Source organism: Shinella sp. GW835-FHT14H05 (assembly GCF_058793575.1).
Genome location: NZ_JBXAFY010000027.1, coordinates 1 through 50487, shown reverse-complemented (window position 1 = coordinate 50487; position 50487 = coordinate 1). Strand labels below are relative to the sequence as shown.

Sequence of the window (50487 nt, the reverse complement as noted above, 5' to 3'; positions counted from 1 at the left end):
ACATTCCAACTTTGCAGGATCAGGACACTTTAACTTTGCGGCTACAGATAGAAATCGTGTAATCTATCTTATGGAACCTATCTCGATCTTGATATTCGGTTGACTTAGAGCAGCGGAAGACACCATCTAACACTTTCGCCTAGCGAGAACGCTGGAAATACAGCTCCGAGGCTCGAAACCTCCCGCCGAGACGCTTGCATTGGACAACGACGTCGATCGACGTTCTCAGCATGTTCAAGATTTCAGAGCGCTCAATCTCTCGACCTGCGTCAGATTCCTTTATCAAAAGCGTCAGCTGTTCGAACGCGAGAGCGACGGAACCTGCGTGAACAGTGGTAATTGAGCCAGGGTGGCCGGAGTTAACGTTTCGAACGTAGTGGAAGGCGGTTCCATCGCGAAGCTCCTGCATGAGGATGCGATCAGGCCGCATACGGAGGCTGGATTCCAGAAGCTCCTTTGGCGTTGCATGCGATAGCCCCTGCCGGTCTTTCGAATAGAACAATCGCACATGGTTCTGTTGTGGGATGATGAGCTCCGGCGTGTCCTCAATCGAAATGATCCGCTCACTCTCTGGAATGTGTTTGATCAAGGCTTTGGAGAGGGTTGTCTTCGCCGATCCCGTAGCTCCCGAGATGATGATATTCTTCCGAGAGATAACCGCCTGTCGCAAGAAGGCTTTGACTTGCCCATCGCGGTATAGATTAAGCAACTCACTATCATCGCTGGGCGCGTCCGTCTCAACGGTTCGTACGCCTTCAAAGAAGTGCCTTTCCTCCAGATCATCGAGCGTAAAATCCACGGACGACGGTTTGCGGATCGTGATGCTCACCGTCCCTTTCAGCGTTGCCGGCGGAATTACGATCTGGATCCGCTCGTCGCCCGGAAGAGTTGCCGAAAGGATCGGTCTTCTTTCGTCGATGGACTGGTGCGAAAAGCTGGCAACGGCCCGGGCAAGCCGCATGAGTTTGTCGAAAGAAAGCTCCGGAAGATCATGGGTCCGCCACCCACCGGGTCCTTCGGTCAGCACCTGCCCGGGCCGATTGACGATCACCTCATAGAGTGAGGGATCCTGGAAGAACGCCGAAAGCGGCTTCAGCAACTCACGAACAACCGCCGCATCCTGCGCTTCTGTCATCGCCGTGCTACTTCGTTACCAGCTTCGAGTCCGGCGCGAAATCCCCCAGCACCGCTCGATCGAGAATACGGTTCCGTGGCTCCGTCACGCGTAGCCGATAGATCCCGGAGAAATCCAGATCGCGAGCAACGAAGATCGAGACGAGTTCGCCCTGATGTTTATTCAACGTCGGGGGGATGTTGATCGATTGCTCGACGGCGATCGCTGCCGCCTGCTGGCCTGCGCTCGTGGTGTTTTGGGCATCGACATCGCTATCCTGCAAGCGGCTATTGGCGTAGCTCGTCGCATCCCCGACGATGGAAAGAAGCAGAGCACTGCCGAAGCGCTCCCACCAATGGGTATCGACATAGCCGTCAACGCCGGCTCGACCGAGCGCATTAGTCGCCGGAGACGCGAGAGTGACGATTACCCCCTTCGGCGTCTTGGCCCGGTTCCACAAGACGAACAGTCGCTTCTGCCCCCGTTGCAGTCCGCCGCGATATTCGCCCACGACCTGGGTACCCTTTTCCATAAGAACGACCCTGCCGTTATCCGAAAGGACGTCTCGATTGATCACGCAGCTGGTGAACCCAGGCTGGTCCGAGGCGAGCGCGGTTTCCAGCACGCAGGGGATCGACGTCCCCATTGCGACGATGAAGTCACGATTGCCGAGAGTACCTGCCCGTGAACCCTCGAGCTTCGTCGGCCGCAGCAGGCCATCGAAACGCTGTTGGTCGCTGTTCTGCTGGTTCTGACTCATCATATTGCTATCGAGGGGAAGGAAATTGCTGTTCGCATTCGTCTCCGAACTCTCTTCCGCGCTGCGCTGCGTGGCATTTTTTTGTCCACCGCTGAAGGCCATGACCGGCGCACGGCGGGCAGAGTCGAGCAGTTCATCCTTCTCCTCGGCAACCGGGTCCACGACCGGGGTCGGGAGCTTCGCCTCCGGAACCGCCTGCTCCGGCTCGGCTTTCTCCTTTGCCGCTTCAAAGGGCGTCGTCTGGCGAATGACAATGCGTTCGGGCTGAGCGTTGTCGTCCTTCGCCCTCTTACCTGTCGTTGACCAAAGAGCAAATCCGATGAACGCCACGATGGCGAGTGCAACCGCGCCTCTCTTCAGAACCGGGCTGTTGTCGATGCGCCGGGCAGTGACTGTTTCGGCGCGCTCACCGGGAATGCGGGTTTCGTCTTCCTGGGCCATGGTCTCCCCTTCCCTACTGAGCGGTGTCATCGGTCTTCACGATGCGCTCCACCGACGGCGAGGTCGTGTTGGTGTCCGGATTGATACCGACGCGATCGTAGGCTTCATTGAAGACGCAAAGCGCATCCTTGCCGCGGCGAAGGATGAACTTGCGGCTGATGGCGTGCACCATCACCAGGTTGCCATCAACGGATTTCGGTACCAGGCTCTCGGAGCCGTCGGAATTCTCTATGTAGATGGCCGGCATTTCCTGATTGCCGACAAAGGCAAAGGTCGTGACCTTCCCGTTGTCATAAACGCTTTGCGGCTCCAGCGCCTGCGCCCCCTGAGCCGAATAACGCCAATTGCGCGGACCGTATGATTCATGAAGTGCGAGCACGTTGTCGGCCTCTTTCGCCTGGTTGGCGAGCGCACGAGCCTCGGCCTGCCGGCGGCGAAGTTCCGCCTCATCAACGGGATAGCGGAACTTCACATAGAAATAGGTGTTCTGCCCGACCGCGACGGAGCCGTCGCGAACGGTGAGCTCCATCTGGTAGCTGCGGGTCGATCCGTCCCGTCGCGTCGTCACAACGGAAATGTTGGTCACCGGTTGGTTCTCGCGCGGCTTCAGGAACAGGATGTTGCCCGCCGGCGCTACCTCCCACGCGACGCTGTTGCCGAGCGCGACATGCGCGATCTCCTCGTCCGCCGCGAATTCGACCTGCACCGATGAGCGCAACGTGCCGACGATCCTGGTAATGTTGAAGGGCTGGTAGTTTACGAACCGGACGCGGCTGTCCTGCGACGCACCGCGTGGAATATCGAGCGCGTCGGCCGTAGACGCGGTTCCGGCAAGCAGAACCGCAGCGAAGATGATCTTTCGTATCAATTGAGTGCCTCCGGATCGGCGCGGTACTCGCTGGCGGCAAAGCCGAGGGGGTTTACAAGCCGGTCAGTCGAGGACATCGGGGCGTTAGCATAAGAATAGGTGAGGGTCGCAACCCAGTGGCTCGTGCGAACCTCGTCTCCGCGAGTGATCGTCCGCATGTAGCGAACCGAGACCACGTTCTGATTGATCAGCGAGATCGAGGCTATGTTGATCCTAGCGGTGGCCGCGCGGCCGTAAATGTTCTGCGGCGATTCCGGATTGCTTCCGCGATAGATGGCTGAGAACCGCGCCTGCTCCGCCTGCGTCGACAAAAGCGCGATCGTGCGGAAGTTCTCCTGCGCCTCGCTCCAGACATAGCCCTCTCGAGCGCGGACATATTTGGCGGCAAAATACTTGGTCACGGCTTCGTCATAGGTGCCGGCCGTGGAGGTCAGCGCCGAGACGACATCGACGATGCCCGTGGAATTATCGACACGCACGACGAAGGGTTCCACGGTTTTCAACGGGGTCAGGCCCGCGACCGCAAAGACGGAGACGCCGGCGATGACGCTGGCGACGATGGCAATCGACCAGGCGATCCGATTCGACCGCTCAATCCGCATCATGCGATCCTGGTCGAAGCGCCGCGCCTTCTCGAAATAGCTCTTGAGATTGTCTGTCGAGACCATGTCGTCACCCCGCGCAACGGCGATGCGAGCCGTCGATATCAAGGTGTGCGAAAGCCGCTGGTGCCCTGCCCTCTTCAGTGTAAGGCGTGGTAGCGGTCGAGGATCGCCGATCCGATTGCTGGCGCTTCAGCGTCGTGTCGCCTTCCGATTCCCACATCGCGCGGTTCAACGGCCGGCGCGAATAACCGTCGCATTTAGGGAGCGGATAGGTCAGTGAGGCGCACCCACCGAGTGCGACGAGCATGAAAAGCAAAACAGCGGCTTTTATCATGTGGGCTGGCCTTTTCTTATTATTGAGACGAACTCACGCACCGGCGCTTTTCGAGCCGAAAGCGCTGCCGGCGAAGCGCGCGCCGCGACCGATCATCCGGCCTGTGTATCGGGTTCCTCGCGCGAGCATTCCCTCATGCGCATCCCGCGCAGCGCCATAGCCGTAGGCTAGGGACGCCCCGCCCGATGCAAGGGCCGAAGCGATTCCCGGCAGCTGATAGAAAACGTAGAGAGCAGCGATGCCGATGGCGCAGAGGGCGATCGGGCGCATAAGTACGTCGGTATAGGAATCGATTGCCGTGAAGGTGGAATCCAGGCACGAGATGAGCAGCGCGCCAACAGCCACGACAAGCACCTGAAGGATAACGAAGTTAGCGAGCTGCCCGATCCAGGCCTCGGTGAAGCGGCGCGTCGACTGGAACATGGCGAGGGCGATGAAGATCGGGCCGATCGCCAGCACGATGGCGAGTGCCAGCCGTGCGTAAAGCGAGACGACATAGCCGATGCCGGCGACCAGAAAGCTGACACCGATTACCATCATGCCGCCGACGCCAGTGACGATATCGACCGGCCAAGATGCCCGTGACCAGATGTCGGTGGCCGAAGCCTGCCCCTTGTCGAGCAGACCATCGAACGTGCTGGCGCTCGGCGCCGCACCGGTGTTCAGCGCGGATGCAATCTCGTGCGGCAGGACGTTGAAAAAGACGTTCGTGACGTAGGTCTGATACTCGCCGGCGTTTTTCACCAGCATGACGATGATCGCGAGCTTGATCGCGCGGAATGCGAATTCCAGGACCGGATCCTGAACGGAGCCTCGCAGCACAAGATAGCCATACAGCACCACGTAAAGCGTCACGGCTGCCGTCAGCGGACCGGTCACCCACTCGGCGATGTTCGACGTTCCTTCCGAGACGAAGGTCTCCAACGGTGTCTTGAACTGTCCGTCGATGAACTCGAAGACCTGATACATAGGCTTCAGTCTTCTCCCAACGCCTTGCGCATCTTCTCAAGGCGGAGCTTGCCGTCGGCCGCTTCTGCGTTCTGGCAGTTTGCCGTCTCTCTTAGCTCGCCCGGGTTGTTCCGGCACTCGGCCATGATACGAGACAGCAATCCATCGTCGGCGATCAGATGGTCGACGGTATAAGATTGCTCGGTCTTCTCGGAGCAGGCCGCGATGAGAAGGAGCGCGGCAAGGATGGGAGATCGCCTCATTGCAGCGCCGCTTTCATCGCATCCATACGCTGGCGCCAATCCTCTGCCTTGCGCTGTTCGTCGACCTGGTTCTGCGCCTGTTGCACCATGCGAAGACCTTCCATCCGCAACACGTCGGTCTGGAGAAAAGCCTGCTCGGCTTGCAACCGTGCCTGAAGATCGGCGATTTCCTTGGCGTCGCTTGCCGTCGAAATCTTCTCGCGAAGCTGGTCGATCCCGTCGATGCGCTTCGTTGCAGTGTCGTAGATCTGCTGCCCGAGGCTCATCTGGCCCGCGTTCTTGTTTTGCACGCGCGCAAGTTCCTTGGCGTAGAAATCGTCGGCGTCGGTGCGATAAGTGGAGTTGCCCTCCAGGAACTTCGAGGCGGAATCCTTGAACACGCCGGTTCCGTCGCCTTTCAGCAATCCCTCAATGGCGGCGAAATCGGCGGGCAGCGCGTTGCGGATAGCTGGATCGTTGAGCACGCTCGCGACGTCAGCCATATCGGTCAGCTTGTTGAGCGAGCCGTAGAGTTGCTGGGCCTGTTCGATCTGCTGATGCAACGCGTCGAGCTGGGATTTCAGCTGCGCGATGCTTTCGATGTGCTTCAGAATCGCCGTCTGGTCGATGACCGGGATCCCCTGCCCTGCCGCGCCGCCGGCGGAGAGGGCGAGCGCAGCAGCAAGCGCCGCGCCATAAAGTCGATAGGATGCCATCAGCTCGCACTCCTTCTTGCTTGGAAAACGGGAAGCCAGTCCTTCGGATCGTTGCCGACTTCGGCGCGGATCGCGTCGAGCAGCTCGACATTGGCCGTTCGGCCGGAAAGGATCGCGAGTTCGTCGTCGAAGCCGTTGAGATTCAGCTCAGCGACGACGCTGTTATGTCCCTGCTTCAACACGAACCGCCGGCTCTCGACGGAGAGTTCTCGCGCAATCAACTCGTATTCGCGATCCGTGAGCTTGAACCCCTCCACATAGTCGGCATGGTTGCCGCGGGAGTTCGGCAGGAAGATTTGCGTCGGGCATTGCTCGATGATCGTATGCGCGATCGGCGAGATCAGCGCGTCGCGCGGACTCTGTGTGGCAAACAGCATCAGCCCGTTCTGCTTGCGGATGGTCTTCAGCTTGTTCTGCGCGAGGTCACGGAAGCCTTCGTCCTGCAGCGCTTTCCAGAATTCGTCGATGACGATGATGATCCGGCGGCCGTCGATCATCTGCTCGACGCGGTGGAAGAGATAGGCCATCAGCGGAGTGCGGATTTCCTCATTGTCGAGGAAGTCCGTCATGTCGTAGCCGATGAACTTGCCGGCGCCCCCGAAATCGCCGAAGCCGATATCCTCGATGACATTGTCGAAGACCCAGCCGAGCGGCCCTCCCCTCTCCCACCGGCGGAGCCTGGCGGCGATCCCTTCGGGATCAGTGTTATTGAGGAATGTCCGCAGTGCGCCAACCGTCCTCTGCTCTGTCGGCAGATCGGAAAGCCCGTCGATGGCGCCGGCGATATCGCGGAGCTCGGTGACGCTCAGTTCACGCGTGCCCGAACCGACAAGCTTGCCGACCCAACGGGTCAGGAAGACCTTGTTCTCCGGTGTGAGGTCGAGGGCCTTGAGGGGAGCGCAGCCGGTGGGCGTGCCATTTTTGAGAGGCAGGTAGGTGCCGCCGGTGGCGCGGACGTAAGCGTCCGCGCCGCGGTCTTTATCGAAGAACACCACATGCGGGTCGTGTTTTTCGAGCTGCGACAGCATGAAGTTCACGATCACCGTCTTGCCGGCGCCGGATGGGCCGCACATAAAGGTGTTGCCGAGATCGCCATAATGAAAATTGAAGTAGTAGGGTGATCCGGACGCCGTCTTCAACAAAGCGACGGCCGGTCCCCACTCGTTGCCGTCCTTCTGTCCGATCGGATAGGAATGGAAAGGTGAAAGCGCCGCGAAGTTGCGCGAGGTTATTGCTCCCGATCGCGCGCGGTAGCGGAAATTGCCCGGCAATTGTGCCCACCAGGCGGCCTCGAGCCCGAGATCCTCACGCGCCACGACCGCGCCGCCGTTTGTCAGGCTGGCGCGAGCCTTCGCAAGGTTGTCCGTCAATTCCTTGACCGAGGCGGCGAAGACGGCGAGCGTGAGGTGATGTTCGCCGAGCACGAAGCGGTTCGATTCCAGATCGTCCATCGCATCATCGAGTTCGTCGATCTGCGAGGCCGCTTTGTCGCCGCTGCTGACCAACTGGTTCTGCTTGCGGCCCATGATGACGCGGGCGTCTGCCTTCGAGGCAAAGCAGAAGGATTGCGACAGGATCAGTTCAAATGGACTGGTCATCACGCCATCCAGCATCCCCGTCCTGGTACGGGCAGGATATTCCTTGATGCTCAGCATGCCGGCAAACCGGCTCTCAGACTCATGTCGGATCTCGATCGTCTCGCGGCCGATGATGACACGATCGGAATAGACCGCCGAGGAGATCCGGCCTTCCGTCAATGGGACCGGCTCGCGCCGGCCGCCCACCAGTTGGTGCAAAACCTCGCTCGGCCCGGAAAACACGAGTCCATTGTGATCATAGAGGGAGAGCACGCGCGGCTCGAAGCGTTTCAAGCCGGCAGTGACGTCAACGACCTTGTCCTGAAGGTGCTTCAGCGCCTCTTCATCGAGTTCGACGCCGGAACGGCTTCGCTGCCGCAGTCGGGACAGCAGCTTCGCCGCCTTTTCGGCCGGATCGCGCGTCGGCGACCAGAGGACAGTCAGGTAGAGGTCGTTACGGAACAGGTCCTCGCGTACCATGCGCTCGCGATACTTTTCGTTGAGCGCGGCCGAGAAAGGCGTTGCGAACGTTCCTCCCGGATAGTCGCGATCCCGGCGACGAATGAGATGGGTCCACAAGGCAAGCCGTTCATCGGCGATGTTACGATAAAGCGTGTTCAGATCGCGATGGAGCGCATTGAGGTCGAGGACGTCGGCGGTCTCGAACGACACGCCATCGAGGGCAATCATCACCATTAGGGTACGGGAGTCGAGCGCGACGGTGGTTTCGTCGACATGACGCACATAGGGAATGAAGGTCTCCGGTGTGAGTTCGCGGGATCGGAGGATGGCGGCGCTAGGCATATCCAAGGTCCCTTTCGTTGAAGCGCCGAACAAGCTTCAGCGGCGAAAGCGTTGCCCCGCCCCAGTAGGCGCCGTTCCGAGTCCGGCCGCGCGTCTCCACCCAGGCCACGAGGATCCGGAACATGTTGTGGTCGTGCTTCACCAGCGCCCGGAAGACGAAATGGAAGACAACGCCCACGAGCGCATAGGCGACCGAACCCGCCGCGAGGTAGAAGACCGTGGTCGCCATGACGTTGATGCCCATGGCTTCCATCGTGACGCCCGCAATCATGGCCGGGCGCGTGCAGGCGATGAACAGCGTGTCTTCTTCGAGCTCCGGTCGCGCGGTTGCCATGGGATCAGCTCCCGATGATCGTACTGACGAGTTCCGAGGAACCAGCGATCACGCCGATGCCGACGATCCAGTAGCCTGCGCGTCGCAGGTCCATGTAGCCAAACATCCAGGCAAGGGCGATCAGGATCACCGCGATGGTGGCGATGAGCCGGAAAATGTTACCCTGCATCAGGTCGACGACGTTCTGCAGGATCGTCTCAATGCCGGCGGCCTGCGCAAAGGCTGGTTCGACCAGCATCGCAACCATGGCGAACGCCATGACGGAGGAGGTGGCGAGCGGGCGGATACGGGAACGGAAGGTCATTCACTCTGCTCCATTTGGCTATTCTGAAAAACCAGGACGGACGATCGGCGCCGGCTCTTGAAGACGTCCCATGTGGGCCCAGCAGCGATCGAAGCGGTTTCCTGTTCGGAGTTTTCGGCTACGACCTCCGCGACGACGTCGACCACAGAGGGGTCGGCGGGATCGTGAGGTCCCCTCCCCTCCTCCGTATCGCTGATCTTCAACCGGGTCATGGTTGGCCCGAGCCGCTTGATTTCGAGGCGAACCTGGTCGTCGTAGTTAACCATCGCGCCGACCGAGGGATCATCACGGCCGTAGTACGACTGAAGCATTACTTGCTCGGCTCTGGCGGAATCTGCGCCGGCTTTGACGGCAAGACGGTAGTAGCCGTCCAACAGCGTGGCCGTGGCTTTCAGGTTCAGGCAGAGATCGAAAGCGTCGGAAATGGATAGGTTCAGCCTTTCAAGTTCTTCGACCCCGATCCCGCCGAGACCGAGCTGAATATCGTAATGCTCGGCCGCCAGCGATGTGGCGATCTTGATCGCCTCGGCCTTCGACGCCGGCTGTGTCTTGAGTGGACGGCCGCTGTTGATGCGAATGTTGAGAGGCACGAACCGACTCTCGAGGCTGACGACGCCAGCCAGTGTTTCGGACGCAACAAAGGGTGCGCAGGTCTGCGCAAGGTCGAGAAATGAAACGGGCATGCCTAGAACCAAACCCTCTGCTTGCCGACGCCGTCGATCGCCACGTCGATGTATCGAGGTTTCTCACGGACCAGAGGACGGCTTGTGGTGTAGGCCATGCACTGGTAGCGGCCATCGGTTTGCTGCCAGCGTGGCGAGATTACGGAGCCGTTGCTCCCGCCGGCACTATCTCTGTCTCGCCGGCAGAGACTGTCGCTTACCGGCTGCATCGACGTCGACACGCAGGTTCCGTCGCGCCCGCTCGGACCATAGCCCACTGAAAGACGGTAGCCGTCGTTGCAATAGTAGGGTTCATATCGGGGGCGGGAGCTTTGGAAGCCAACGCCGCTGCAGGTCGGGAAAGAACGACCCTTGGCGAGCCATCTCCACAGTTTCTGGATAGGCGGACGGCACTCAGAGTATTGTGTCGGGCCACCGGGGTTAGATAGGCACAGGATAACCTGGCAACCCCACTCGTCGGCACGAGCACTTTGTCCAGAACTAAGATATAGTGAACCGAGCCCTAACGCTGCTATGACCGTTCGAAAGAAAAGGCTCTTCATGCCCCCTACCCTCCGATTGAAATTTCGTTGGTTGGGGCGCGAAGAATCGTGTCGCCCCAATGCTCATACTATGCAAATAATAGATAGTTAAACCGATGGCAAGCAAATTGAGTGACCGATGGCAAACACAAGCACTGTCTGTCTTCGCCGTGCGTGAAATCCTCGACAAACCCCTAGACGATGAGAGCGCGCAATCGCGCATTAAACAGATCGGAATGATCAACATCCTCTATATGATGCACCAGGCGCATGAGAAGCTAACCCTATCAAATGTAATGCAATTTACAGGTATGACGCGCGGTGGCGTCATTGAAACTATTGATTTTCTGGTCAAGCGTGGGGTTCTGACAGAGACGCTGGGGAAAAACTCGATGGGTCGAGGGACAGCCAGGCAATTTGAGTTCGCTTCCCAGGTGTTTGAGGCTGTGCGTTCTGCTGCAGTGAGTGAAAAGGGCTGATTTTACTTAACAGAGATTTTAAGCCGCCGCGGCTAGGGGCGACGACCCCTACTTCGGGCCGAGGAACTATTTCTTGGATGAAAACCCTGTGTGCGCTCCGAGATATCCGATTCAGAGATTTTGGACGCTAGATTCGATTCGAAAGTGACTGGTCAGACCGAAATTTGCCGACGCATTGTCGGATGTCGGAAAGATACCAGTGCACCAATGAGAGCCGAATTTTAGGGCATAGATGCAATAACTGCTTATTTTTAAAGGAGAAAACGGCAGACGCTTGATATTGGCGGGCGACGTCGTTAAGGATTTGTTAACCCTAAATAGCTTGCCAGCCCTCTAGAATCGATGCTTATTGCAAGCAGCGGATTGATCGCGAATTTCCGCTCAGAAGCGCTATTTCAAGAAGTCAGGCTCGGGCATGCCCAAAATCGCTGCAAAATTACCACCAAAGGACGAGGACCTGATGGGCTTGATTGAGCGCCATTCCCGGTCTCTGTCGGCGCAACTGCAAGAGCATCAACTCGCAACTTTTCCCCCGACAGCTGAAAAGGGGATCCGAACGTTTCAGCCGGCCGAAGCAGCAAAGCTGATCGGGGTGAAAGAGGTCTACCTTCGTCAGCTCGCCAATGAGCTAGAGGATTTGCAAGTCAGCACGAGCCCCACCGGACGGCGGTCATATTCCGTTGAAGACATGCACAAAATCCGCAAACACCTTGACCAAGTGGGGCGTGGAAATCGTCGTTATCTCCCGCACCGCCGCGACGATGAAGCGCTCCAGATTATCTCCGTCATGAATTTCAAGGGCGGCTCCGGCAAGACGACGACCGCCGCTCATCTTGCCCAGTATCTTGCTCTCCGCGGATATCGGGTACTCGCTATCGATCTCGACCCGCAAGCAAGTCTCTCGACGCTTTTCGGCACCCAGCCGGAAACCGACGTCGATGCGAACGAGACGCTCTATGGCGCGATCCGCTATGACGACCCCCGCCCGATGGGCGAAATTGTACGGGCGACCTATATCCCAGACCTGCATTTGATTCCCGGTAACCTCGAACTGATGGAGTTTGAGCACGATACCCCGCGGGCTTTGATGAAGCGCAAGGTCGGCGACACGATGTTTTTCCATCGGATCAGCGAGGTACTTGACCAAGTCGCTCCTAACTACGACGTCGTGGTGGTCGATTGCCCGCCACAGCTCGGCTACCTGACGCTCTCCGCCCTGACCGCGGCCACGTCAGTCCTGATTACTGTGCATCCGCAGATGCTCGATGTCATGTCCATGAACCAGTTCCTTTCGATGACATCGGACTTGCTTAGGGAAATCTCCTCCCACGGCGCGCGCTTCGATTACAACTGGATGCGCTATCTAGTGACCCGTTTCGAGCCTAGCGACGGACCACAAAACCAGATGGTTGGTTACCTCCGGGCAATTTTTGGTGAAAACGTGCTCAATTTTCCGATGCTGAAGACGACAGCAGTCTCGGATGCCGGACTGACGAACCAGACCCTTTTTGAAGTGGAAAGAGGACAATTCACGCGCGCTACCTATGACCGCGCGCTTGAAGCAATGAACAATGTCAACGACGAGATCGAGTCGCTGATCAAGAAGGCATGGGGACGCAAGCCATGAGCAGGAAGGATATCCTCCGTGCACCAAAACCGACGGCCGACATCGGCGAGCCAGTGGAAAGACCGACGAAGAGCCGCATTCTTCCGCTTCTCGGTACCTCCCCTGCTGAAGGACCCCAGCCGGCATCGTCTCGTCTCACCAGCCAGGTCGGCGGCGCTTTTGCGGAGGGCAAGGCACGGTTTGAGCGCGCCGAGGAAATAGAAAAACGCCTTTCAGAAGGCCAGACCATTGTCGAGCTAGACACCGACACGATCGATCCTTCTTTCGTTCAGGACCGCATGCTTCACGACATCGACGGTCTCGTCGAGGCTATCCGCGAACAGGGCCAGCAGATCCCTATCCTTGTGCGCCCGCATCCGGATACGCCGGGCCGATACCAGGTTGCCTTCGGACACCGTCGTTTGCGCGCGGTCACGGAATTAGCCCGTCCCGTCAAGGCAGTTGTCAGGGACCTGACCGACGAGCAACTTGTCATTGCCCAGGGCCAAGAGAACAATGAACGCCAGGATCTTACCTTCATCGAAAAGGCGCGTTTTGCCGCACGGCTGAACGAGCAATTTTCGAGAGACGTGGTGATGGCCGCTTTGTCCGTCTACAAGAGCGACCTCTCGAACATGCTTTCAGTTGTGACGCGCATTCCCACGAATATCGTCGACGCGATCGGTCCCGCGCCCGGTGTCGGACTGAAAAGCTGGGTGGGCCTCGCCGATCTTCTCGGGCAGGACAGTGACCTTGAACACGCATCGAGTTTCTTGCAATCGGCGGAGGCCAAAGCCCTCCCCTCATCCGACCGTTTCAGAGCTCTTGTCGCCGACCTTAGACCCTCATCGGCAAAGCGAGGGCTTCCAGATATCCTAACGACGCCCACGGGCGTTCGCTTGGCTCAGGTGACGAAAAGCAAAGCTAGATTGGACATTTCGATCGATCGACGCGCGATGCCTGAATTCGCGGCGTTTGTTCTCGAACGATTGCCAGCGCTGTTTGAGGAGCATCGCTTGAAGAGCGGCGCGAATGATAAATTGAGTAACGGAGACTAAGCGGAAAAAGAAAAAGGCCCCCAAAACGTCGCCGTCGTGGAAACCTCTTTCAGATCTAAGCAACCTGAGAATCGCACTTCCACGGTTATTCGTCAAGAGTCTAGGCACCGATTTGGTGAGCTGATTTCTTTTGCCTTTTGAAAGGTGAAAGACGATGCAGACAGGAAGTGTGACGACGCCCTTCGGGCGGCGGCCGATGACGCTTGCCCTCGTGAAGCGACAGATCGCAACAAATGAGATCAAGGCTGGCAAATCGGTCGACAAATGGAAGGTCTTTCGGGACGCTTCCGAAGCCCGAGAAGAACTTGGTCTGCAGTCCAACAGCCTCGCTGTCCTGGATGCGCTGCTGAGCTTCTATCCAGAAAACGAATTGCGCCAGGGCGCACAGTTGGTCGTCTTCCCGTCAAACGCACAATTGGTCCTGCGGGCTCATGGTATGGCGGGAGCGACCCTGCGCCGCCACTTGGCCATGCTGGTGGACGCCGGGCTGATCGTCCGGAAGGACAGCGCCAACGGCAAACGTTACGCGCGTAAGAACGGTGCCGGCGAGATCGAAAATGCGTTTGGTTTCGACCTCTCGCCGATCCTTGGCAGATCCGAGGAACTGGCACTCGTCGCACAGAAGGTGGTAGCGGCGCGGGCTGCCTTCAGGAGAGCAAAGGAAAACTTGACGATCTGCCGCCGAGACGTCCGGAAGCTGATTTCAGCAGCGATGGAAGAGGGCGCAGACGGTGACTGGACGGCGATAGAGGCGATGTATTTGGACCTTGTTGGGCGGATCCCTCGGGTTCCCAATATGGCGGACGTCGCGAAGATTCTCGATGAGATGGAGCTTCTGCGCGAAGAGGTCCTCAACCAATTGGATACGCAGCAGAATTCGCAACTTCGTAGCACCAATGATGCTCATAGTGAGCAGCACATACAGAATTCAAAATCCGAATCCTTTAATGAACTTGAACCTAGCTCCGAAAAGGAGCTGGGCGCGACGTCGATAAAGCCTGATAGGACGACGGCGAGGGAACCGGTAAAGGCCTTCCCGCTTGGTGTGGTATTGAAGGCATGCCCGCAGATTGCCGACTACGGGCCTGGCGGGAGTGTTGGAGGTTGGCGCGAGCTGATGTCGGCCGCCGTGGTAGTGCGATCCATGCTGGGGATCAGTCCATCCGCCTATCAGGATGCGTGCGAAATCATGGGAGCCGAAAATGCGGCCGTTGCGGTGAGTTGCATTCTGGAGCGCGCACATCTGATCAGCTCAGCCGGCGGGTATCTTCGCGATCTAACCCGGCGCGCGGCACGAGGCGAGTTTTCTCTTGGTCCGGTGATTATGGCGCTCCTCCGCGGCGGAAGCGATAGAAGTATGAAAGTTGGATAGGGGCGTTAGTTGCGACTAACTTGAATAACATCATGAAACAATAGAGGAATTCTGGAGGGCGCAATTCCGCTCTCTTTGCACCGAAGGCAGCGGCGGTCTGAGGAGGCGTTTTGCCGGGAAATATCTAGATCTAAAGGTGTTCGCGGCGCATCAAACCTCGGATTGCCATGGCGAGCCACAGTCTGGTTTAAGGGCAGGTGCAATGATCTGCGTGGAGCAATATATCGTTTGCCACGTCAGCCGATCAACGGAGCAATACCCTTGGAACCCTTGGATGTTAGTCGCGACTAACTGGGGCAAAGCGCGAAAGTTGCTGAAACATCAAATGAGGTGAGCCCTGGTATCGGTGGATGTCTCGTGCGAGACGTTCTAGGTCTCGTCAGCGAGTGACGAGGAGAAATGTACCTAGTTCGGCCGGTTTAGAATCGGACCGCAAGCGGTCCGCATGCGGACGAAACGGCTTGACGGAGAGCCGCATGGCGGCCGCTCCCTTGATCAAGGCTGTGTTTCATGGGAGCGAAACCTATATTTTCGCGAGCCGGCGAGTGCGCGTTGGGCCAGGAGAAATTCTCGTCATCGCCACCGAGACGATCTACGCCCCGTTCGATCAACACCCCGGTCGAAACTGACAGTTCCTCGTCCTTCAACCCGGGGCAGCTGCTAGGAGGAGAATGGGGCGGCCAGATGAGCCGGTTTCTGGATCGAGGGCTAGACACGCTCAATCTGGTTAGGCAATTCCGCCTCCATCGATGTCTAACGAACTTGTCGAGCGCGCTGGAGGGAGACAACGAGCTGGCGATCGATGAAGGGTTTGCGTGCCTTTTGAACGAGGTTGGCTCGAGCTGCGGAACGCTCAGTAAGTCCTGTGAAAAGATCGTGAAGCAGCGGTCTATTTCGAGTCTACCGTAAGGTACAACGATCAGAGCCGTTCCACAGAGATCAATCGCCGATTGGCTAGTTGTCAGCCGCCATTTTCATTGCTGCTGCGGGAAAATCAATGCTTTATCGGCATTGAACACTTGTCTTCCGGGAAGGAGGGACCGTGAAGCCGATGTGGTCCCCTCTTACCAAGAGTTTACGTTTGGGGAAAGCCGCAGCGCATTGAGATCTGTTCGTGGCATCAACGTGTTGATATTAGCCTATCCGGCCAAGCCGCATCGGCATCTCGGAAATCGGAGCAACTTTTGTGACCAGCCAGCTTTCTCTCCCGCGCGACCGAATTTCCGTCCTTCTGCTGGAAGGCATTAGCCAGACCGCCGTGGACTACTTTATTTCATCCGGCTACACTAACCTCATTCATTTGCCGAAGGCGCTCGACGACAAGGATCTTAAGAGTCACATCGCCGACGCTCATATCATCGGCATTCGTTCCCGCACGCAGCTGACGGACGAGATTTTCGAATCCGCGAGGAAATTGATCGCCGTTGGCTGCTTTTCCGTCGGTACGAACCAAGTCGACTTGGACGCAGCGCGGCGGCGCGGCATTCCAGTGTTCAATGCACCTTATTCAAACACGCGATCGGTGGCCGAGCTTGTGATCGGCGAAATTATCATGCTGACGCGGCAGATCTTTCCGCGCTCGGCTTCCGCGCATCAAGGCGGGTGGGAGAAGTCGGCTGTCGGCAGCCGCGAGGTCCGCGGCAAAACGCTCGGCATTGTCGGCTACGGCAATATTGGATCGCAGCTCAGCGCGCTTGCCGAAAGCATGGGCATGGTCGTGCGCTACTTCGATCTTTCCGATCGGCTGCGCCGGGGCAATTCGGAGTCGATGGCTTCGCTCGGCGAGCTTCTCGAAATGTCTGACTATGTGACAATGCACGTGCCCGAAACGCCCTCGACGCATAACATGATCACCGAAACCGAATTGCGCCGCATGAAGAAGGGAGCCATCTTCATCAACAATTCTCGCGGCACGGTGGTCGATCTCGATGCGCTTGCGAAAGTGCTGAAAGACGGGCATCTAGCGGGTGCCGCCGTGGACGTGTTCCCCAAGGAGCCGGCATCGAACAACGAGCGTTTTGAGACGCCGTTGCAAGGCTTGAGCAATGTCATTCTGACGCCGCATATTGGCGGCTCCACTGAGGAAGCCCAGGAGCGCATCGGCGGGGAGGTTTCTAGGAAGCTGGTCGAGTATTCCGACATCGGTTCGACCATGGGCGCCGTCAACTTTCCGCAGGTACAGCTGCCCGAGCGCCCAAATGGCACGCGCTTCATCCACGTGCATGAGAACCGCCCCGGCATGCTCATCCAGCTCAACGAGATCTTCGCGTCGCGCGGGCTGAATATCGTCGCTGAGTTCCTTCAGACGCATGGCGACACGGGCTATGTGGTGGTCGAGGTCGAAGGAATTTCCGCAAATAGTGACGAGATTCTTCAGGCCCTACGCGCAATTCCCGGAACGATTCGGACGCGATTAGTCTACTGAGAGCGGATGCCGCGGTTTATGACTGCATCGTCGGCCTTGCCATAGTGCAGGCACCCAGCGTTCTTACAGCCAGGGAAGCTCAAACCGGCGCGCTCATGACACCGCCTTGGACATGCGGCAGCGGTGGTCGGCGCCTACCGCTATCAGCGCCGGACAGGGTCGAGAGTGGTTCGTAAATCCTGCAGCTGGTTTGAAACCGAAATGCAGGGATTCGAGCAGGGTAGGGGACGTGCCGACACTGATCGTACGATTGCGGGGAACCACGCCGCACAGCGTCTCGTCTCCGTTACAGGGGCCGCAGGCGGCGTTTGACAGACGTTCCCTTGATGACGGCAGTGCTGGTGACCGCGTGCTCCGAGAGCGCTTCAAGGACATCGTCCATCTGCTCGATCGTATGGACGACGAGGCGGGCAAGGAAAGGATCATCGCCGGTGATCTTGTCGCATTCGACAAACTCCGGCCGCTCCTGAATGAGCCGTTCGACAAGGTGGAGTTTGCCGGGTAGGGGCCGGATTCTCACCATGGCCCTGATCTGGTAGCCGATGGCGCGCGTGTCGACGTCGACGGTGAAGGCCCGAATGACACCGGTGGACTCGAGCCTGCGCACGCGCTCCGAAACGCTCGGAGCGGACATCCCGACCAGACGCGCGAGCTCGCTCATCGACAGACGGGCATCGGAATCGAGTGCGGCAAGAATCTGCGCATCCGTCAGATCCAGCGTTGATTTTGTGCTTTGAAGGTTCTGAGGTGCTTTTGCCTTCGACATGGCAGGAAATCTACGCGATTTGCCCTTGTCCTTCCATATAAATCGGGGCGGGACGCATTGCATGATGGCTCCAATAGGAGACAATGATGCTGCTTGGGATCATCGCCGGCCTCACCACTTGCGCCTTATGGGGGCTGACGTTTATCGCGCCGCGCGCCGTCGCCCCGTTCACGGCATGGGATCTGACGATCGCCCGCTATGGCATATTTGGGCTGGCCTGCCTGCTGTTGATGGCCGATCGGCGGTTCCGCCCAACCGGCTTTGCGCCCTCACGGCTTCTGATTGGGCTGCTCCTCGGCGGGGCAGGATATGTTGGGTACTTCATCAGTGCGGCGTTTGCCGTCGAACTCGCGGGCGCGGCCGTTCCGCCTGTTATCATCGGCACCATGCCGGTGTTCCTGGCAATCGTCGCCAATCTCAGGGATCGCTCCGCGCCATGGGCGGCACTAACGCTGCCCCTGGCGCTGATCGCGATCGGCGTGGTGATCGTCAACGTCGCGACGATCGGCGTGGCCGACGTTGCGGATATGACGTCGATCCTACTTGGCGTTCTTGCCAGTTCGGCAGCGTTGACTATCTGGATCGCCTATGGACTGGCGAATGCCGCTGTCATGCGCTCGACCGCCCCGCCGGATGGCCTACAATGGGTAGGACTGCAGGGCGTTGGCGCGGCGATCGGAAGCCTTCTCCTGTTGCCGCTGGCCTCGTTCGATCTGGTGAGCACGGCGTCTGCTTGGGAAACCGCCCGCTTCGTCGCATGGGCGCTGGTGATGGGGTTAGCGGGCTCGTGGTTTGCAACCTGGTGCTGGGTGATAGCTTCACATCGCCTGCCGCTGGCGCTTGCTGCCCAGCTCATCGTGGCCGAAACCGTCTTCGGCCTCGCTTATGGTTTCATATTCGAGGGCCGGTTTCCAACTCCTGCCGAGGCGATCGGGGCGACGATGCAGTTCGCCGGTGTATGTTCCGCCATTGCGGTTTTCAGCAAGCGGCGTGCGCTATCCGGGGTGCCGCAAAAGTCAGCAGCCCAAGTCTGATTTTTTGCGATAAGATTATCTCTGACAACTCAGTGTTGGCGATTTTGTAGTAGGATTTCGGACTTTCGCGGCACCACATCGACTGCAGCGGCTAGCTCCGCCGCCGGGCTGCTCAGCGGTCTTGGACTTCCTTGAACAAGATCGGTTGCTCCGGCCATGGAGGCTTGAGCGAGCGCAACGACCGATGCTCCGTCCCGATAGGCAGCACCGGCAATGGCCGAGAGATAGCCTTCGCGAGCACCCGCCTTAAAGAGCGCCCAGGTGCCTGGCAACAAGCCGCACTTCATAGGTCGCCTAAGACGATCGGGCGGCTTTTATCGGCATATCCCGAGATCTGCGCAGCCTTTGTTCAAAGGCTGCGCACGCTGATCACCGATCGTTTGTAAACGTCTTTCGGTTTGACTTCCCGATTTCAATTGAAGCATCAAGCTCAAAATTTGCTACCGAATTACACCCGATCCGTCCCGCCTTGGAGTAGGGGAGGGGAGCCGCGTGATCCCCTTTTGCGGTCGAATTAACTTGGACGAAGCCGCATGGCTGTAAATCGGGCCATGCACGAAGGATTGTCATTGGGATGAACTGGAAACTGAAGCGCGTCAGGCAATGTGCGAAATGTCCCTGGAAGGTTTCCACGGACCCGCACGATATTCCGGACGGCTACAGCGAGGCGCTGCATCGCTCTCTCGCCAGCACCATCGCGGCGCCCGGATCGTTGGTCGGCACGGGCCGCGCCATGGCGTGCCATGAGCATCCGCCGGGAGAGGAAGCGCACTGTCTCGGTTGGCTGATGAACCAGATCGGGCCTGGCAACAATATCCCTCTGCGTCTTCAGGTCAGGTCCTGCGAGAACATCGAAGCCGTTGTCCTCGATGGTCCGCAGCATGAGCGGTTTGAAGATACGCTGCCGAGAGAGACGGCCTGAAGCAGGGGATGAGAGCAATTGATTGTCGGAGCACTCAGCCGGCTATCGATCAGAGCCCCGACGCCTTGGTGAGATTGGTGCGAAAGCGGTCACGCCGGCGCTGATATTTACGCGTCATCTCGGCCGATGCATGGCCCAGCTGCTTCTGAACGTAACGTTCCTCGATCTCGGCCGAAGAGGCAAGACCTGCGCGGAGCGAGTGGCCCGCGAACAGCAGGACCCGCTCGCCGTTGGGAAGGACGGCGCGCACGCCGGCGGCGAGTGCTGTCTTCTTGACGAGGCGGGCGACCTCCTGGTCGTTCAGCCGGTCCAGGCCGACTGCCTTGCCCTGGCCGGTGACGCGGCGGAAGAAGGGACCCTTGGCGATGCGCGCGAAGCGGATCCATGTTTCGAGCGCCGCAACGGGGCAGGTGGCGTCCGACGAGCCGCGGCCGATCTCGACCTCGCGCCAGCCGGTTTTTCCCCGCAGCGTCACCAATACGCCCTTGTCGAAGATCTCGATCCAGCCGCGGCCGTCCTCGGTCTGGTCGCGGCCAAGGTCGAGCCCGGTGATCTCGGTGCGGCGCAGGCCGCCGGCAAAGCCGGTGAGCAGCATGGCCCGGTCGCGCAGGCCCCGGAGCGTGCCGCGCTCCAGCGTCTCCAGCATGGCGATCAGCTCTTCCGGCAGGATCGCCTCCTTCTGGCGGGCGGGGCCGCGTGCCTGTTGCGGATGCCGGTCATCACGGTGGCGATCGCGCGATCCTTGCGATCGGGCGGCATGCCGCGCTGCGCGCAGCTCCAGCCGATAGCGGCTAGGCGGCGCTCGATGGTGGAAACGCTGTTGGGCTTGCTGCTGCGGCCGGCTGTGCCAACGGTGCTGCCTGAGGCGCAAGCGGTGATGTAGAGCGCGACGGCTGCCGGATCCGGGGGGGAGGGGCGAAAAATTCTGGCGCCGGCACCAGGCGGAAAAGTGCTTCCAGTCGGAGGTGTAGGCTTTTCGCTTGTTAGCGGAACTGACGGCCTCGAGGTAGCCGCGGGCACGCCCGGTGAGGTCCCGCAGCTGGGCCGGCAGGGGAGGGGGCGTTGAGGCCGCGGCGACGGCGGTGGAAATGCCGTGGGCCGCCGGCGCGCTCTACGGCGGCGCGGAGCTCTCCAGAGCATGAAAATCGCTGTTCTCCTCGACGATTCGGGCCATTCCTTTTATAAAGAGAGAAATAAACGATAATGCAAGATTATCGGACATATTATGTCGCCGACATGCCGTGCGGTTGAGCTCGATATTGCTGGTATAAACCGCGCCCGCGATTTATGCTCCCACGCATGGATTCGCTTGCCGTTACCGCTCCACCGACCCCGATGTGGTCGTCTCGTCTGCCAAGCTGGACGCGGCCGCGAACTCACGACATCACGGAATCCGACGCCGCCTTTGCAGCTGGTATCGGCCTGAAATCACTTGACGATCTGATCCGTGCAGACCCGCCGTGGATCGGCTGCTGGCGCGATCGCCTCGCCCTCAAATCCGCCGCTGTCGCCGCCAAAATGCTCGGCCGCAGCGAGGACGAACACGCGTTGCGTGATGCTATCCTGCTGACCGCACCCGGCGACGATCCCGGTCCGGCCGGCAAGCTGCTTCTGGCCATACGAATGCTGGCGCGCCGATCTGGGACAATCACCACACCCTTCGTTGAGGAGCTTGCCGCGCTGCTGGGGATGAAGTGGGACGACAGCCTTGCGTCGATCCCCGAGATCGTCGATTCTGCAAATCAGTCCGGGCGAGCAGCACCCTTCGCGGTGGCGGACCTGATAACGGCGATCTCTGCCGTTCGCCCGGACGCCGAGGTAATGGCCCTTAGCCTCGCCGAACTCGTGCTGGCGAAAAAGCTGAACTGGCCGAAACCCGTGCCGCTGCTGTTGTCCGAGCGGTTTGGCCCGGCGTTCCGCACCATCGGTGGCCGCGGTCGCGTCCGGCCATGCGAGCCGGCCTATCCGAAAGCAATCTGCCTGGCATTGGTGGACGGCGTTGAGGCCGCGCTACGGTCTGCAGTGGACATCGACCGCCACGCCGCGCGGTTGCTGGCCGTGGCGCCGAAGGTGCGTACCAAGGGCGCCGATCCGGTCATCCGGAGGCTGCTGACCGACGATGCCGTGCCGGCGTCCGCGCCGGGCAGCAATCTGTCTCGCTGGGCGGCCAACCGGCTGTTCGATCGGCTCGAGAGTTTTGATGCTGTACAAGAACTCTCCGGCCGTTTCTCCTTCCGAATATTCGGGTTGTGACCATGGCCGAAGTGAGCACAGTCAAAGCCAACCGGCGTCATGCGAAAGAGCGACAGCAAGAGATCCTGTACGATCGGGAACTGGAAGACCTGCCGCCAGAAATGCGCTGGCGGGAATGGATGATGCGGATCGAGGCGGTGATCTTTGCCTCGGCGGAACCGGTCAGCCGCGAGACGCTGGCGCGGTTGGTGGGAAAGGAATGCAGCACCGATCTGCTGATCGACGATCTGATCGAGGAATTACGAGACCGGCCCTACGAACTGGTGTCGGTCGCCGGAAGCTGGCAGCATCGGACCCGGCCACGGTTCGCCGAGACAATCCGCGCCTCGTCGGCGCCGACGCGGGGAGGGACAGCAGCCCTTTCCGAGTTCGAGGCGATGGTGATAATGGCGGTGGGATATTTCCAACCCGTCACCCGCGGCGAACTGTCGAAGATTTTTGGCAAGGAAGTCAGCCGCGACGTCATCGGCAATCTGCGCGGCGCGGGGTTCATCGGCTCCGGGCCGCGTAGTCCGACTCCGGGCGCACCTTATACCTACGTGACCACGCCGCACTTCCTCTCGGCCTTCGGCATGGAGACGTTGCGCGACCTGCCGAACATCGAAGCGCTGGAGGATGCCGGCCTGCTGAGCCGACATGCGGTTCAAAACGAAATCGCCGCCTCGGAAGGCGGCGAGAACGAAACGGACGAAGAAATGTCCTTTATTGAGTAATGCCCGTCGTTTGCAGCCGTTTTGTTATCGCAATCGGGCTGACGAGCATCGCCGTCGAGGCAAGTGCCATCGACAGGCCGAGCTTCATCGGGAACAGCAGTAATTGATCGAATAACGGGCTGTCGGAGTAGGCGGCCGTCATGCTGCCGATAGACCGCTCGAACGGCCGTACCACCGCCTCGGTGGCGTCTTGCACTTCTGCGCTGTTGACCGGTTCATTGCCGGGAATGCCTGTCGGGATCGGTTCACCAAGCTTCAGGTCTGACATGGTCGCGTCCTTTTACGGTTGACCAACCATAAGTGCTGCAGCGCACAAAAGTTCCGTATGGGACGTCCACCGCTGGAGTTTGATGTGCCACCGGTTGATGCGTCATTCCAGGTCAAGCGACTGCTTGAGTTCGTCGATGCGCTTCGAGGCTTCTGCCTTGGTCAAATCCTCAGCGTAGGCGTCGGGCTGGTGTGCCTGCTCCGACAGGGTCTTGAGATAGGAGCGCTGCGCCCCGGTCATCGGCTCGTCGCCGCTGACCCAGTCGTCCGGGTCTTTCTGCGTGTTGGAAGAGGTATCGGTTTTCGGGTTGTCAGTCATAAGTGCCTCCTAGATTCGTTCTCCAAACGTTCTTTTGTCGCTGATGGTTCCGCTTTCTACTCGATCGGCTCACGGAACTCCGGTATCGGCCCTTCGTTCGCTTGCGAATTCGCAAGTCGAGGAGAAGACGATTGCCGATCATTGCCACCGCCGCCTGGTCCATTCCCAAAAAGGTGGCCGACCGGTTTGCGCAGGAAGGAGATCGCCTCACCCCATATGCATCGGTGTTCGACGGCGTCGAAATCAATTCCACCTTCTACCGTCGGCACAAGGCATCGACCTTCGCGCGGTGGGCGGAATCCGTGCCGGACAGCTTTCGGTTCGCGGTCAAGATTCCCAAGGAGATCACTCACACCCGCGCGATGAAAGACATCGCCGAGCCGTTCGGCACGTTCCTTGAAGATATCACGCCGCTCGGAACGAAAAGAGGACCTCTGCTTTGCCAGTTGCCGCCGTCGCTGGCCTTCGACGCGGACGCGCTGGACAGTGCGTTTAATACAGTACGGAAGGCCGATGACGGACCGATCGTCATTGAGGTACGACACAAGAGCTGGGCGTCGGCCGAGGCGCTGGATCTGCTAAAGAGCTACGCGATCAATCGGGTTCTTGCGGATCCGGCGCCGGTGTGGCCGACGAAAGATTTTGACACACCGCCAAAATACGTCCGTCTCCACGGCAAGCCGAAGATCTATTACTCGAGCTACGCCGACGAGGAGATCAAGCCGTTCTCAGACCTGTTGGCGGCGGATAGCTGGTGCGTGTTCGACAATACCGCCTCCGGGGCAGCGATCGAAAACGCGCTGACGCTGGTTGATTTCCATCTGAAGCGGTAGCAAATCGCCGAAGCGAAAATGACAGTGATGGCAGAGATTAGGCTGCGTGAAGGAACAGCATAAATTTCTGGGAGTTATGGCGAAATGAACCAGACCCTCACTGAAATCGACACGATCGCCGTGGAAGCCAAGCTGGCATCAGGCCTGGTGTACGTTCCTGGATTAGAGACCGGCATCACCCGCAAGTTGGGCGCCAGAGGTTTCATGTACTATCGACCGGACGGCCGACGGATCACGGAAGCTGCCGAGATCTCTCGATTGAATGCCTTGGCGGTACCGCCAGCCTATACCGATGTCATCATTTCGACCAACCCGTTCTCTCACCTCCAGGCGATCGGCAAGGACGCGCGAGGCCGTCGCCAGTATCGTTACCACTCCGACTGGCACGCGCATCGGGGAAGAGCCAAGTTCGAACGGCTCACCGACTTTGCCGATCGCCTGCCAGATCTGCGTGAGCGTGTTGAGATAGATTTACGCTCTCGCGGCCTGACAATGAATAAAGCCTTGGCTACCGTGGTGTGGATGCTCGACAACCTGTACATCCGCGTCGGTAACGCCGCGTATGCCGAGGCGAACAAGTCATATGGTCTGACGACTCTGCGCAATCGCCATGTGAAGGTCGAAGGTGGCAGCCTTAGGTTCCGCTTTAAAGGGAAGTCGGGCAAGGAATGGAACCTTGCTCATAGCGATCGTCGCATTGCCAACGTCGTGCGAAAGCTCCAGGAGTTGCCCGGCCAACACCTCTTTCAATATGTTTGCGATGAGGGCGGATGCAGACCGATTTCTTCGCACGACGTAAATTCATATATCCGCGAAATTACCGGCGAGGACTTCAGTTCAAAGCAATTCCGGACATGGGGTGCCACCTGCATGGCGGTTGAAGCTCTTGCTTCGCTTGAGGTCGCAGCGACCAAGCGCGACCTTGCTCGCCAGCTTAACGGGGCGATCGATGCAGTCGCTTCGAAACTCGTCAACACTCGCTCGGTCTGTCGCTCCTCGTATATACATCCGGCGGTGTTCGAGGATTTTCAAGCTGGAATGCTGAGCGATGTGCTTAAGCTGAAGACCAGGAGCGAGCGGTTCCAACAGTGGCTCGACGAGGAGGAAATCCGCGTCCTACGTTGGCTTAAAAAGCGTTCGGCTGCTTCTATAGAGACGTAATAGCAACGGGCGGCGAGATTAGTTTCTTTGTTCCAGCCTTTCCATAGGCTTGGGTAAGTACACCGAAACGGCTGACAATTCCAATAAAGCGCGGCATCTCAATATCTTATTATATGTGATGCAATAGGCGCTCAACATCTCAAATAGACTATCAATAAACGCATGTTATCGATGGTTATCAGTCCAACCCACAAACATACCATGTGACGAACTGCAATATTGCTATAGAGTTCTCTTAGCAAATCGTTTACCATAATATCAATGGCTTACGATCTCGCGAAAATCAGTATGACAGCCCTGATGGAGCCGGCTTTTCGGGCGGGTCTCGCCCTTACGCGTCTGGATGAGCGCATCGCCCGTTCGCCGGTCGGCCAGGGCTTAGTCGAACGCACCCAATTCACCGATGCCTGTGCATCGCTGTGGATCGACGGCGAGCTCGTCCACTTGGAAGACCTCATTCTTCACGACGCCACGAAGGATATTCGCACACCCACCCACGAGCTGACAATCGCCCGCGACGTCCTGCGCACTCGTCGGCGGATCGCCGGCCAATCCCCGGATTGGGCGTTCTCTGCCGACGGCATCCGCTCGCTGCGGAAAAACGCGGAGATCACGACGGCTGACACGGAAGAGGCGCAGACGATCGGTGCCATCCGGCGCACCGTCGCGGACGATCGGGAAGGGGAGGGGGATGACGCCGACGACGTCGAAAATCTGCCCGGCGTCGACTATGCCGCCATTGATGCTGTGCTCACCCGATCCGAGGCTGCGATCGAAAACGCAACACGGCCCGGCCGTGGCAGCGCGTCGGAAAAAGATCCGATCATCTATGACCTCGACTGGGACGAGGATGCCCGGCTCAACGAGTGGCGCGGCGTCCTGCGCCAGGCCGAAAACTTCCCGGCGGCGCTGCAGGCGATCGTCGCCCTCGATGCCTGGAACGAGCTTTCCGTCCTGCAGCACGCGCCATGGCTTGGCAGACTGTTTGGCGCGTCGATCCTGCGCCAGGCCGGCGTTACAACCGGCGCCCATCTCGCGGCCATCAATCTCGGCCTCAAAACCATTTCCGTCGATCGACGCCGGCATCGCGATCGGGAAACCCGGCTGCTCGCTATCGCTCACGGATTTCTGGCGGCCGCCGAGATCGGCATGAAAGAGCATGATCGGCTGACGCTGGCGAAAACGATGTTCGAGCGAAAACTGGCGGGGCGGCGGACCTCGTCGAAGCTGCCGGAACTGGTCGAGCTGGTGATGGCGAAGCCGTTGGTGTCGGCCGGGATGGTGGCGACGACGCTCGAGGTGACGCCGCAGGCGGCGCGGCGGATTGTTTTGGAACTCGGCCTCAGGGAGATGACGGGCAGGGGGAGGTTTCGGGCGTGGGGGATCGTTTGATGGCCCTATCGAGGGGCCAATATGAAATTGGCTTTGTTTGTGACCTAAAATGGCAATGGTTCACGCACTAAAGAAATCTTTATTTCATCCTTTCCATAATTCAATAAATCCAGCTTGTCGGAAAGCTGGAAATCATTATATTGATCTAATCCGATGACTGCGCGAACTCTTTGCATGAGGTTTCAAGATTGGCTCAGGCAGACAAAGATAACGTTCGCGACGTGGCTGACGCGGATAGCAAGTCTCTCAATTTCAAAGTAAGCGACGATTTCAAACGTGAGTTCAAGGGCTTTGCCGTTGCTCATGGAATAACGATGACGGACCTCCTGAAAGAAGGGTTCGAGCTGGTCAAGATGAGGCGCAAAGGTGCTTGATCGTCTCCGCCAAACACCGCGCAGCGACGTACTTTTGGTGCGGTCATGACGCCGGTCGCTGATGCAGCCGCTGCAAAGTCGGCTGAGTGGCTTTTTGCCATCGGTGAAAACGACACTCTCCCTCCCGTTGATGGGTTGGTCGCTGTCAGAGACTTTGACGCGACGAGTCACCTGCCAGAGGTCGTCGCAGTAATCGAGCGTGCTCGCAGCTACGGTGCTCGGGCCGTGTTTTTCGAAGCGCAGCGAAACGGCCGTCCTTCTATCGCTCAAGCATTAATATTCGACGCAAAAGATCATCCTGACGAAAAGCAATTCGCTGAGCTCCATAAGCGTCTTTGGAGCTGGGGGGGCGTTCCACTGCTGTATCGGGTTGGACCTGGAGTGATCCAGCTGTTCAGGTGCGCGCATGCGCCGGACTTCTTGGGGCCGAACGATGTCCCCGTTTGCAATCCTATCCGAACGCTCCAGTTGGGTGCCGATATCACCGCGGCGGAAATCTGGTGGGATGCGAAACGGATTCGCAACGGCGCCATCTGGGACGATCCTGACGCTTGCGAGTTAATGCTCTCGGCCACAAAGTCAGCACATCGCAAGCTAGTGGCTGGAGTACGGGTGCTGGCTGGTCAGCTCACAGATAGCCATCTCCTCGATGCACAGCTGCGCCGCCGGCTGCTTATCCTTACCTTGTTGATCGCATATTTGGAGGAACGGTCGGTCTTGCTTCCCGATGATTTCGGGAAAGTGCTTCCTGGCGCGGAGCATTTCTTTCAGGTGCTGGCTGACGCTCCAGCCTTAATAAAGCTCTTGGAGATGCTGGAGGCGCGGTTTAACGGACATGTCTTCCGACTGCAGGACGAGGAGCGCGTTGCGCTGCAGAGAAGCGTGGACTTATCTCGTTATGCGAAGCTTGTGCAAGGATACGAGGATGAGAACGGGCAAGGCAATTTTTGGCGGCTCTATTCGTTTCGAGACCTACCCGTCGAGCTTATAAGCAATATCTATCAGCTCTTCGTCAAAGACGCCGCGAGTTCTATATACACCCCGCCAGCACTCGTTCGGCTTATGCTTGAAGAGGCACTCAGCTGGGATAGGTTGGATGAGCTCATGGCGAGCGACGGCGTGTTGCTCGATCCGGCATGTGGCTCGGGTGTTTTTCTCGTTGAAGCATTTAAGAGGCTTGTCCTTCATTGGCGATCGCGCCACGGCTGGAGAAAGCCAGACGTCGGTACACTCCGACAATTGTTGCTTCGTATACACGGTATCGATTTAGAAGATGGCGCGGTCGAGCTCGCTGCGTTCAGCCTATGCCTGAGCTTATGCGACGCGCTTGACCCCGAGGAGATCCGAGCAAGCATCAAGCTTTTTCCGCAATTGAACGGTGTCTCATTGCATGGAAGCTGTTTCTTCGAGGCCCGAGAGAAAGGTCTCCTCACAGACCACGTAGCCGTAATTGTTGGCAACCCTCCGTTTGAGTCTTCTCTAACCACTGACGGTGCGAAGCGCGCGTACAAGCGTTACAGTGAACAATACGGCGCTCTAGCTGACAATCAACTTGCCTACCTTTTCCTGCATGAGGCGATGGTTTCTTTGCGGCCCGGCGGCATCTTGGCGATGATTGAGCCAGCAGGATTTCTTTACAATCAAAACGTTTCTTCGTTCCGAAAACGCTTTTTCGCGAATTGGCGTGTACGAGAAATTCTGGATTTCGTTTCGGTTCGAGGACTGTTCAAAAAAGGCGAGGCGGATCCGAAAATCGTTGTGGTTTTAGCTGAAGCGCAAGAGGCGACCCCTGACGGCAAGCTGCTACATGCTGTGTTTCGCCGTAACGGCAGAGCCACCGCTGAACAGGGCTTTGATATTGATTACTACGATCTTCATTGGCTGAGGAATGCGGACATCGGTGCATCTGGCGATGTCTGGCGCGCAAATCTGCTAGGCGGAAGTCGCGTGAGAGTCTTGATTGAACGGTTGCGAAAGTTCCCCACGCTGCGCGACTATGCAGTTGAACGTGGATGGGACTTCGGTGAAGGTTACATTGCTGGTCTGAAAGGGATCTCGAGGCCGGCTGATCACCTGGTGGGAAAACCCCTCCTGCCGACGGAGGCCCTCTCGGAGGACGGTATTGACACTGAGGCAATCGTCACTGTTCCCGATCGGCCAATCAAGGATACCAAAACCGCGCGAAGATTTACGCCGCCTTATCTCTTGATCAAAGAAAACGAAGACCTTCATCACGGGCTTTGGGAAGGTCATTACCTCGCGTACAAGCATCGTATCGTCGGCATAGCTTCTGGCCGAAACGACTTGTCCCAACTGAGGGCGATCGAGTCGTGGCTACAGAAAGAGCGTGTCGTGTTGAAAGCTTACGTTGCAGGCGTGAGTGCAAGCTTGTTCGTCCAGCGAGCCACGGCGATTTTGAGCGCGGATATACTGTCTCTCCCCTATCCCGCTGATCACGACCTTGATCTAAGCGAAAATGAGCGGATCATTGCCGAGGATATCGTTGAGTTTCAGCGCGATTTCATTCGTCGCGGGACAGACGCCGCCCTGATGCGCAGGGCTCCGGAGCAGGCCCTTGTTTCGTTCGATAAGATTTTGGCAGGGCAAGTAAATGCCGTCTATCGGCGCAATCCACTGCGGTCGTTGCATAGCTATCACTGGGCTGGAGCTATCTGCAAAGCCTATGCTTTCGGCGATGGTGCCGTCGATTGGTCGGGCGCGGAAGAGCTTCATCTGAAGCTGGATGAGTTATTGCATGAGCGCCGGCAGTCCGGGCTTACGATTGCGAGGGTGATGAGGCTCTATGATCGCAACTTCGTCTTCCTTTTGAAGCCGGACCGTCACCGGTTTTGGACACGTTCTGTAGCGTTGCGCGACGCTGACGATATGCTCGCCGATTTAAGGGCTCAAGGTTTCTGATATGCTGGCCGAAAACGGGGAGTATTCAAGCCAAGCCGGCGCTCTTAATGCCGGCGTTCAGGTTACCGGCGAGTGGCTTTCGTCCCTTCTTGAGTTCATCGCTGCCGCATTACCCGCCTGGCGAGATGATCCTGCGCGGGAAACCGTTCATGGTGAGACCCGATTGACGGCACAACTGTGCGCAAGACTGAACAGCCTGACCCGTCATTCTCCAGGCTGGGATATTCTTCAGTTCCGCCGTGAAGAGCCAGACGACACTGATGCGAGACGCGCGGTTGATCTGGTCGCCGCGCCGCGAGGCCAGATCATCTGGTTAGCGGGGCGTGAGTACAACGAATATCAGACGCTCCTTCCAATTGAGTGCAAGCGGCTGCCAACTCCACCAGGCGTCGATCGTGATGAGCGCGAGTACCTGATCAGCCAGTACACTTCCACTGGCGGAGTCCAACGCTTCAAGGCGGGTCACCACGGCGCAGCTCACTCACGGGCGGCAATGATAGGCTACATTCAAGAAGGCGATGTCCATCACTGGGTTCGGCAAATAGATGCTTGGATTGATGCCATCGTCGCTGAGCCGACGGTCGGATGGTCCGCAGACGATAAACTCGCGTTGATCCAGAGTTATGATCCTGAACGTGTGTCTGCATTGCAGTCGAAGCATGTTCGTCGATCAGGCCTTCAGCCGATTAGGATTGACCACCTCTGGATAGAAATGTGATCCGACGTCTCGCGCCGCGTTGCAGCCGTTTGCAACCCGTCGCCACCAGATCTCTGGTTCGGACGCGAACGTTTCCAATATCTACCGGCGGGATAGAGTTAGCAACCTTTGGAACCGAATATCCGACTCAAGACGCGGGCTCTTCGAAGCGATATGCTTTAGGGCTTTATCGAGTCCATTCGGGATAATTGCGCCATCCTCAGCACCAACCGTTTTATCCAGTACTGATAGCAAAGCGCTCGCATCTCTTGCGGAATCTACACCCGTGATTGTTCGCTCATCAGCACTGCGGTCAAGTATCCCGTAATCCCAGAGCGACCAACACTGAAATGGTGTAAGATACGGCAGGATGAGTTCGGTGGCCTCAGCGTAGTTGTCGCCGGCTGCCGCCGGGAAATCGGCGAAAGCGTCCGACAATGTCGGAGATGAGAGCGTCAATTCCTTTGGCCAAACTTCCTGAAAGAGCTTCTTGACTATCCCAAACTTTTCACCGGGATCCTTTGGCTCTGCCTTGTCGTCTTTGAGATAATTTTTCATCGCATCGAGCGCACGGGTTCGTACCGGATCTCCCCCGATACGCAGCATCTGCTGCGTCAGGTGAGAGGGAATTGTCAGCTTCTGGCCGTCGCGCATATCAATGATCGTCGAAAACACCACCCGCTGGCTGAGCGAGCCCCGAGCTTCGTCCAGCAATTCGTCTCCTGCCGCCGCGGCGATCATGTGCGGTCCCAACTCTTCCAGGACGCTTTTCGGAGGCAGGAAGCGACTATGGACGAAACCATGCCAGAGTTCGATACTCGCACCAGCGGCCGAGATCAGAGGCTCAAGGAGGTTCACTCGTGACCAAACTTCGTCGGCCGCCCAGTAGTAATTGAAGCTGCTGAGCAACTGATATTGTGCCTGTAGCTTCGCTTCGCCTTCCGTCTGTTCGATGCCGGCCAACGCGTCGCGCCATGGTGAGTCAGATAGCGGTTTCGTGTCTTTCTTGAAGCTCGGGCACGCTTGCATAAAAGCAGAAACGAGATTGCCGACAGCGCTAGAGTAGCTGCGGTCTCGCAGGGGAACATTCCTTTCGGCGTTTTGGTTCGTCTTTTTAACTGCGATGGGCCAAAGAGCCAACCAAGCCCGGATGAGATCGTCCTCGCCACTCAATAGCCGGTCCCAGATCGACATCCAGGACGTGAGTCCCTGGAGCGCGTTTTCGATCGTCGCCTCGTCTAGACGGGCAATCTCGATACAGGCTTTGAGGGCCACGGGGATCAGCTCTTTATCTTCAGGGCTTGCCGTGTCGATCGTAACATTCAGATCGGAGGGCCTGAAACCATAGCCGAAGGCCTGCCACACCTTTTCACGAGCCAACGACTTCGGCGCTTTGGCAAGAAGATCAAGAATCAGATCAGGATTCCGTCCAATGAAGTCTGAAGCGGCGCGGCTTTTGCCTTCCCATCCTTCGTCACTCAGATGACGCGCAAGTTCGTCAATAAGTTTTGCAGAAGGAACATCTCCAAAGGTTGGATCGCCGCTTCGATCGTCGATTAGTGTTCTAACGCCAGGATTGAAGCCGTCGGTGACGGAGGCCACGTCACCTTCTCGGGGGTGCTGAAGAAGAGTCTTCGCTAGCCATGCTTCAGTCGGTATCGAAAGATGACCACCCCCAGCCTTAATTCGCTGCAATTCGGTGACGCTCCTGCGCGCAACCGCTCTTTGGGCGTTGTCTTTTCCCATTCTCTTTTTCAGTCTTGCAATCGGTTCGCCATTGACGAGCCGCCGCTCGATTGGCGCAACCACATCATCGGGAAGCGAAGACCATCGGACTGCACGGAGTTCCGCAAACTCGGGAAACGCATCCGTCCACCAGAACTCGGTATCGTCCAAGGAAGCCAGGAATCGACCGACCTCGGTGGCGCTGACGAGGGCTTCATCTCGGGCAGCAGCTGCCCAAAGCCGCTTGTACAATTTCCAGCGATCGGCATCCCAGACTGTCATTACCCGCAGTGCAGCTGGACGATCAATCTCGCCCAAGCGTTCGAAAACCGCGTAAAGCAGCTTTGTGGTCGGTGCAAAGCCTTTGCCGTAGCGGTCCGGTTCTCCTCCTCCTTCAGCAAACTGACCCGCGGGCACGAAATAGACGCGATGAACGAGCCAGACCGTCGAGTCCGCATCGCTAGCAATCATCCCGATCCGCCGCGCTTGGTTAAGCCCAGTGAGCAGAACAGCGTTTAGCGCGGTCGCCAGCTCGAAGAGAAAGTCGCGGTCGTTGATCTCCGCCAAACCAATCTCTTCGGGGGTAAGCCGCTCCCCGCCATCAATCGAAACCCAGAAGATATCTCCTACGGTTTTGGGATGCTTTGCGCGCTTGCGGCCGAACGCTTCGTATTTTTGGCCGCTCTGGACTTTTATCCGCGGCCGAACAGCTTCGGCAATGAGCTTGATTATTTGAGATGGAGAGGCGCCTGATTTCAGTTCTCGTTTAAGAAGCAGCCGATCATATGCACCGTCAGTCGTTGAATCGTCCCAATACTCGAGTAGGTAAACCCAAGCCTGCCTGTATGGTTCTGCAACATCTGCGACGCGGAACTCGAGAAGGTCCTTGAGGGCAGCGCGTTCCGCCAGCTGATCGTACCGCAACGCGAGCGCCCATTCGAGGAATTCGCGGTCTTCGAGACGTTCCATCGCAAACACGCGCGTGTTCTGCGCGATGATTGCATCGTTATCCGACAATCGCGGTGCTCTCACCTAACGTCTCCTCGGCGCATCGCGAACCACCTGGTTCATCGTCGTGAGCCATTTCGGTGATGCCTTGCAGGAGGCAAGGAGCCGCGCGAGTTCTGCTTGTTCGCTTGGGTTGCACCGGCTGATATAGTATCGAAGGAAGGATTGGGCTGCGACCCCGTCTGGCCCATCAGGATCCAGCTTGGCGACGGTTTTCAGATAGGTTTGCACGCGCGCCGTGTTGCGCTTGTCCGGGATGATCTCCGACCACCGTGACAATACCTCAGTCAACGCCTTATGTTTATTGGCTCGATCGTAGGGTATCGGCGTAATACCGCGCGACTGCCATTCGATCGCCGTGCGGTCATCTCCCGGTGCGCAACCGACGAACGCGTAACGAGGCTTGAGGTCATTGAAGTGCCTCTCGTCGGCGGCAATAGCGTTCAGTAGGTAGCGCACGGGGGAGTCATTGGCGCTGTAGCCGACTAGAACTAGGTGAAAGATGCGGGCTGCGTCGTAGAGAAAGGATGTGACGATATGGCGCCTGAGATATGCGTCGCCAAAGTCCTGGTCCGTGAGTATCAGCGCCGAGCCCCTTTGCGATTTGAGCGGCAGCATTCCGTGGATGTGCAGAATTCCTGCAAATTCAGTGTTTCGGCTGGGATTTGGAATCTCACCGAGGGCAAAGGCGGAATCCGAATATCTTTCGCGTCTAGCGGCTATGCTAAGAAGACGATCGAAGTTGGTCGTCACTAGCAGCGTCTGGCCGAAGCGTTGACCAAGACGCACGAGGGCCGAGTGCAGGGGGTTAGGCTCGACCGTCCGGTCTAGCACCGTCTGCGCTGCCCGCCGAAGCGTACTGGCTTTGCTCGGGTCGCCATCAATGCGACGCTCCAGCATGCCAAGAACAACATCATATTCGTGTTGCGCAAAAAACTTTAGCTCCGTGCGCTGTTGGTGGGTTAGAAGATCCGGCACGGTGTCCCAGCTAGGGCCGCCCTTCTTCTGCACGGCCGCGAGTGGTCTGCTCATCGCGGGATCTACTTCCGCGTAGATGTCTGCGACCAAACCGCCGAAATCCGGAAGTGAGGAGGGGGCCGGGTAAGAGGCTCCGGCGCCGACAATGAACAACACTTCGCCATGATCTCTCGCCGTGAGCAAATCCATGGGCAGGGGCGGAAGGTCTTTGCCGAGAACAATGGAGGTGGTCACGTGCGGCTTTCGTGTGAGAGGGGATGTGGTTGCACCTTAGACGCGAGCAGCGCTGTCCGCAACGCAGTGGATGGTATTCCTCTCGTTGAACCCAAATCGCTTTGATCCGCTCGTGGACAAGCGGGAGCAAGATTTTTCAATAGTTTGGTAGTGCTGAACAGCGGGTCGCTGGTTCTGATTCCTTCAAGAGCATTGCAACCAAGTCCGCTGCCACTTCCCTTATTCAGCTTCTTTGAAGCGCACGTCCCAAGGCGTCGGGTTTGGGAAGATCTCCGCCAGAAAGGCAACGAACGCCTTGACGTTTGGATTGCTGCGCCGGCTTTCGGGCCAGTAGGCACTGATATGGCTGCGGTCGACGGAAAACTCTTTCAGGATCGGCACGAGCCTGCCGTTTTCCAAAAACGGCGCCGCAATATATGTAGGAGAAATGCCGATCCCGCCACCGGCGGCAACCACAGATGCAACAGCATCACTGTTGTCCAGGATGGTGACCGCATTCGGAATGATCTCAAGAACCTTGTCGCCGATCTTGAAGGGCCAACGCAGGGTCTGGCCGCTGCTTTGATAGCGGAAGTTCACGCAGTCGTGGTCGATGAGGTCCTCTGGCTTTTGCGGTACGCCGCGAGCGGCAAGGTAAGCGGGTGAAGCGAACGCGCAGATTCTATTCGGCGCCAACTTCTTGGCGACTAGGCGGGAGTCTGCCGGTTCTCCGACGCGGATCGCAACATCAATCCCTTCTTCGACCAGATCGGTGAACCGGTCTCCAAGACGAAGGTCGACGATAACCTTGGGATATCTTTGCCTGAACGCGGGCAGCGCCGGCGCGATCAAATGGACTCCGATCGGGAGCGGGGCAGTCACCTTCATAAAACCCGAAGGTTCGGCGCGCGCGGCCACAGCAGCCTGTTCGATGTCCTCGGCTTCCCGCAATAAGCGCAATGCCCGCTCATGCAGATCCCGCCCCTCCGGTGTCAACGTGAGGGATCGGGTCGTTCGTGTGAACAGGCTTATGCCGAACTGCTGCTCAAGCCTCTGAACGCTCTTGCTGACCGCCGACGGCGAAATTGCCAATGATCGCGCCGCTGCCGCAAAGCTGCCAAGCGAAGCTGTCCGCGCAAACGCGATAACACCGGTTAGTCTGTCGAATTGAATTCGTTCCACTATGGAAGGAGTAAAGCGAATTCGAGCCTGATTATCAAGATCGATTACCCGGTCTACCTTGTTTCCATCGCGCCAGAAAAGGCGCCAAATGGAGATCGAGATGTCTGATATGACTGAATTCAACCACTCAAATACCCTCAAAGGTAAACGCGTCCTCATCGTCGGCGGCACATCAGGCATCGGCCTTGCGGCGGCCATCGAAGCAAAAGGTGCAGGCGCACGCGTCACGGTGCTCGGCTCCGACCATGAGCGCTCTCGAACTGTTGCCGCGGAGCATGACTTCGAAGGCTGGCGTGCAGCCGACGTCACCAGCCCTGAAGCAATTCAGATGGCGCTCTCAGATATCGGCCACGTCGACCACCTGGTTCTTTTGGCCGGGACCTTCGTCGCCGGCAAGGTGCTGGAGGCCGACGTGACCTACCTGCGTAGAGCCTTCGAAGAGCGCATCTGGGCAGCCATCCACATCTTGCGGACACTTGGCGACAACCTGTCTGCGGATGCCTCCATCACCTTCATCTCTGGGGCACTGGCTGATCGACCGAACGCCTATGGCACGGCTGTCCTAGCTGCCGCTTCCGCCGCAATGGAGGCTTTTGCCCGCGGGCTTGCGGTGGAACTCGCACCACGCCGGGTCAACACGCTATCGCCAGGCCCAATCGACACGCCGATCCTGTCCAAGACGCTGGGAGATGGCCGCGCCGCCTATCTCGAATCCCTCGCGCAGAAGCTGCCCCTACACCGGGTCGGCACTGCTGAAGAAGCAGGTGCTGCCGTCGTCTTCCTGATGGCCAATGGCTGGATGAACGGCGCTGTGCTCAACATCGATGGCGGCTCGCGTCTCGTTTGAGCCTCGAATTGAAAGATCACATCCATGCCCAGTCTGTTCGACCCTATCGAGCTCGGCGCCATCAAAGCGCCCAACCGTATCCTGATGGCGCCCATGACGCGGGCCCGCGGCACAAGGGACCACCTGCCGACGCCCGTCATGGCCGACTACTACGCGCAACGCGCATCCGCCGGCCTCATCATCAGCGAGGCGATCGGTATCAATCAGCTCGGCCTTGGCTGGCCAAATGCGACAGGCCTATGGTCACGCGAGCAGATCTTAGGATGGCGAAACGTCACCGATGCAGTTCACCAGCGTGGCGGCCGCATTATAGCGCAGCTCTGGCAGATGGGCCGAGTCGTTCATCCTGACTTCTTAGGCGGCCGCCAACCGGTGTCGGCATCCGCGACAGTCGCGCCAAATTATGCCCATACCTATGAGGGCAAGAAACCTTACGAGCTCGCCCGACCGCTATCGGTGGATGAGATCGCTGGCGTCGTGCAAGATTTCCGGCAGGCAGCTCTCAATGCGATAGACGCCGGATTCGATGGCATTCAGCTTCACGCTTCTAACGGCTACCTCATCGACCAGTTCCTGCGAGATAGCGCCAATCTCAGGGATGATCGATACGGCGGAACGATCGAGAACCGTGTCCGGTTTCTAAAGGAAGCAACACAGGCTGTCGCCGACGCAATCGGCGCCGGTCGAGTGGGCGTGCGCCTCTCCCCGAATGGCGAAACACAAGGGGTACGGGATAGCGACCCGCTCCCGCTCTTCACGAAGGCCCTTGAGACCCTCTCCGAAATTGGCATCGCCCATGTCGAATTGAGGGAACCGCCAGTCGATGGGACATTCGGCGTCGGAGAGATCGATCCACTGGCGCGGTATCTGCGGCCGGCATTCAAGGGGCCGTTGATCCTGAACTCGGATTTTGACGCGACCCGTGCCCAAGCAGAGCTTGATGCCGGAATAGGTGACGCGGTGGCCTTTGGCCGACCGTTTATTGCAAACCCGGATTTTCCAAGACGCGTCGCTAAAGGTTTGCCGCTAGCACAGGATGACCCCCAAACATGGTTTACACAAGGAACGGAAGGCTATCTCGACTACACCAATTGAGCCGGTGATGTTTCTGCGGCGGCGACGTGCATTGAGGGATCGAACAGCTCTTGCGTTGGTATGGCATTTCAGCCTGCGGGGTAAGGGCGGGCTCTTGTAGTGGAATCGTGATGTGACCGAGGACGCGCTGCTGTCGCTGACGGAATCGGGCTCCAGCTACTGAAGCAGACCATCGGCGTCGAACTCTTGCCAACCAGGCAAACCGCTGGCCTCGGCATCAGACAGGCTCTCGGCCGTCTTTGGCTTCTTCACCGCCTTCTTGAGCGAACGGGTAATCTTCGCCCGGTAGGCGGCCTGCCTTCTATTCTCCGCTCTCGCGGCGATATCCTCTTCACGCCATTCATCGACGACGGCCCGGTCAAGCAGATCCTCCACAACACGGGGATCGAACACATGGAAGGTGATCTGCCTTGCGCGGCCGCTCAGTCGAACAGTGCGTGTTCCGGCGCTCGGAAGGCGGCCGTCCTTCAGCCAGCGATGCCGCTCGCTTGCGGAGATACCAAGTATGTCCTGGATTTCGCGCGGAATGACCAGCAGGTTTTCGATCCCCTCCAGCGCCCGGGTGACGGCTGCTGACGTCGAGGCGAACTCGTGCTCGCTGTCTTCCGCCATCCCAAGAACGAGAGACATGCCGCTTACTTCGAGAGATTTCCGAACGGCCACGGGCAGACGGGCCCGGACTTCCAGAAGAATACCTTTGGCGCGGACAAAGGAGCCGAAAGTGGCGGCGGGCGACAGTGTCCAGGTCTCCACGAGCGCGGGAGCGATGATGATCTTCTGTTTCGGCATCCAGCGTAGATGGGTTTGGCGTTGCTCGGGATCAACAAGGAAAACGCGGTAGTTCCGACAGGCGTTTTCGCAGCATCAACACCAGGGAACTTCGAAGAAGGCATATCAAGGTTGTCATCTTGAGATCGCCGCCGGCGTAACTATCTCGAGTCAAATCCTCGACCTGGAGCATCGAGATGGAAGAAGACACCCTACGCCTCTTCGAAGACGCCGAGATTGAGATTCTGCCGCCGCCGGAGACCCTTTCGGCTGATCCGGCGATTCCCTCATGCGCCTGTTGCGGAGGGCCCGCATCGACCGAGGAAGACTGTTACGGGATCTGCGAGGAATGTCTGTCGCCGTGATTTTCACGCGCCGGGCGTCATCGCCCGAAGTTGGCGATCGTTGATCGCTCTCCTGAAATTAGGGCGGCCACTAAGCTGATTTCATTGCGAAAAGACCTATCTCACGCTATACGTTGAGCACTGGGACGAACGTTTGCGACGTCGCAACGATTTAGAGTGGGCGCCGATGCAGAACGAAACGGGGGAAATTTTCTCGGGGCAAGACGAAATTTCTCGAATGCTTGAGCGGGGAGACTGGGACCAGTCCATGCTTGGCCCGCCTTCGGTTTGGCCTCCGTGCCTGAGATCCGCTGTCGACATCATGCTGCCTTCCATGGCGCAGATCGTTTTGTTCTGGGGGCCGGACTTCGTCGCCCTCTACAACGCACCCTATGCACCGTCGATCGGACAACGGCACCCGAAGGCTTTCGGTCGCCCCGCACGAGAAAACTGGAGCGAGCTATGGGACGATCTCGAACCGCTCCTGCGTCAAGTCCTGGACAAAGGCGAGACGGTCGCCGCCAAGGACCGCCCATTTTATATCGAGCGGCACGGCTACCCGGAAACTGTCTATTTTGATATTTCTTATTCCCCGATCCGCGATGAAAACGGGACGGTTTGCGGCGTCTTCTGCATTGTCAACGAGACCACAGATCGCGTCCGCGCCGATCGGGCGCTGCAGGCAAGCGAAGAACGGCTGCGGGCGGTAATATCGCAGTCGGCGGCCGGGATTGGCCAAGGGAGCCTCAATGGCGAGATCCTGCACGTCAACAAGCGGTTTTGCGAGATTGTCGGCTACGAGGAACAGGAGCTGCTCGGCAAGAACATCCGCGACATCACCTATGCCGACGATATGCCCGAGCAAACCCGATTGTACCAGCGGCTTGCACAGACCGGCGAGAGCTTCGATCTCGAAAAGCGATATGTCCGAAAAGATGGCAGTCTCGTCTGGGTGAACAATACCGTCTCGCCGCTTCGAGACGATAGCGGCAGGATTCGCCAGGTTGCGGTCGTCTCGATCGATATCAGCGAACGCAAAAAAGGGCAGGAGGTCGAGCGCCAGCTGGCGTCCATCATCGCATCTTCCAATGATGCCATCCTGGGCATCGATCTCGATATGACTATCACGTCCTGGAACGCCTCGGCGGAGAGGCTCTACGGTTACAAGGCGGACGAGATCATCGGTCAGTCTGTACTGATCCTTGTGCCTGCTGATCGGATCGACGAGGAGCCGACGCTGTTGAGGCGCGTCAGGGCCGGATCGACGGTGGAGCCTTACGAAACCAGGCGCCGTCACAAGGATGGCCATCTCGTCGATGTTCTCCTCAGCGTGTCGCCAATCTACGACAGCGCCGGCAGGATTATCGGCGCATCCAAGATCGCTCACGATATTTCTGCGAAAAAGGAAGCGGATCGGCTTCAGGCGGTGCTGATCGGCGAGTTGCACCACCGGGTGAAGAATGTCTTTGCCACGGTCATGGCGATTGCCCGTCAGACCCTGGCAAAAGATGCTGAGGCCAGCGGTGCGGTGACCGCTTTCGAGGCTCGCCTTTCGGCCATGGCGCATGCCCACGACCTTCTTGCCGAGGGGCATTGGCAGAGTGCCGATCTCAAGGCTGTGGTAGAGCAGGCTATCGCTCCATATCCTTCAGAGCGGTTTGATGTTTCTGGCGCTCGGGTCTTGCTGCCGCAAAAAGTCGTTGCGTCACTCTCGCTTGCTCTCCATGAACTCGGCACAAATGCTGCCAAATACGGTGCACTCTCCAATGCGACAGGCAGAATTGCCATCAGCTGGAGCTACGCTGAAGAAACCGGAGATCTTCGCCTCGTTTGGAGGGAGATGGACGGACCGGAGGTTCTCCCTCCGACCCGCAAGGGCTTCGGGTCCCGCCTCGTCGAACGCTTGTTGGCCGCGGAGCTGAACGGCAAATCGACAATCGCCTATGATCCGTCCGGTGTGATTTGCGAGATCGAGGCGACGATAACGTCTTTGCCCTGACAAAAACCGGAACCAATTCCCCAGCCGCGGCATTTGTTGCGGACTTTACGATCAGGACCGCCATGCAAGAAAAGGATCAATATCGGACCGATGCCCGCAACGCCGGCGACCGTCTCGTCGCCGGGCATGTAAGCGAGGATCCTTTTGCGGCCGCGTTCAAGGCGACCCGGATGCCAATGATCGTCACCGATCCGAACCAGTCCGACAATCCGATCATCTTCTGCAACGAAGCCTTCCGAAGGCTCACGGGCTACAGAGATGACGAGATAATCGGGCGCAATTGCCGTTTTCTGCAGGGTCCAGAGACTGACAAAGCAACGATCGCGAGGATCCGGGAGGGCATCGCGGCCGGCCACGATGTTGCTGTCGATATTCTTAATTACCGAAAAGACGGCACTACGTTTTGGAATGCGGTATTCATCAGCCCCGTCCGGGACGAGGCAGGGACAATCATCTATTTCTTTGCGTCCCAGCTGGATTTCACAACTGTCAAAAGCCGGGAAGCAGACCTGGCGGCTGCGCGCCATGAGGCGGAGGCGGAGGTGGCAAAAAACACCGCCACCCTCAAGGCGGCACTGGAGGCGCGCACGCTGCTCGTCCACGAGGTGGACCATCGGGTGAAAAACAACCTGCTGACGATGGCTTCCATCGTAAAAATGCAGGCACGCATCACCACCGATTATCGGCAAAGGCAGACACTCATGTCGGTCCTCAACCGAATAGAGGCCCTCAGCACAGTTCAGCGAAAGCTGTTCACGCTCGACGACGTGTCGAAGTTCGATATCTCAGAGTTCACAAAGGAATTGGTGACAGATCTTGTCGATGCCACTGGCCGCAACGACATCCGTCTGTCTTTGGATCTTTCGCCGCTGCTCGTGCCCGCTGTCAAAGCCACGCCTTTGTCGCTGATCGTCAATGAGTTGGTCGGCGATGCAGTTCGACGGGGCCTCATGGACGGCGGCGGCGACATCCACGTGCTGGTCAAACGCCTCAACGGTCATTTTCTGATCCGTGTCGAGGACACGTCCGAACCAGTTGAGCCTGATATTGAAAGCACCGAGCTGGGACGCATGTTGATCGAGGCGTCTGCTTTGCAGCTCGGCGCCGAAATCGAACGTAAACAGGATAGACGAAAGACAGTTGTCGATGTGGTGCTGCTTGTCGGCGACCATCAGGAGAATACACATTGAAAGTTATGATCGTCGAAGACGAAATGCTGCTCGCCATGGAGCTTGAAAGCGAGGTGGAGATGGCGGGCCATCAGGTTACAGGCCTCGCCATGAGCAGCATCCAGGCGCGCGAGCAGATCAACGCGTCGAAGCCTGATTTCGCATTCGTCGATATCCATCTCATGGATGGCCCGACCGGGATCGACGTGGGTCGGGAACTGGCAGCTGCGGGCATTCCGTATGTCTTCGTGAGCGGCAATATCAAGAAGATCCCGGAAGGGTTTGCCGGCGCACTCGGTGCAATCGAAAAGCCCTACACGATGAACGGAATGAAAAATGCCCTGACTTACATTTCCGCACTCGTCGGAGGCGACGAGAGTGGGTCGCCGCCCGCAAGTCTGGTTTTGGCAGAAGACGCGAATGCAGGGAAGCGGTTTGGCTAAGACCTAAGGAGGAGCGTCGGCCAACACGGAGCAAAAATGGGAGGAATTGATGAGTGACAACCAAAACATTTTGAAAGAGGTCAAACCTAGGCTGCACGCGTTGATCGATGAGCTCGTCGCTAGAGGTGCCGAGAGATCCGCGGTGATCTACATGATCGAGAAGGAATCTGCCCAGCTTCGTGATAGGATGGACGAGATCCCAGATCATCAGATCGACGAGCCCTCAAACGATTGGCCGTTGGCGACCAAAGCCTAGTAAGTCTTGCTTGCCTCGAGGTAGTGATAGCAGCCGGCATCATATTGGGCGGTTGCGATTTGCAGAGTTGCTAGCATCGGCATCCTTGGCTTGACGGTCTCGCTCAGCTTAGGACCTCATCGTGTTAGATCATTTCGCGTATCGCGTGAATCACACGTGACGGATCATAGGGCTTACTGAAAAAGCGGCCGACGATCGGAAGGGTATCATCGCTCATGTGGCGATGACCCGATGTCACGATGATCTTGACTGGTGGCCATCGATCTCTAACCGCGGCCGCAAGTTTCAAGCCATCCATGCTGCCAGGCATATCGATATCGGTGAACATCAGACGAACCTCCGGATGTGCGTCGAGCAGGCTGATAGCGTCGTCAGCGTTCGATGCTTCCAGCACCTGGAAACCTTCGTCCTCTAGAAATAGCGCAATATCCATCCGAACGAGAGCCTCGTCCTCCACCACAAGGACCGTCATACCGTTGCCGCCCATCCCCTACGCTCCCTCGTGATTTACAGGCAGATAAAATGGTCCAAGAGTGTGATAACGTCTCTTGTACGAATATGATCCGCCAGGTTCGGGAATGTCTTCAGTAAGGTGTTTAACCCTTCCGATAACGTATACTGTATCAAACAGCTTCTGCCGACTGCCGCACAAGTCTTGCTACCGGACCCGCGGCGTGGCATCGAAACCCATTGCCATCGAACGTGATCGTCGGCGCTGCCCCCAAGAGCGAGGCGAGAGCCGAGCGAACATATTTTGTGCCGTAGCCCTGCCGCGTCGGTTGAACGACTTTGGGGCCGCCCGATTCGATCCAGTTCATTGAAAATACTGGCGGATCTTCCTCCGAAACGGACCAGGCAATGTTGATCCTGCCGTTGCCCTGAGACAGTGCGCCGTACTTGATGGCATTCGTCGTCAGTTCGTGGAGGCAAAGGGCGATGGTTGTCGCAGCGATCCGTTCGACAAGGAGGTCCGGGCCGGCAATATTGATCCGAGTCAAGCTCTCACCGTTATAGGGCGCGACGGTTACCGCGATCACGGATAACAGTGAGATTTCGTCTCCGCCTGCTTCGAACACTGCGGTGTGGACGTCGGACAGAGCACGAAGCCGGCCTGTGAAATCTGCCGCAAACTCATCAACCGTAGACGCGCCGCGTCGCGTCATTTGAAAGATTGAGGTGACGCTGGCAAGAATGTTCTTAATGCGATGATTGAGCTCCAGCCGCAACTCGACTTCGCGCTCAATGGCATCGCGCACCTGCTTCTGGCGCAACCGGACGAGCAGATTGGTCTGAATGCTATTGGCCAGCTCTAGTCGCGCGATTGGCCGTGTATAGAATAGGAAGCGGGCGCTCGGCCAGGCGCTTTGAAGCTGAGTGCGGATTTGTGCAATGGGAGCCGCGCGCTCAAGCAGGACCACGATTGGCACTTCGGACCAATCAGGCTGGTCGGCGAGATGATGGCCGATCGTTGCGACGACGGGCGGGCTTAACGCCTCATGGGTGATCAGGATGACGCCGGGCGAAAGCGCCAGATTTTCAGCCAAATCCTCGCTAGCCTGGCCATGCCTGACTGCGACGTTCTGTTCCCTCAAGGACGCCGCGATGTAGTCGGCGTCCTTGCGAAACGGGGCAATTATGAGCACCCAATCCAGTTCACTCGGTGTTTCATTCATTTCGGGTCAGGAAGAGGGTTATAGGAAACAACGCTGACGCTGCCGCTCTCGATCAGCAGTTCCTGGATGTTGAGGTCATGTGGACCGTGGCGCTTTTTGACAACGGTGATGTTGCGGCGCAGCCGACCCTCATGCTCCATGATCCGCAGCAGGAGCACGGTGTCGCCCAGAAAGCTGACATCTACGTCGATGCCGACATTCTGACCGATCAGGCCGTGCTGAGCGACAATCAGCATCGTCAGCACGCCCGAACGAGCCAGGAATTTGAGAAGGGATTGAATGTCGCGGACCGCCTTTTCCCGATGCGGTAGCGAGTTCAGATAGCCGGTCAGGCTATCGATGACGACGACGCGGACTTTGTTTTGCGTCACCGCGTCCTGGACGATTTGACCAAATTCACCCGGTGAGATTTCGTTCGGATTGAAATCCCGCAGGATGAGCTTGCCATCCTTATGGAACTGCCGAAGCTGCATTCCCAGGCCTTCCGACCGGCGGAAGAACGTTTCCAGCCTCTCTTCGAACAAGAACAGCGCGACGCTCTCGCCGCGGTCGAGCGCTGCGGTCGCATAGAGTGACGACATAGTCGACTTGCCAGTGCCCGACTGTCCGATGACCAGCGTCGTGGTTCCGGCCTCCTGGCCGCCGCCAAACATGTCGTCGAGCGCTGCGACGCCCGATTTGATCAGTTGCGGCTTGGTGGCCTCAGATGCAGTATTGGGCATAATGCGAGGAAAAACGATGACCCCTTCACCTTCCCGTATCGCCATGTCGTGATAGCCATCGGCAACGGGGACACCGCGCATCTTGGATACTTCGACGCGACGCCGCACGGCGCCGTACTCCTCCAGCGACTTGTCGAAACGGATGACCCCATGGGCGAGCCCCTCTACTTCCTCGCCGCTGCGGTCATCGCCGGGCGTCTGGGTGTCAAGGAGAAGTGCAACGACGTTGCGCTTGGCAAGAAAGGACTTGAAACCGATCAGTTCGCGACGAAACCTAGGAGAGTCACCCGTGATCAGGCGGATTTCGAGGAGGGAGTCGTAAACAAGGCGCCGCGGCTTGTGTTCTTCGATAGCTGCCTCGATCGCCTTTCGCGTCTCGTCGAGCCTGAGGTCTGCGGTCAGAAATATGCTCTGGTCATCGGCTTCGCTGACCGAACCGGATGTCGACAGTTCCTCGACCCGGATGCCATCGAGTGTCCAGCCGTGTGAAACAGCAATGGCTTCAAGCTCTGCCGCCGTCTGCGACAGTGTCACGTAGATGCAACTCTCTCCCGCTTCCACCCCGGCGCGAAGGAACTGCAGCGCTGCTGTGGTCTTCCCGGAGCCCGGAGCGCCTTGCAGCATATAGAGATTGGATGCTGGCAGACCACCACGCAGAATTTCGTTCAATCCTGTGATGCCTGTGCTGACAACAGCTGGCGCTTTTCGTTTCGGCATAACTCATCTTTCAAAATGTTAGCGTGATCCGGGCCGGAGCGCGCGCATCATCGTCGTTGAAAGATGCCTTCTCGTTATATTTAGGTTTCTCGAAACATCAATGACAGGCTGGTTGTGGTGAAGCCGCAGACCTGCCTAAAGGGAGTGTTACAGCTTTACAGCAGGCTCGCTCTGATCGCGGCGGACGAACCTCGTCCTCGCGCTCATCGTTCTTGTCCAACGTCTTCAGCGCCTCAATGATGTCGTCATAGAAACATCCGCCACGAGATTGCTTTCTTACCTGCCGCGAATCCTCTCACATTCGCCAATTGGTGTGGAGCTTGTCCAGAGCTGCTACCAAAAGTTGTTGGACTGCAACATCCTCTCCGCTGACGACCGTTATGATGTCGCGCATCGAGCCGCGCATGCCGTGAAACTGGTCGACAAGATCCATGACAATATCAACTCCGGCTTCGTTGACGCCCATGCCGTGCGTCAGATCCAGGATCAGCCGGGCGCGAGCTAGATCTGCATCCCCGAAGCGGCGTTGGTGCTCGGCGATCTGCGGCGCAAGCCAACCTTCCCGGATCCACAGTTCGAGTTCGGTTACTTCGATTTTGAGGCGAAGACGGAATTCATGATCGTCCATGGTCAGCCCTCCATGCCCTTTCTCGGATTTTGTGTCGTTCCAGAAGCCCAGCGTTTGATGAAGCTGGTCAGCTCTTCGTCCGGACGGTCGGGCAGCACGACCTTCACAGTCACATAGACGTCGCCGGCACTGCCATTTCCGCGCGGCACACCCTTGCTCTTGATGCGCAACACCTTGCCGCTGCTAGAATTGGGTGGCAGCATCAGGTCGACCGGGCCGGAGGGCGTCGGCACGCGCACCTTGCCGCCAAGCAAGCCCTCGCTGAGCGTGACCGGAAGTTCGAGGCGGATATCGTCACCGATCCCGGCGAGGCGCCGACAAGGGGTACGCGTGTCGCGCTGCATCTCATGGAGGATGCGAAGAAATATACCAGCAAATGGACGGTCGAAAAGATCATTCGCGACCAGTCCGGACACGTGCCCGTTCCTATCCTTCTCATCGACAAGGACGGCGCGGAGCCGTCGCAGGTTTCCGATGGGGCGGCGCTATGGACCAGGCCGAAAAGCGAGATACCCAAACAGGAATACGATGATTTCTATCGTGGGGTTTCCGGCCAGTATGACGATCCCCTCGCTAATGTTCATTTCCGTGCCGAAGGTCGCCACGAATATACGACGCTTGCCTTCATACCCGGATCCCAGCCCTGTTCGATCCAGACCGCCAGGGGCGGATGAAGCTTTATGTGAAGCGCGTCTTCATCACCGATGAAGCCGAATTGCTGCCGCGTTACCTGCGGTTCGTGCGCGGCATCGTCAACACCTCGGATCTGCCGCTCAACATTTCCCGCGAAATGATCCAGGAAAGCCCGGTGCTGGCCGCCATCAAGAAAGGCGTGACCAGCCGGATCCTCACCGCGCTGGAGAAATTGGCCGAAGGCGAAGCCAAGACGTTTTCCAAATTCTGGGACCTGTTCGGAGCCATCCTCAAGGAAGGGATTTACGAAGACTTCGAGCGGCGCTCGCAATTACTGAAGCTGGCGCGTTTCCGCAGTACCGTGTCCGGTGAGACGACCCGCAATCTGGCCGATTACCTGGCCTCGATGAAGGAGGGGCAGTCGGCGATCTACTACATCAGTGGCTCCAGTCTGGACCAGCTGAAATCATCGCCGCAACTTGAGGGTTTCCGAGCCAAGGGCATCGAAGTCCTGCTGCTCACCGATGGCGTCGACAATTTCTGACCGAAAGTGCCGTCTGCCTGGTCGCCTCCGAACATGGGCCGGATCGACAGCTCGAGAAACTGCTGCAGGGGGCAGGGCGGCTACAGAGCGCTTCGAAGCCGATCCTGGAAATCAATGCGCAGAACGAACTTGTGAAGAGCATTGCTGCGATGGACGATCAGCCGTTTCGCGAAGATGCCGTATGGCTCCTGCTCGACGAAGCCCGCATTCTTGACGGGGACAAGCCTACCAATCCGCGCGCTTTCGCGGAAAGGCAGGCCAGACTGTTCGCGCTCGCGATTAGGCAGGGCAAATAGCATGTTTTGGCGAGGCGGCGTCCCGCGGCCTCGTCTTCATCAGATCGGCGCGAGCACGATCGCCAATCTTTCCGATCTACTCACGGAACGTGACCGCCTTTCCTGGGTGAAGAACCTCAAGTTGTCGCCGATCGCTATCCCTTTCATCTGGAACTTTTAACCGCTCACCGTGTTGAACGTTGTTGCGGCACGATAAGGTGCCCTTGGAGATGGTCATGACCAAATTCGCGCTGTACGTTCCGCTTGAAGCAAAGCCAGGCAAGGAACAGGAGGTTGTCGATTTTCTGCGATCGGCCGTACCGCTCGTCAATGCGGAGCCCGGCACGATTTCCTGGTATGCGATTCAGGAGGGTCCGAGGTCGTTTGCAATCTTTGACACGTTCAACGATGAGGACGGCAGGGACGCCCACTTGAACGGCCAGGTCGCTGCGGCACTGATGGCGCAGGCAGAGGACCTGTTCGTGAAGCCGCCACAGATACACAAATTAGCGATCCTCGCCGATAAACGGCAATAAGCGCCCTGCAATTCAGCACTTCGGCCGGAATGAACTTCAAGTGGCCGCGTCTGCCGTGACTGCAGTCACCTATGGAATGAAGTTTGCGACCGTCCAATTGGTCGGTTATCGGTCGGGCGCGAGAAGTCTCTTGAGATAAGGTGCTGTCCGGCTGTTTTCTACAAGGCCGACCTGCTCCGGCGTTCCGCTTGCGACGATCCGGCCGCCTTCATCGCCGGCGCCTGGCCCGATGTCGATGACCCAGTCGCTCGCTGCAGCAAGAGTCATGTCGTGATCGACGACAATCACGGTGTTGCCGGTGTCGACCAACGCATTGAGCTGTGCGATCAGCCGCTCGACATCCGACGGATGCAAGCCTGTCGTGGGCTCATCCAGCACATAGAGCGCGCCGCCCTTCTGGGCGCGCTGCAGCTCCGTCGCCAGCTTGATGCGCTGCGCTTCACCTCCAGAAAACTCGGTCGCGGGCTGACCGAGCCGCAGGTAACTCAATCCTACTTCCCGGAGGACCTTCAATGACGAGCGAACACTCGGGGCGTCATTGAAGAAGTCCCAGGCATCCGCGACGGTCAGCCCGAGAACCAGCGAGATGTTCTTGCCCCGGTACCGGATCTCCAAGGTCTGCGGGTTGTAGCGGGTGCCATGGCAAGTCGGGCAGGGGGCATAGACGCTTGGCAGGAAGAGCAGCTCGACCATGACAAAGCCTTCGCCTTCGCAGCGGGGGCAGCGGCCTTTGGCGACATTGAAGGAGAAACGCCCGGCGTCGTAGCGGCGCTTCTTTGCCTCTGGAGTGGCGGCAAACAGCGAGCGAACATGATCGAAGAGGCCGGTATAGGTCGCGAGGTTTGACCGGGGCGTCCGGCCGATCGGCTTCTGGTCAACCTCAATGAGGCGTCGGATGCTGTCCAACCCACCTTCAATCCTGCCCTGCGTCGGCAAGCCCGGCTCCGCCTCCAGAGCGGCGTCTTCCTCAGCATCGGTTTCCACACGAATCGGAGCGCCGAGCGCTTCGCCGACAAGCTCGACGAGCGCCTGGCTGACCAAGCTCGACTTGCCTGACCCGGAGATGCCAGTCACCGTCGTCATGACCCCGAGTGGGAAGGCGCAATTGACGTCATGGAGGTTGTTTCGAGTGATTCCGGAGAGGCGAAGCCATCCATCTGGTTCTCTGCAAGTTCGAGAGGGCTTCCCAGCTTCAGCGAACAGATGCCTGCCAGTCTCGGATCGCTGGACCGCCCGTAGGCCTTCCGGCGGACCGCTATACAGGATTTCACCGCCGAGCTCGCCGGCCGCCGGTCCTACGTCGACGATCCAGTCCGCGTGGCGGACGACGTCGAGCTCGTGCTCCACGACGAACAGAGAATTTCCGACCGCCTTAAGGCCGTCGAGCGCCCGCAACAGCGCTTCGGTATCGGCCGGGTGCAAGCCTGCGGATGGCTCATCCATGACATAGACGACGCCGAAGAGGTTTGAGACGACCTGTGTCGCCAGGCGAAGCCGCTGGAGTTCGCCCGGAGACAGGGTCGGCGTGCTCCGCTCAAGCGTGAGGTAGCCGAGGCCGAGATCAAGAAGAACGGCCATCCGTCGGCAGAGGTCTGCAGCGATCCGCTGGACGACCATCGCCTTTTCCGGATGCTCTTTGCTCATGGCCCTGAGCTTCCTGGCATCCGCGTGCGCAAAAGGCGCGAAGATGTCCGAGAACCGCGCCATCGGCAGCCTGCTTATCTCGGCATAGTCGAAGCCCTCGAACCTCACCGAGAGCGACTCCTTGCGCAGCCGCTTCCCCTCGCAGAGCGGACAGGCGCTGCTGATCATGTGTAAGCGTGTAGGCGATCCCACGTAGCGCGTTTGTTCGCGGAAGCTCATTTTCTGCATGAATCATGCGGAGAGTCAT

General features: G+C 58.3%; 47 protein-coding genes and 4 pseudogenes. 23 read left to right on the top strand and 28 right to left on the bottom strand.

Annotated elements, in window-relative coordinates:
* Positions 1–139: 139 nt before the first annotated feature.
* From virB11 to AC1Q6Z_RS33870, 13 genes are read right to left on the bottom strand one after another with little or no spacing between them, the layout of a single operon-like run.
* On the bottom strand, positions 140–1135 hold the full coding sequence (gene virB11, locus AC1Q6Z_RS33930; RefSeq protein ID WP_492650584.1) for a P-type DNA transfer ATPase VirB11: 996 nt from the start codon (positions 1133–1135) through the stop codon (positions 140–142).
* 7 nt (positions 1136–1142) lie between these two features.
* Complete coding sequence (virB10, locus tag AC1Q6Z_RS33925; protein WP_492650583.1) at positions 1143–2315, bottom strand: type IV secretion system protein VirB10; 1173 nt, start codon at positions 2313–2315, stop codon at positions 1143–1145.
* Positions 2316–2328: 13 nt separating this feature from the next.
* The gene (gene virB9, locus AC1Q6Z_RS33920) at positions 2329–3183 is read right to left on the bottom strand and encodes a P-type conjugative transfer protein VirB9 (protein WP_492650582.1); all 855 of its coding nucleotides are present in this window, start codon (positions 3181–3183) and stop codon (positions 2329–2331) included.
* Positions 3180–3851: a VirB8 family type IV secretion system protein gene (locus AC1Q6Z_RS33915; protein ID WP_439632154.1), complete on the bottom strand. Its 672-nt coding sequence runs from the start codon at positions 3849–3851 to the stop codon at positions 3180–3182. The genes virB9 and AC1Q6Z_RS33915 overlap by 4 nt, the downstream gene beginning before the upstream one ends.
* Before the next feature lie 4 nt (positions 3852–3855).
* Positions 3856–4122 (bottom strand): hypothetical protein, encoded by a 267-nt coding sequence (locus tag AC1Q6Z_RS33910; RefSeq protein ID WP_439632156.1) that lies wholly within the window; start codon positions 4120–4122, stop codon positions 3856–3858.
* Between the two features lie 33 nt (positions 4123–4155).
* On the bottom strand, positions 4156–5091 hold the full coding sequence (locus AC1Q6Z_RS33905; RefSeq protein ID WP_492650581.1) for a TrbL/VirB6 family protein: 936 nt from the start codon (positions 5089–5091) through the stop codon (positions 4156–4158).
* Positions 5092–5096: 5 nt separating this feature from the next.
* The gene (locus tag AC1Q6Z_RS33900; protein WP_492650580.1) at positions 5097–5333 is read right to left on the bottom strand and encodes an EexN family lipoprotein; all 237 of its coding nucleotides are present in this window, start codon (positions 5331–5333) and stop codon (positions 5097–5099) included.
* Positions 5330–6028: a P-type DNA transfer protein VirB5 gene (virB5, locus tag AC1Q6Z_RS33895; protein WP_439632162.1), complete on the bottom strand. Its 699-nt coding sequence runs from the start codon at positions 6026–6028 to the stop codon at positions 5330–5332. The genes AC1Q6Z_RS33900 and virB5 overlap by 4 nt, the downstream gene beginning before the upstream one ends.
* Positions 6028–8409 carry a VirB4 family type IV secretion/conjugal transfer ATPase gene (locus tag AC1Q6Z_RS33890; protein ID WP_492650579.1) on the bottom strand — a complete coding sequence of 794 codons (2382 nt, stop codon included), beginning with the start codon at positions 8407–8409 and terminating at the stop codon, positions 6028–6030. The genes virB5 and AC1Q6Z_RS33890 overlap by 1 nt, the downstream gene beginning before the upstream one ends.
* Positions 8402–8743, bottom strand: coding sequence for a VirB3 family type IV secretion system protein (locus AC1Q6Z_RS33885; RefSeq protein WP_492650578.1), 342 nt, complete (start codon positions 8741–8743; stop codon positions 8402–8404). The genes AC1Q6Z_RS33890 and AC1Q6Z_RS33885 overlap by 8 nt, the downstream gene beginning before the upstream one ends.
* 4 nt (positions 8744–8747) lie before the next feature.
* Entirely contained in the window at positions 8748–9047 is a 300-nt protein-coding gene (locus tag AC1Q6Z_RS33880) for a TrbC/VirB2 family protein (protein ID WP_439632168.1), read from the bottom strand.
* A complete protein-coding gene (locus AC1Q6Z_RS33875; protein WP_492650577.1) occupies positions 9044–9730 on the bottom strand; it encodes a lytic transglycosylase domain-containing protein in 687 nt (228 codons plus the stop codon). Before AC1Q6Z_RS33875 ends, AC1Q6Z_RS33880 begins: the two co-directional genes overlap by 4 nt.
* Before the next feature lie 2 nt (positions 9731–9732).
* Positions 9733–10272 (bottom strand): hypothetical protein, encoded by a 540-nt coding sequence (locus AC1Q6Z_RS33870; protein WP_439632172.1) that lies wholly within the window; start codon positions 10270–10272, stop codon positions 9733–9735.
* Between the two features lie 95 nt (positions 10273–10367).
* Between AC1Q6Z_RS33870 and AC1Q6Z_RS33865 the strand changes: the two genes are divergently transcribed.
* The 6 genes from AC1Q6Z_RS33865 to serA all read left to right on the top strand — a co-directional run bounded on the left by AC1Q6Z_RS33865 (position 10368) and on the right by serA (position 17191).
* Positions 10368–10730 carry a transcriptional regulator gene (locus tag AC1Q6Z_RS33865; protein WP_439632174.1) on the top strand — a complete coding sequence of 121 codons (363 nt, stop codon included), beginning with the start codon at positions 10368–10370 and terminating at the stop codon, positions 10728–10730.
* Between the two features lie 415 nt (positions 10731–11145).
* On the top strand, positions 11146–12357 hold the full coding sequence (gene repA, locus AC1Q6Z_RS33860; RefSeq protein WP_439632176.1) for a plasmid partitioning protein RepA: 1212 nt from the start codon (positions 11146–11148) through the stop codon (positions 12355–12357).
* Entirely contained in the window at positions 12354–13394 is a 1041-nt protein-coding gene (gene repB / locus AC1Q6Z_RS33855) for a plasmid partitioning protein RepB (RefSeq protein ID WP_492650576.1), read from the top strand. Before repA ends, repB begins: the two co-directional genes overlap by 4 nt.
* A gap of 154 nt (positions 13395–13548) precedes the next feature.
* Positions 13549–14766, top strand: a complete 1218-nt coding sequence (gene repC, locus AC1Q6Z_RS33850) for a plasmid replication protein RepC (RefSeq protein ID WP_439632180.1) — start codon at positions 13549–13551, stop codon at positions 14764–14766.
* 476 nt (positions 14767–15242) lie between these two features.
* Positions 15243–15395 carry a hypothetical protein gene (locus tag AC1Q6Z_RS33845; protein WP_439632182.1) on the top strand — a complete coding sequence of 51 codons (153 nt, stop codon included), beginning with the start codon at positions 15243–15245 and terminating at the stop codon, positions 15393–15395.
* 557 nt (positions 15396–15952) lie between these two features.
* On the top strand, positions 15953–17191 hold the full coding sequence (gene serA, locus AC1Q6Z_RS33840) for a phosphoglycerate dehydrogenase (RefSeq protein ID WP_492650575.1): 1239 nt from the start codon (positions 15953–15955) through the stop codon (positions 17189–17191).
* A gap of 286 nt (positions 17192–17477) precedes the next feature.
* Here serA and AC1Q6Z_RS33835 read toward each other — a convergent pair whose 3' ends face one another.
* The gene (locus AC1Q6Z_RS33835; protein ID WP_492650574.1) at positions 17478–17957 is read right to left on the bottom strand and encodes an Lrp/AsnC family transcriptional regulator; all 480 of its coding nucleotides are present in this window, start codon (positions 17955–17957) and stop codon (positions 17478–17480) included.
* An 83-nt stretch (positions 17958–18040) separates the two neighbouring features.
* On the opposite strand from AC1Q6Z_RS33835, the gene AC1Q6Z_RS33830 reads away from it, so the two are divergent.
* Together AC1Q6Z_RS33830 and AC1Q6Z_RS33825 are read left to right on the top strand one after the other, a co-directional pair.
* Positions 18041–18991, top strand: coding sequence for a DMT family transporter (locus AC1Q6Z_RS33830; RefSeq protein WP_439632188.1), 951 nt, complete (start codon positions 18041–18043; stop codon positions 18989–18991).
* 574 nt (positions 18992–19565) lie between these two features.
* Positions 19566–19913, top strand: coding sequence for a hypothetical protein (locus AC1Q6Z_RS33825; RefSeq protein WP_492650573.1), 348 nt, complete (start codon positions 19566–19568; stop codon positions 19911–19913).
* A 49-nt stretch (positions 19914–19962) separates the two neighbouring features.
* Here AC1Q6Z_RS33825 and AC1Q6Z_RS33820 read toward each other — a convergent pair.
* Positions 19963–21003 (bottom strand): annotated as a pseudogene (locus tag AC1Q6Z_RS33820) (tyrosine-type recombinase/integrase).
* A 209-nt stretch (positions 21004–21212) separates the two neighbouring features.
* On the opposite strand from AC1Q6Z_RS33820, the gene AC1Q6Z_RS33815 reads away from it, so the two are divergent.
* Together AC1Q6Z_RS33815 and scpB are read left to right on the top strand one after the other, a co-directional pair.
* Positions 21213–22166: a DUF1403 family protein gene (locus AC1Q6Z_RS33815; RefSeq protein WP_492650572.1), complete on the top strand. Its 954-nt coding sequence runs from the start codon at positions 21213–21215 to the stop codon at positions 22164–22166.
* A gap of 2 nt (positions 22167–22168) precedes the next feature.
* Entirely contained in the window at positions 22169–22879 is a 711-nt protein-coding gene (scpB, locus tag AC1Q6Z_RS33810; RefSeq protein ID WP_492650571.1) for an SMC-Scp complex subunit ScpB, read from the top strand.
* Here the strand turns inward: scpB and AC1Q6Z_RS33805 are convergent.
* Both AC1Q6Z_RS33805 and AC1Q6Z_RS33800 read right to left on the bottom strand, forming a co-directional pair.
* A complete protein-coding gene (locus tag AC1Q6Z_RS33805; protein WP_492650570.1) occupies positions 22869–23147 on the bottom strand; it encodes a hypothetical protein in 279 nt (92 codons plus the stop codon). The two genes, scpB and AC1Q6Z_RS33805, sit on opposite strands and share 11 nt — an antisense overlap.
* Positions 23148–23249: 102 nt before the next feature.
* Positions 23250–23465: a DUF3072 domain-containing protein gene (locus tag AC1Q6Z_RS33800; protein WP_492650569.1), complete on the bottom strand. Its 216-nt coding sequence runs from the start codon at positions 23463–23465 to the stop codon at positions 23250–23252.
* A gap of 131 nt (positions 23466–23596) precedes the next feature.
* Between AC1Q6Z_RS33800 and AC1Q6Z_RS33795 the strand changes: the two genes are divergently transcribed.
* The 3 genes from AC1Q6Z_RS33795 to AC1Q6Z_RS33785 all read left to right on the top strand — a co-directional run bounded on the left by AC1Q6Z_RS33795 (position 23597) and on the right by AC1Q6Z_RS33785 (position 26851).
* Entirely contained in the window at positions 23597–24298 is a 702-nt protein-coding gene (locus AC1Q6Z_RS33795; protein WP_492650568.1) for a DUF72 domain-containing protein, read from the top strand.
* 84 nt (positions 24299–24382) lie between these two features.
* Positions 24383–25459: a DNA topoisomerase IB gene (locus tag AC1Q6Z_RS33790; RefSeq protein ID WP_492650567.1), complete on the top strand. Its 1077-nt coding sequence runs from the start codon at positions 24383–24385 to the stop codon at positions 25457–25459.
* A 252-nt stretch (positions 25460–25711) separates the two neighbouring features.
* On the top strand, positions 25712–26851 hold the full coding sequence (locus tag AC1Q6Z_RS33785) for an RHE_PE00001 family protein (protein ID WP_492650586.1): 1140 nt from the start codon (positions 25712–25714) through the stop codon (positions 26849–26851).
* 182 nt (positions 26852–27033) lie between these two features.
* Here AC1Q6Z_RS33785 and AC1Q6Z_RS33780 read toward each other — a convergent pair whose 3' ends face one another.
* Positions 27034–27495 (bottom strand): hypothetical protein, encoded by a 462-nt coding sequence (locus tag AC1Q6Z_RS33780; protein ID WP_492650566.1) that lies wholly within the window; start codon positions 27493–27495, stop codon positions 27034–27036.
* 111 nt (positions 27496–27606) lie between these two features.
* On the opposite strand from AC1Q6Z_RS33780, the gene AC1Q6Z_RS33775 reads away from it, so the two are divergent.
* Both AC1Q6Z_RS33775 and AC1Q6Z_RS33770 read left to right on the top strand, forming a co-directional pair.
* On the top strand, positions 27607–30144 hold the full coding sequence (locus AC1Q6Z_RS33775) for an HsdM family class I SAM-dependent methyltransferase (protein ID WP_492650565.1): 2538 nt from the start codon (positions 27607–27609) through the stop codon (positions 30142–30144).
* A 1-nt stretch (position 30145) separates the two neighbouring features.
* Entirely contained in the window at positions 30146–30862 is a 717-nt protein-coding gene (locus AC1Q6Z_RS33770; protein ID WP_492650564.1) for a hypothetical protein, read from the top strand.
* A gap of 81 nt (positions 30863–30943) precedes the next feature.
* On the opposite strand, the gene AC1Q6Z_RS33765 is transcribed toward AC1Q6Z_RS33770, so the two are convergent.
* The 3 genes from AC1Q6Z_RS33765 to AC1Q6Z_RS33755 all read right to left on the bottom strand — a co-directional run bounded on the left by AC1Q6Z_RS33765 (position 30944) and on the right by AC1Q6Z_RS33755 (position 35947).
* Positions 30944–33583 (bottom strand): hypothetical protein, encoded by a 2640-nt coding sequence (locus AC1Q6Z_RS33765; protein WP_492650563.1) that lies wholly within the window; start codon positions 33581–33583, stop codon positions 30944–30946.
* Positions 33584–33598: 15 nt separating this feature from the next.
* Entirely contained in the window at positions 33599–34786 is a 1188-nt protein-coding gene (locus tag AC1Q6Z_RS33760; RefSeq protein WP_492650562.1) for an SIR2 family protein, read from the bottom strand.
* Positions 34787–35005: 219 nt separating this feature from the next.
* Complete coding sequence (locus AC1Q6Z_RS33755; protein ID WP_492650585.1) at positions 35006–35947, bottom strand: LysR family transcriptional regulator; 942 nt, start codon at positions 35945–35947, stop codon at positions 35006–35008.
* Between the two features lie 109 nt (positions 35948–36056).
* Between AC1Q6Z_RS33755 and AC1Q6Z_RS33750 the strand changes: the two genes are divergently transcribed.
* Complete coding sequence (locus tag AC1Q6Z_RS33750; RefSeq protein ID WP_492650561.1) at positions 36057–36794, top strand: SDR family oxidoreductase; 738 nt, start codon at positions 36057–36059, stop codon at positions 36792–36794.
* Positions 36795–36818: 24 nt separating this feature from the next.
* Positions 36819–37889 (top strand): alkene reductase, encoded by a 1071-nt coding sequence (locus AC1Q6Z_RS33745; protein WP_492650560.1) that lies wholly within the window; start codon positions 36819–36821, stop codon positions 37887–37889.
* Positions 37890–38045: 156 nt separating this feature from the next.
* On the opposite strand, the gene AC1Q6Z_RS33740 is transcribed toward AC1Q6Z_RS33745, so the two are convergent.
* On the bottom strand, positions 38046–38678 hold the full coding sequence (locus AC1Q6Z_RS33740; protein ID WP_492650559.1) for a hypothetical protein: 633 nt from the start codon (positions 38676–38678) through the stop codon (positions 38046–38048).
* Positions 38679–39188: 510 nt separating this feature from the next.
* Between AC1Q6Z_RS33740 and AC1Q6Z_RS33735 the strand changes: the two genes are divergently transcribed.
* The 4 genes from AC1Q6Z_RS33735 to AC1Q6Z_RS33720 all read left to right on the top strand — a co-directional run bounded on the left by AC1Q6Z_RS33735 (position 39189) and on the right by AC1Q6Z_RS33720 (position 42868).
* On the top strand, positions 39189–41000 hold the full coding sequence (locus AC1Q6Z_RS33735) for a PAS domain S-box protein (protein WP_492650558.1): 1812 nt from the start codon (positions 39189–39191) through the stop codon (positions 40998–41000).
* Positions 41001–41062: 62 nt separating this feature from the next.
* Positions 41063–42190 (top strand): PAS domain-containing protein, encoded by a 1128-nt coding sequence (locus tag AC1Q6Z_RS33730; protein ID WP_492650557.1) that lies wholly within the window; start codon positions 41063–41065, stop codon positions 42188–42190.
* Positions 42187–42612 (top strand): response regulator, encoded by a 426-nt coding sequence (locus AC1Q6Z_RS33725; RefSeq protein WP_132526485.1) that lies wholly within the window; start codon positions 42187–42189, stop codon positions 42610–42612. Before AC1Q6Z_RS33730 ends, AC1Q6Z_RS33725 begins: the two co-directional genes overlap by 4 nt.
* 49 nt (positions 42613–42661) lie before the next feature.
* The gene (locus AC1Q6Z_RS33720; RefSeq protein WP_492650556.1) at positions 42662–42868 is read left to right on the top strand and encodes a hypothetical protein; all 207 of its coding nucleotides are present in this window, start codon (positions 42662–42664) and stop codon (positions 42866–42868) included.
* A 124-nt stretch (positions 42869–42992) separates the two neighbouring features.
* Here AC1Q6Z_RS33720 and AC1Q6Z_RS33715 read toward each other — a convergent pair whose 3' ends face one another.
* The 5 genes and pseudogenes from AC1Q6Z_RS33715 to AC1Q6Z_RS33695 form a co-directional block, all read right to left on the bottom strand.
* The gene (locus AC1Q6Z_RS33715) at positions 42993–43355 is read right to left on the bottom strand and encodes a response regulator (protein ID WP_492650555.1); all 363 of its coding nucleotides are present in this window, start codon (positions 43353–43355) and stop codon (positions 42993–42995) included.
* A gap of 136 nt (positions 43356–43491) precedes the next feature.
* Positions 43492–44541, bottom strand: coding sequence for a sensor histidine kinase (locus tag AC1Q6Z_RS33710; RefSeq protein WP_492650554.1), 1050 nt, complete (start codon positions 44539–44541; stop codon positions 43492–43494).
* Positions 44538–45980, bottom strand: a complete 1443-nt coding sequence (locus AC1Q6Z_RS33705; protein ID WP_492650553.1) for a DUF7125 family protein — start codon at positions 45978–45980, stop codon at positions 44538–44540. Before AC1Q6Z_RS33705 ends, AC1Q6Z_RS33710 begins: the two co-directional genes overlap by 4 nt.
* A 295-nt stretch (positions 45981–46275) precedes the next feature.
* Complete coding sequence (locus tag AC1Q6Z_RS33700) at positions 46276–46608, bottom strand: chaperone modulator CbpM (protein ID WP_492650552.1); 333 nt, start codon at positions 46606–46608, stop codon at positions 46276–46278.
* Between the two features lie 2 nt (positions 46609–46610).
* Positions 46611–46910 (bottom strand): annotated as a pseudogene (locus AC1Q6Z_RS33695) (DnaJ C-terminal domain-containing protein); the annotation flags it as partial.
* Here AC1Q6Z_RS33695 and AC1Q6Z_RS33690 point away from each other — a divergent pair.
* Both AC1Q6Z_RS33690 and AC1Q6Z_RS33685 read left to right on the top strand, forming a co-directional pair.
* Positions 46908–48081 (top strand): annotated as a pseudogene (locus AC1Q6Z_RS33690) (molecular chaperone HtpG); the annotation flags it as partial. The pseudogenes AC1Q6Z_RS33695 and AC1Q6Z_RS33690 sit on opposite strands and share 3 nt — an antisense overlap.
* Before the next feature lie 215 nt (positions 48082–48296).
* On the top strand, positions 48297–48596 hold the full coding sequence (locus tag AC1Q6Z_RS33685; RefSeq protein WP_492650551.1) for a putative quinol monooxygenase: 300 nt from the start codon (positions 48297–48299) through the stop codon (positions 48594–48596).
* A 105-nt stretch (positions 48597–48701) separates the two neighbouring features.
* Here the strand turns inward: AC1Q6Z_RS33685 and AC1Q6Z_RS33680 are convergent.
* Positions 48702–50411: pseudogene (locus AC1Q6Z_RS33680) on the bottom strand (AAA family ATPase); the annotation flags it as partial.
* Positions 50412–50487: the final 76 nt, after the last annotated feature.

What these genes read in the sequence shown, in the direction of transcription:
- virB11 (WP_492650584.1), bottom strand. Translation starts at nt 1,135, where the DNA reads ATGACAGAAGCGCAGGATGCGGCGGTTGTTCGTGAGTTGCTGAAGCCG.
- virB10 (WP_492650583.1), bottom strand. Translation starts at nt 2,315, where the DNA reads ATGGCCCAGGAAGACGAAACCCGCATTCCCGGTGAGCGCGCCGAAACA.
- AC1Q6Z_RS33915 (WP_439632154.1), bottom strand. Translation starts at nt 3,851, where the DNA reads ATGGTCTCGACAGACAATCTCAAGAGCTATTTCGAGAAGGCGCGGCGC.
- AC1Q6Z_RS33910 (WP_439632156.1), bottom strand. Translation starts at nt 4,122, where the DNA reads ATGATAAAAGCCGCTGTTTTGCTTTTCATGCTCGTCGCACTCGGTGGG.
- AC1Q6Z_RS33905 (WP_492650581.1), bottom strand. Translation starts at nt 5,091, where the DNA reads ATGTATCAGGTCTTCGAGTTCATCGACGGACAGTTCAAGACACCGTTG.
- AC1Q6Z_RS33900 (WP_492650580.1), bottom strand. Translation starts at nt 5,333, where the DNA reads ATGAGGCGATCTCCCATCCTTGCCGCGCTCCTTCTCATCGCGGCCTGC.
- virB5 (WP_439632162.1), bottom strand. Translation starts at nt 6,028, where the DNA reads ATGGCATCCTATCGACTTTATGGCGCGGCGCTTGCTGCTGCGCTCGCC.
- AC1Q6Z_RS33890 (WP_492650579.1), bottom strand. Translation starts at nt 8,409, where the DNA reads ATGCCTAGCGCCGCCATCCTCCGATCCCGCGAACTCACACCGGAGACC.
- AC1Q6Z_RS33885 (WP_492650578.1), bottom strand. Translation starts at nt 8,743, where the DNA reads ATGGCAACCGCGCGACCGGAGCTCGAAGAAGACACGCTGTTCATCGCC.
- AC1Q6Z_RS33880 (WP_439632168.1), bottom strand. Translation starts at nt 9,047, where the DNA reads ATGACCTTCCGTTCCCGTATCCGCCCGCTCGCCACCTCCTCCGTCATG.
- AC1Q6Z_RS33875 (WP_492650577.1), bottom strand. Translation starts at nt 9,730, where the DNA reads ATGCCCGTTTCATTTCTCGACCTTGCGCAGACCTGCGCACCCTTTGTT.
- AC1Q6Z_RS33870 (WP_439632172.1), bottom strand. Translation starts at nt 10,272, where the DNA reads ATGAAGAGCCTTTTCTTTCGAACGGTCATAGCAGCGTTAGGGCTCGGT.
- AC1Q6Z_RS33865 (WP_439632174.1), top strand. Translation starts at nt 10,368, where the DNA reads ATGGCAAGCAAATTGAGTGACCGATGGCAAACACAAGCACTGTCTGTC.
- repA (WP_439632176.1), top strand. Translation starts at nt 11,146, where the DNA reads ATGCCCAAAATCGCTGCAAAATTACCACCAAAGGACGAGGACCTGATG.
- repB (WP_492650576.1), top strand. Translation starts at nt 12,354, where the DNA reads ATGAGCAGGAAGGATATCCTCCGTGCACCAAAACCGACGGCCGACATC.
- repC (WP_439632180.1), top strand. Translation starts at nt 13,549, where the DNA reads ATGCAGACAGGAAGTGTGACGACGCCCTTCGGGCGGCGGCCGATGACG.
- AC1Q6Z_RS33845 (WP_439632182.1), top strand. Translation starts at nt 15,243, where the DNA reads ATGGCGGCCGCTCCCTTGATCAAGGCTGTGTTTCATGGGAGCGAAACC.
- AC1Q6Z_RS33835 (WP_492650574.1), bottom strand. Translation starts at nt 17,957, where the DNA reads ATGTCGAAGGCAAAAGCACCTCAGAACCTTCAAAGCACAAAATCAACG.
- AC1Q6Z_RS33830 (WP_439632188.1), top strand. Translation starts at nt 18,041, where the DNA reads ATGATGCTGCTTGGGATCATCGCCGGCCTCACCACTTGCGCCTTATGG.
- AC1Q6Z_RS33825 (WP_492650573.1), top strand. Translation starts at nt 19,566, where the DNA reads ATGAACTGGAAACTGAAGCGCGTCAGGCAATGTGCGAAATGTCCCTGG.
- AC1Q6Z_RS33815 (WP_492650572.1), top strand. Translation starts at nt 21,213, where the DNA reads ATGGATTCGCTTGCCGTTACCGCTCCACCGACCCCGATGTGGTCGTCT.
- scpB (WP_492650571.1), top strand. Translation starts at nt 22,169, where the DNA reads ATGGCCGAAGTGAGCACAGTCAAAGCCAACCGGCGTCATGCGAAAGAG.
- AC1Q6Z_RS33805 (WP_492650570.1), bottom strand. Translation starts at nt 23,147, where the DNA reads ATGTCAGACCTGAAGCTTGGTGAACCGATCCCGACAGGCATTCCCGGC.
- AC1Q6Z_RS33800 (WP_492650569.1), bottom strand. Translation starts at nt 23,465, where the DNA reads ATGACTGACAACCCGAAAACCGATACCTCTTCCAACACGCAGAAAGAC.
- AC1Q6Z_RS33790 (WP_492650567.1), top strand. Translation starts at nt 24,383, where the DNA reads ATGAACCAGACCCTCACTGAAATCGACACGATCGCCGTGGAAGCCAAG.
- AC1Q6Z_RS33770 (WP_492650564.1), top strand. Translation starts at nt 30,146, where the DNA reads ATGCTGGCCGAAAACGGGGAGTATTCAAGCCAAGCCGGCGCTCTTAAT.
- AC1Q6Z_RS33750 (WP_492650561.1), top strand. Translation starts at nt 36,057, where the DNA reads ATGACTGAATTCAACCACTCAAATACCCTCAAAGGTAAACGCGTCCTC.
- AC1Q6Z_RS33745 (WP_492650560.1), top strand. Translation starts at nt 36,819, where the DNA reads ATGCCCAGTCTGTTCGACCCTATCGAGCTCGGCGCCATCAAAGCGCCC.
- AC1Q6Z_RS33740 (WP_492650559.1), bottom strand. Translation starts at nt 38,678, where the DNA reads ATGCCGAAACAGAAGATCATCATCGCTCCCGCGCTCGTGGAGACCTGG.
- AC1Q6Z_RS33735 (WP_492650558.1), top strand. Translation starts at nt 39,189, where the DNA reads ATGCAGAACGAAACGGGGGAAATTTTCTCGGGGCAAGACGAAATTTCT.
- AC1Q6Z_RS33730 (WP_492650557.1), top strand. Translation starts at nt 41,063, where the DNA reads ATGCAAGAAAAGGATCAATATCGGACCGATGCCCGCAACGCCGGCGAC.
- AC1Q6Z_RS33720 (WP_492650556.1), top strand. Translation starts at nt 42,662, where the DNA reads ATGAGTGACAACCAAAACATTTTGAAAGAGGTCAAACCTAGGCTGCAC.
- AC1Q6Z_RS33715 (WP_492650555.1), bottom strand. Translation starts at nt 43,355, where the DNA reads ATGGGCGGCAACGGTATGACGGTCCTTGTGGTGGAGGACGAGGCTCTC.
- AC1Q6Z_RS33710 (WP_492650554.1), bottom strand. Translation starts at nt 44,541, where the DNA reads ATGAATGAAACACCGAGTGAACTGGATTGGGTGCTCATAATTGCCCCG.
- AC1Q6Z_RS33705 (WP_492650553.1), bottom strand. Translation starts at nt 45,980, where the DNA reads ATGCCGAAACGAAAAGCGCCAGCTGTTGTCAGCACAGGCATCACAGGA.
- AC1Q6Z_RS33700 (WP_492650552.1), bottom strand. Translation starts at nt 46,608, where the DNA reads ATGGACGATCATGAATTCCGTCTTCGCCTCAAAATCGAAGTAACCGAA.
- AC1Q6Z_RS33685 (WP_492650551.1), top strand. Translation starts at nt 48,297, where the DNA reads ATGACCAAATTCGCGCTGTACGTTCCGCTTGAAGCAAAGCCAGGCAAG.